This is a genomic window from Shewanella ulleungensis (genome assembly GCF_014648315.1).
Lineage (GTDB): Bacteria > Pseudomonadota > Gammaproteobacteria > Enterobacterales > Shewanellaceae > Shewanella > Shewanella ulleungensis.
The window spans coordinates 288,358-346,028 of record NZ_BMQW01000004.1 but is presented as its reverse complement, the minus strand read 5'-3'; the positions used below and the strand labels follow the sequence as shown (position 1 = coordinate 346,028).

At 41.3% G+C, this 57,671-nt stretch carries 49 protein-coding genes and 1 riboswitch (2 of these 50 only partly in view); of the genes, 25 read left to right on the top strand and 24 right to left on the bottom strand.

Annotation, left to right across the window (positions count from 1 at the left end):
* From IEY40_RS10460 to IEY40_RS10445, 4 genes are all read right to left on the bottom strand, one after another.
* A protein-coding gene (locus IEY40_RS10460; RefSeq protein WP_188955885.1) for a sensor domain-containing diguanylate cyclase crosses the window boundary here: on the bottom strand, window positions 1-361 show its 5' end (the start). 785 nt of this gene lie to the left of the window's left edge; only the first 361 of its 1,146 coding nucleotides appear in the window; its start codon is at window positions 359-361; the stop codon falls past the left edge of the window.
* A 535-nt stretch (window positions 362-896) separates the two neighbouring features.
* A complete protein-coding gene (locus tag IEY40_RS10455) occupies window positions 897-1,277 on the bottom strand; it encodes a DP-EP family protein (protein WP_188955883.1) in 381 nt (126 codons plus the stop codon).
* Window positions 1,243-4,602 carry an nSTAND1 domain-containing NTPase gene (locus IEY40_RS10450; protein ID WP_188955881.1) on the bottom strand — a complete coding sequence of 1,120 codons (3,360 nt, stop codon included), beginning with the start codon at window positions 4,600-4,602 and terminating at the stop codon, window positions 1,243-1,245. Before IEY40_RS10450 ends, IEY40_RS10455 begins: the two co-directional genes overlap by 35 nt.
* 389 nt (window positions 4,603-4,991) lie before the next feature.
* A complete protein-coding gene (locus IEY40_RS10445) occupies window positions 4,992-5,957 on the bottom strand; it encodes a 2-dehydropantoate 2-reductase (protein ID WP_188955879.1) in 966 nt (321 codons plus the stop codon).
* A 131-nt stretch (window positions 5,958-6,088) separates the two neighbouring features.
* Here IEY40_RS10445 and IEY40_RS10440 point away from each other — a divergent pair, with 131 nt between their 5' ends.
* Window positions 6,089-7,393 carry a metal-dependent hydrolase family protein gene (locus IEY40_RS10440; RefSeq protein WP_188955877.1) on the top strand — a complete coding sequence of 435 codons (1,305 nt, stop codon included), beginning with the start codon at window positions 6,089-6,091 and terminating at the stop codon, window positions 7,391-7,393.
* 247 nt (window positions 7,394-7,640) lie between these two features.
* Window positions 7,641-8,624, top strand: a complete 984-nt coding sequence (locus tag IEY40_RS10435) for a sensor domain-containing diguanylate cyclase (protein ID WP_188955875.1) — start codon at window positions 7,641-7,643, stop codon at window positions 8,622-8,624.
* A 166-nt stretch (window positions 8,625-8,790) separates the two neighbouring features.
* On the opposite strand, the gene IEY40_RS10430 is transcribed toward IEY40_RS10435, so the two are convergent.
* Window positions 8,791-9,237 (bottom strand): MarR family winged helix-turn-helix transcriptional regulator, encoded by a 447-nt coding sequence (locus tag IEY40_RS10430; RefSeq protein ID WP_188955873.1) that lies wholly within the window; start codon window positions 9,235-9,237, stop codon window positions 8,791-8,793.
* Between the two features lie 302 nt (window positions 9,238-9,539).
* Here IEY40_RS10430 and IEY40_RS10425 point away from each other — a divergent pair, with 302 nt between their 5' ends.
* From IEY40_RS10425 to IEY40_RS10415, 3 genes are all read left to right on the top strand, one after another.
* Window positions 9,540-10,217, top strand: coding sequence for a type 1 glutamine amidotransferase domain-containing protein (locus IEY40_RS10425; protein ID WP_188955871.1), 678 nt, complete (start codon window positions 9,540-9,542; stop codon window positions 10,215-10,217).
* A gap of 105 nt (window positions 10,218-10,322) precedes the next feature.
* Window positions 10,323-10,937: a glutathione S-transferase family protein gene (locus IEY40_RS10420; RefSeq protein ID WP_188955869.1), complete on the top strand. Its 615-nt coding sequence runs from the start codon at window positions 10,323-10,325 to the stop codon at window positions 10,935-10,937.
* 190 nt (window positions 10,938-11,127) lie between these two features.
* Window positions 11,128-11,733 carry a hypothetical protein gene (locus IEY40_RS10415; RefSeq protein WP_188955867.1) on the top strand — a complete coding sequence of 202 codons (606 nt, stop codon included), beginning with the start codon at window positions 11,128-11,130 and terminating at the stop codon, window positions 11,731-11,733.
* On the opposite strand, the gene IEY40_RS10410 is transcribed toward IEY40_RS10415, so the two are convergent.
* Complete coding sequence (locus IEY40_RS10410; RefSeq protein ID WP_188955866.1) at window positions 11,723-12,556, bottom strand: TIGR03899 family protein; 834 nt, start codon at window positions 12,554-12,556, stop codon at window positions 11,723-11,725. The genes IEY40_RS10415 and IEY40_RS10410 overlap by 11 nt on opposite strands.
* Window positions 12,557-13,001: 445 nt before the next feature.
* Here IEY40_RS10410 and IEY40_RS10405 point away from each other — a divergent pair, with 445 nt between their 5' ends.
* The 5 genes from IEY40_RS10405 to IEY40_RS10385 all read left to right on the top strand — a co-directional run bounded on the left by IEY40_RS10405 (window position 13,002) and on the right by IEY40_RS10385 (window position 18,561).
* Entirely contained in the window at window positions 13,002-14,399 is a 1,398-nt protein-coding gene (locus IEY40_RS10405) for a hypothetical protein (RefSeq protein ID WP_188955864.1), read from the top strand.
* A gap of 51 nt (window positions 14,400-14,450) precedes the next feature.
* Window positions 14,451-15,602, top strand: coding sequence for an imelysin family protein (locus IEY40_RS10400; protein ID WP_188955862.1), 1,152 nt, complete (start codon window positions 14,451-14,453; stop codon window positions 15,600-15,602).
* 116 nt (window positions 15,603-15,718) lie between these two features.
* Window positions 15,719-17,341, top strand: a complete 1,623-nt coding sequence (locus IEY40_RS10395; protein ID WP_188955860.1) for a di-heme oxidoredictase family protein — start codon at window positions 15,719-15,721, stop codon at window positions 17,339-17,341.
* 180 nt (window positions 17,342-17,521) lie between these two features.
* A complete protein-coding gene (gene hemG / locus IEY40_RS10390; RefSeq protein ID WP_188955858.1) occupies window positions 17,522-18,046 on the top strand; it encodes a menaquinone-dependent protoporphyrinogen IX dehydrogenase in 525 nt (174 codons plus the stop codon).
* A complete protein-coding gene (locus IEY40_RS10385; RefSeq protein WP_188955856.1) occupies window positions 18,046-18,561 on the top strand; it encodes a cytochrome b/b6 domain-containing protein in 516 nt (171 codons plus the stop codon). The genes hemG and IEY40_RS10385 overlap by 1 nt, the downstream gene beginning before the upstream one ends.
* A gap of 12 nt (window positions 18,562-18,573) precedes the next feature.
* On the opposite strand, the gene IEY40_RS10380 is transcribed toward IEY40_RS10385, so the two are convergent.
* Window positions 18,574-19,485, bottom strand: coding sequence for a LysR family transcriptional regulator (locus tag IEY40_RS10380; protein WP_188955853.1), 912 nt, complete (start codon window positions 19,483-19,485; stop codon window positions 18,574-18,576).
* 145 nt (window positions 19,486-19,630) lie between these two features.
* Here IEY40_RS10380 and IEY40_RS10375 point away from each other — a divergent pair, with 145 nt between their 5' ends.
* Together IEY40_RS10375 and IEY40_RS10370 are read left to right on the top strand one after the other, a co-directional pair.
* Window positions 19,631-20,602, top strand: coding sequence for an aldo/keto reductase (locus IEY40_RS10375; RefSeq protein WP_188955851.1), 972 nt, complete (start codon window positions 19,631-19,633; stop codon window positions 20,600-20,602).
* 76 nt (window positions 20,603-20,678) lie between these two features.
* Entirely contained in the window at window positions 20,679-22,505 is a 1,827-nt protein-coding gene (locus tag IEY40_RS10370; protein WP_188955849.1) for an alpha-amylase family glycosyl hydrolase, read from the top strand.
* A gap of 57 nt (window positions 22,506-22,562) precedes the next feature.
* Here the strand turns inward: IEY40_RS10370 and IEY40_RS10365 are convergent, their stop codons facing one another.
* Window positions 22,563-23,219, bottom strand: a complete 657-nt coding sequence (locus IEY40_RS10365; RefSeq protein WP_188955847.1) for a thiol:disulfide interchange protein DsbA/DsbL — start codon at window positions 23,217-23,219, stop codon at window positions 22,563-22,565.
* Window positions 23,220-23,342: 123 nt separating this feature from the next.
* Window positions 23,343-24,017: a DNA-J related domain-containing protein gene (locus tag IEY40_RS10360; RefSeq protein WP_188955845.1), complete on the bottom strand. Its 675-nt coding sequence runs from the start codon at window positions 24,015-24,017 to the stop codon at window positions 23,343-23,345.
* Window positions 24,018-24,321: 304 nt separating this feature from the next.
* On the opposite strand from IEY40_RS10360, the gene IEY40_RS10355 reads away from it, so the two are divergent.
* From IEY40_RS10355 to IEY40_RS10330, 6 genes are all read left to right on the top strand, one after another.
* The gene (locus IEY40_RS10355) at window positions 24,322-24,888 is read left to right on the top strand and encodes a phosphoribosyltransferase (protein WP_188955843.1); all 567 of its coding nucleotides are present in this window, start codon (window positions 24,322-24,324) and stop codon (window positions 24,886-24,888) included.
* Between the two features lie 175 nt (window positions 24,889-25,063).
* Window positions 25,064-26,980 (top strand): peptidase U32 family protein, encoded by a 1,917-nt coding sequence (locus IEY40_RS10350; protein WP_188956026.1) that lies wholly within the window; start codon window positions 25,064-25,066, stop codon window positions 26,978-26,980.
* Between the two features lie 127 nt (window positions 26,981-27,107).
* Window positions 27,108-27,425 carry a DUF3622 domain-containing protein gene (locus tag IEY40_RS10345; protein ID WP_188955841.1) on the top strand — a complete coding sequence of 106 codons (318 nt, stop codon included), beginning with the start codon at window positions 27,108-27,110 and terminating at the stop codon, window positions 27,423-27,425.
* 127 nt (window positions 27,426-27,552) lie between these two features.
* The gene (locus IEY40_RS10340; RefSeq protein ID WP_188955839.1) at window positions 27,553-28,218 is read left to right on the top strand and encodes a hypothetical protein; all 666 of its coding nucleotides are present in this window, start codon (window positions 27,553-27,555) and stop codon (window positions 28,216-28,218) included.
* A 144-nt stretch (window positions 28,219-28,362) separates the two neighbouring features.
* A riboswitch (cobalamin riboswitch) is annotated at window positions 28,363-28,558 on the top strand.
* Between the two features lie 129 nt (window positions 28,559-28,687).
* The gene (locus IEY40_RS10335; RefSeq protein ID WP_188955836.1) at window positions 28,688-30,676 is read left to right on the top strand and encodes a TonB-dependent receptor; all 1,989 of its coding nucleotides are present in this window, start codon (window positions 28,688-28,690) and stop codon (window positions 30,674-30,676) included.
* 118 nt (window positions 30,677-30,794) lie between these two features.
* Window positions 30,795-31,535: an HDOD domain-containing protein gene (locus IEY40_RS10330; RefSeq protein ID WP_188955834.1), complete on the top strand. Its 741-nt coding sequence runs from the start codon at window positions 30,795-30,797 to the stop codon at window positions 31,533-31,535.
* Here IEY40_RS10330 and IEY40_RS10325 read toward each other — a convergent pair.
* Complete coding sequence (locus IEY40_RS10325) at window positions 31,515-32,420, bottom strand: LysR family transcriptional regulator (protein ID WP_188955832.1); 906 nt, start codon at window positions 32,418-32,420, stop codon at window positions 31,515-31,517. The two genes, IEY40_RS10330 and IEY40_RS10325, sit on opposite strands and share 21 nt — an antisense overlap.
* Window positions 32,421-32,874: 454 nt before the next feature.
* Here IEY40_RS10325 and IEY40_RS10320 point away from each other — a divergent pair, with 454 nt between their 5' ends.
* The gene (locus IEY40_RS10320) at window positions 32,875-33,081 is read left to right on the top strand and encodes a dodecin (protein WP_188955830.1); all 207 of its coding nucleotides are present in this window, start codon (window positions 32,875-32,877) and stop codon (window positions 33,079-33,081) included.
* A 41-nt stretch (window positions 33,082-33,122) separates the two neighbouring features.
* On the opposite strand, the gene queG is transcribed toward IEY40_RS10320, so the two are convergent.
* On the bottom strand, window positions 33,123-34,376 hold the full coding sequence (gene queG / locus IEY40_RS10315) for a tRNA epoxyqueuosine(34) reductase QueG (protein WP_188955828.1): 1,254 nt from the start codon (window positions 34,374-34,376) through the stop codon (window positions 33,123-33,125).
* A 43-nt stretch (window positions 34,377-34,419) separates the two neighbouring features.
* Window positions 34,420-36,243 carry a tetratricopeptide repeat-containing diguanylate cyclase gene (locus IEY40_RS10310; protein ID WP_188955826.1) on the bottom strand — a complete coding sequence of 608 codons (1,824 nt, stop codon included), beginning with the start codon at window positions 36,241-36,243 and terminating at the stop codon, window positions 34,420-34,422.
* 262 nt (window positions 36,244-36,505) lie between these two features.
* Between IEY40_RS10310 and IEY40_RS10305 the strand changes: the two genes are divergently transcribed.
* Together IEY40_RS10305 and IEY40_RS10300 are read left to right on the top strand one after the other, a co-directional pair.
* On the top strand, window positions 36,506-37,039 hold the full coding sequence (locus tag IEY40_RS10305; protein ID WP_188956024.1) for a phosphatase PAP2 family protein: 534 nt from the start codon (window positions 36,506-36,508) through the stop codon (window positions 37,037-37,039).
* 10 nt (window positions 37,040-37,049) lie between these two features.
* On the top strand, window positions 37,050-37,484 hold the full coding sequence (locus IEY40_RS10300; protein WP_188955824.1) for a DUF3069 domain-containing protein: 435 nt from the start codon (window positions 37,050-37,052) through the stop codon (window positions 37,482-37,484).
* A gap of 124 nt (window positions 37,485-37,608) precedes the next feature.
* Here the strand turns inward: IEY40_RS10300 and IEY40_RS10295 are convergent, their stop codons facing one another.
* From IEY40_RS10295 to IEY40_RS10275, 5 genes are all read right to left on the bottom strand, one after another.
* Window positions 37,609-39,297, bottom strand: coding sequence for an NAD-dependent malic enzyme (locus IEY40_RS10295; RefSeq protein ID WP_188955822.1), 1,689 nt, complete (start codon window positions 39,295-39,297; stop codon window positions 37,609-37,611).
* A 243-nt stretch (window positions 39,298-39,540) separates the two neighbouring features.
* Entirely contained in the window at window positions 39,541-40,005 is a 465-nt protein-coding gene (locus tag IEY40_RS10290; protein ID WP_188955819.1) for a YehS family protein, read from the bottom strand.
* Between the two features lie 84 nt (window positions 40,006-40,089).
* Window positions 40,090-40,983 carry a serine hydrolase domain-containing protein gene (locus IEY40_RS10285; RefSeq protein ID WP_188955817.1) on the bottom strand — a complete coding sequence of 298 codons (894 nt, stop codon included), beginning with the start codon at window positions 40,981-40,983 and terminating at the stop codon, window positions 40,090-40,092.
* Window positions 40,984-41,150: 167 nt separating this feature from the next.
* The gene (locus tag IEY40_RS10280; RefSeq protein ID WP_188955815.1) at window positions 41,151-42,410 is read right to left on the bottom strand and encodes an NRAMP family divalent metal transporter; all 1,260 of its coding nucleotides are present in this window, start codon (window positions 42,408-42,410) and stop codon (window positions 41,151-41,153) included.
* Between the two features lie 16 nt (window positions 42,411-42,426).
* On the bottom strand, window positions 42,427-42,966 hold the full coding sequence (locus tag IEY40_RS10275; RefSeq protein ID WP_188955813.1) for a PH domain-containing protein: 540 nt from the start codon (window positions 42,964-42,966) through the stop codon (window positions 42,427-42,429).
* Between the two features lie 233 nt (window positions 42,967-43,199).
* On the opposite strand from IEY40_RS10275, the gene IEY40_RS10270 reads away from it, so the two are divergent.
* Window positions 43,200-45,770: a TonB-dependent receptor gene (locus IEY40_RS10270; RefSeq protein ID WP_188955811.1), complete on the top strand. Its 2,571-nt coding sequence runs from the start codon at window positions 43,200-43,202 to the stop codon at window positions 45,768-45,770.
* Window positions 45,771-46,258: 488 nt separating this feature from the next.
* A complete protein-coding gene (locus IEY40_RS10265) occupies window positions 46,259-47,740 on the top strand; it encodes a hypothetical protein (RefSeq protein ID WP_188955809.1) in 1,482 nt (493 codons plus the stop codon).
* 82 nt (window positions 47,741-47,822) lie between these two features.
* Here IEY40_RS10265 and IEY40_RS10260 read toward each other — a convergent pair whose 3' ends face one another.
* The 4 genes from IEY40_RS10260 to IEY40_RS10245 form a co-directional block, all read right to left on the bottom strand.
* On the bottom strand, window positions 47,823-48,326 hold the full coding sequence (locus IEY40_RS10260; RefSeq protein ID WP_188955807.1) for a DUF4447 family protein: 504 nt from the start codon (window positions 48,324-48,326) through the stop codon (window positions 47,823-47,825).
* Window positions 48,327-48,385: 59 nt separating this feature from the next.
* A complete protein-coding gene (locus tag IEY40_RS10255; RefSeq protein WP_188955805.1) occupies window positions 48,386-48,787 on the bottom strand; it encodes an SMI1/KNR4 family protein in 402 nt (133 codons plus the stop codon).
* Between the two features lie 115 nt (window positions 48,788-48,902).
* Complete coding sequence (locus tag IEY40_RS10250; RefSeq protein ID WP_188955803.1) at window positions 48,903-49,682, bottom strand: RelA/SpoT domain-containing protein; 780 nt, start codon at window positions 49,680-49,682, stop codon at window positions 48,903-48,905.
* A gap of 216 nt (window positions 49,683-49,898) precedes the next feature.
* Complete coding sequence (locus IEY40_RS10245; protein ID WP_188955801.1) at window positions 49,899-51,986, bottom strand: M13 family metallopeptidase; 2,088 nt, start codon at window positions 51,984-51,986, stop codon at window positions 49,899-49,901.
* A 287-nt stretch (window positions 51,987-52,273) separates the two neighbouring features.
* Between IEY40_RS10245 and rsuA the strand changes: the two genes are divergently transcribed.
* Together rsuA and IEY40_RS10235 are read left to right on the top strand one after the other, a co-directional pair.
* Window positions 52,274-52,966 carry a 16S rRNA pseudouridine(516) synthase RsuA gene (gene rsuA, locus IEY40_RS10240; RefSeq protein WP_188955799.1) on the top strand — a complete coding sequence of 231 codons (693 nt, stop codon included), beginning with the start codon at window positions 52,274-52,276 and terminating at the stop codon, window positions 52,964-52,966.
* Between the two features lie 544 nt (window positions 52,967-53,510).
* Window positions 53,511-55,373 (top strand): methyl-accepting chemotaxis protein, encoded by a 1,863-nt coding sequence (locus IEY40_RS10235; protein ID WP_188955797.1) that lies wholly within the window; start codon window positions 53,511-53,513, stop codon window positions 55,371-55,373.
* A gap of 68 nt (window positions 55,374-55,441) precedes the next feature.
* On the opposite strand, the gene rpiA is transcribed toward IEY40_RS10235, so the two are convergent.
* The 3 genes from rpiA to IEY40_RS10220 form a co-directional block, all read right to left on the bottom strand.
* Window positions 55,442-56,101, bottom strand: a complete 660-nt coding sequence (gene rpiA, locus IEY40_RS10230; RefSeq protein ID WP_188955795.1) for a ribose-5-phosphate isomerase RpiA — start codon at window positions 56,099-56,101, stop codon at window positions 55,442-55,444.
* Between the two features lie 64 nt (window positions 56,102-56,165).
* A complete protein-coding gene (locus IEY40_RS10225) occupies window positions 56,166-56,978 on the bottom strand; it encodes a mechanosensitive ion channel family protein (RefSeq protein ID WP_188955793.1) in 813 nt (270 codons plus the stop codon).
* An 11-nt stretch (window positions 56,979-56,989) separates the two neighbouring features.
* Window positions 56,990-57,671, bottom strand: the 3' end of a protein-coding gene (locus IEY40_RS10220) for a hypothetical protein (RefSeq protein WP_188955791.1). Its footprint extends 722 nt past the window's final position; only the last 682 of its 1,404 coding nucleotides appear in the window; its start codon lies off the right edge, out of view; the stop codon is at window positions 56,990-56,992.

Below are 57,671 nucleotides of genomic sequence, written 5' to 3'. Positions count from 1 at the left end.
TTAACATTTCGGCTGGGGCACCGAATAGTTTAGCGCCTAACGGATTGATCATCTCAATCACACCCGCAGAGTTAATCACAAAAATCGCTTCTGAAATCGCCGTGATCACATTGAGCAAGGTGCTAATTTGTAAGTTATCTGCTACTGCCATTTTGCCGTTGTGGCTTGCTGAGGTGGCATCAAAAGTTGCATTAAAAGTACTACCCAAAATGGCATCAGTTGCTGATGAGTCGGATAGGATCTCTTCCTCAAGACGTAATGGTATTTTTATCGCTCGGGGAAATTTAGCGAATGAGTCTGTTAATTTAGTCACACGAGAAATCGTGTCATTGAGTTCAGTTAATTTATCATTGGTAAACATGGTGCATTCCCTTAAGCGTTTGGTATTGGTAACCCCTTGTTGATGTCAAACACTCTATTAGGAATAAGGCTTATTTACCTTTCGGTAACCTTCTGGTTTTAACCTATTGATTTTATTCTATTTAAAGTTTACGTTTATTGTATGGATTTGTTGTTATTGAGTTGGCTCTATTGCATGTACCTTGGAGGCAAGCTGATTTTGTTGCTGGGTTTTAGGATTTGTCTCACTAAAACCGATAGTGTTCTTAGCTTAAATAGCTTGTTGTGCAGCTGTATTTGGTTGCATCGTTGACTGATGTTGAGCCGTTATTGGGAGGTAGCGAGACCGTTATTTGGCAGGAGTTTGCTCGTTGGGCTATTGAGAAATGATTGGTTTTTGAGTTCGGTTAACGGGTAAAAGATAACTCCAACCTCGGGTTATGTTACTGGCTAACGCCAGCCGTTTTAGCAATGGTTATGTTATTGATTAATGTTGTTAGGCAGGACAAGATTAAAAGCTCAGGCGTAGCTCTGAGCTTCTTCAGTTTGTTGTTTGTTTAATTATTTGGGTGATTGACAATTTGTGGGTCAGGACTGAGCATCTGCAAGCTATTACAGGTGTTTGACAACACAAACTGAAAGCCGGTATCGCCTGGTGTTTCATCTAAATCAGTCAATTGGATTAATGTGCCATCACTGCTAATGGTAATCGCATCAATAATTTTATCAAAAGGAGTGGTGAAGGCCGCACCAACAAATTTTAGCCCTTTACCGGTTTTATCAATTAGCTGGTAAGAAATGGTGCTGTATTGGCTAACGACGACATTGCCACATACAGGCGAGTCGTCAAGGTTGGTATAAGTAAATACTGGCACTTCTTTTTCGCTTAGGGTGACGGTGAGATTAAAAAACGTTGCTTGGCCTTGAGTGTTTGACATTATATTCTCCATACTTTGGTTTAGGGTTAAGTTTAAGTTTAGGATTGAACCTAAAATCGGTTATGGCCGATTGTTGTAACAGTTGCAATAAATCAGGGTGTTGGTCGAGTTCGCCAAGGCAATCGAGAGCTTGAGCATAAGGAATGGTAAATTGTGGGTCGTTATTTTTTTCAATAATAGTTGCTAACAGATTTTTAGATTGTCGACACAAGGTGATAACTTGTTGTGGCTGGCCTATGGAAGCCAGTAATGACGCCGCTAACATATTGCTTTGGGTTAAATTCGCCACATAAAGTGAACTTTGGCCAAACTCAGTGGTTAATTCGCTAAAAGAGGATATTGCTTGACGCGCATAAACAAGGCTTTCTGAAAGCAGTCTTTGTGAGGCTAAATAATTTGCTGCGGCCATTTGATATTTTGCCCATAGCTCATTTTTTTTGTTGGAGGTTTGTAAGTACAAATCTTCAGCAAATATGGATGCTAATGAGTCAACACTGTAGCTCATTGTGTGTTCAATTGGTTCAAGGCTAAAAGCCAACATATTCAGATAATCATGATATTGCAGGATTTTCCAAACTTCATTTTCAGGGTCTTGTTTTAGGGCATTGGTAATAGCAATGAGACCAAGTTTTGCTTTTTCAAAGGCTTGTGAGTTATGACCTCGATAACTTAATAAAATCGCCAGTTGTTGGTAGCTACTGGATAGTCGTTCAAGTATATAAGGCTGCTTTCCCAGCGCTTGATTGGCCAACTGCTGTTGAATTTGTTGGTGTATTTGTATTGCCGCGTTAATGTCGCCTTGGGCGGTGGCGGCGCTGGCAAGCCACGAGCGAGTGTCCGCGATATCGGCAATTAATTGGCTTTCGGTGTTATCTTGTTGCCATAGTTGTAACTTGAGTAGTAACGATTGCTCAAATGCCTCTCGTGCAGCAGTAAAGTCTTGCTGTTTCATGTATATCGAGCCTAAGGAGTTGTGGGCATAGGACAACTCCATAATGGCATTGTTATCGTTTGGCGCGTATTGATACATGGCTTGGCTGTGTATCAAGTACTGCTCCAACCAAGGCTGCGTCGCTGCCCAATCACTTTTATCGTATTCAAGCTGGCCGAGCCAAAAAGCATTGGCTCCTAGGGTTTTAAGTAAACTAAGGTTTTGCGGTTGTATTTCGAGTAACGGCAACATGCGCTCACGGGCGGCGATTAAGGCGCTGCGGGCTTCGTCGGTATTGCCGCGAGAATAGGCCACTTCGCCCATGGCCTCTAAGGTTTGGCTGTGTTGAAACTGGGCTTCAAAGCTTAAATAGCTGGCATCGTCGGCCGAAAAGTCACTGAAATATTCTAATGCTTTGTTACTGATACCATCGAGCAAGTCCATGCGGCCAATGCCGCGCATTTTGTCGGCGAATTCACCCACCATAAAACCGAGTAAGTTTTCTGCCGCAAGGCGTTTTTGTTGTGCCTGGGTTTCGGCCTCAATGCTGCGAATACTCATGGCGACCGAAATGAGTGTCAGTGCCACCAGGACTAGCATGACTGCACGGCGGCGCCAGCGGCCGATGTTGGCTTGTTTGCTAGAGGCTTGAATGAGTGCCAGCTCTTGAGGCTCCAGGTTAAACAATTGGTTATTGAGCAATGTGCTTGCTTCTGCTAATGGTTTGCCTTCTGCCAGTAAATAAGCGTTACTCTTTGACTCCGCTAGCCAGCGGTTAGATTGATGCTGTAAACGGCTTTTAATGGCTAAACTGTCGCTGTGCTCGGTTATCCATTTTGTCGCACGGGGCCAGCGCCTTAATAGCGCTTCGTGGGCAATACTAAAGCAGGGTTGATCGTGTTGCAGATGGGAAACAAACAAACGGTTATCGACCATAGCTTTGACGAGATTTATCTCGGCGTCACTACTGAGATCGCTCCAGCGGGCGGTACTGCTGGTGATTGATTTTTCATCTTCGGTTAGGGTGACTAACATCGACAGTATTTTAGGCAGTGCAGCGCGTTCGCTGTTGTTTAATTGATTGAGCACTTCTTCGGCATTTTTACCGATGGCGCCTTCAATACCCCCTAGCGAATGGTATACCGACACCAATAATTGGTTGTTGTCATCTTTGTTTAAATACAGTGATTGCAAGGTGTATTGCAACATGGGCAGAGCATCGGGATTTGAGGCGGCTTCACTGCAGAGTATTTCGTCCAGCGGCATTGCCGTATCGGGATCGAGTGTCCATGTGAGGTTAGCTGCATTGGCTGGCAAGCGGATCATTTGCATCAGCTCTGATCGGGTTGGCGCCGATAAATCGAAATGTGAGCCATTGGCTTTGCCTGCCATTAGGCTTGGGTGGCTTACTACCTGAGGGTAAAAGTCATTACGGCAAGCGCTGATAATTAATATCATCCCTGATACGGCAAGCGTTTCGAGGATATCTAATACATTGTTGCGTTCGGATTCGGTAAATAATGGCGACGCTAATAGGATTTCTAAACGGTCGATAAACAATGAAAAATGGGGGCGACTGTATGTTGGGGCATTGTCATCATTGATTGATGAGTATTTGGCTAAAGCTAGCTGACAATATTCAATAACGGCGTTGATGTCGTTTTGCAGTTTGTTTGCCAGTATATCGGCACTACAGTCGGTAAACACCGCTTGGTCATTGATTTCCCAGTCGAGCATCGCACTGGCGATATCGATAATTAAGCGGCCTTTGGTGACATCGGCTAAATCTAGGTTGGCATTATCAATTACGCCAACCCCGTTAAAGCCATTTTTGGACATTAAATTAGGCATGATGCCGGCATTAATGAGCGATGATTTACCTGTACCGCTAGGACCGAGGATTAAGCAAAAGGCTCGGCCAAATTCTACTTGTTTAGTGATGCGATTTAATAAGGTGTCAACTTGCTCACTTCGGCCAAAAAATACATTGGAGTCGTTGGTGTCAAATGCGCGTAAACCTGGAAACGGCGAGGTGCCTTGCCATTGTTGGGTAGTGACTTTGGCATGATGACCAACAGGGTATTCAACACTGGCGATGGTGCGATAACCGCGTTTGCGGATGGTTTCTATGTACTGCGGATTAGATGCTTGATCGCCTAATGCTTTACGCAGTTGGGTAATCACTTTATGCAGCGGATTATCACCAATGGCGATGCTATTCCAGCAGTGGTTAATAATATCGTCTGCTGCTAGCACTTCCCCTTGGTGTTGGCATAGTAAACATAATACATCCATGGCTTTGGGTTCAAGACTGCGAATAACATCGCCAGACTGAACGCTATTACTTTGTGGATTAATTTGCCAATCGCCAAAAAAGAAAGTGCTGTCGTTCATGTTTTATCCAATGAGTAAATGTCTGAATAATTTTTCTATCTAATTAGCGTCTGTATAGCTTTTAAGCTTGTTTTTGGCACTACTTGTTGGATATCTATCTAAGGCAAAGACGTCGTCGTGTAAAAATCGCTAGCTAAGAAGAAATGAACTGCTGCTAGAACGGCTTGTTTAAATGCACTTTATTTTTTACGAGCCATTTGAGTTGACTAGAGCTCCTATCTTGTCGCGATTAAAACGCTTTTCATTCAAATTTCAGGCTACTCAGCACAGGTCAACTTGTCTTAGGCATTAAATTGCCTTGATAATATTTCAATCATTATATCGATTGTTGTTAAATTGTAACTTAGCTTTACATCTGTATCGACACATATATCTGGTACGCAGTCTGGTTAAACTGATTGTTCTAATTGATGTATTTGAGCTACGATGGCCTCATTAATAGGGGTTTTTACACCATATTGTTTACCTAGGCGAACAACCGCTCCGTTAATGTACTCGATTTCTGTTTTACGTTTTGCCTGTATGTCTTCCCACATCGATGAACGGGCTTGTGGATCGATGTCGAGCATTTGTTGAGCAAGTAAGGTAAATACCATATTAGGCATAGATAAAATCACCGGTAACCATTGTGGTTTTACTTTTGTGTATTGGTGGAGCGTGATGTTGGCAGCCTTGCATACCTTTAACCATTCGCTCATTGCGCCGGCTAGTTGACGGCGACTTGCTCGCAGGCTGAGTTGTTGTTTAATCGGTAAGTCGGTTATCGCGTTTAATGCATTGTTAAGGTTTAACAATAGTTTACCGTAAATTACTGTTGTCATATCTTGGTATAAGTCGCAGCCAAAGTTTTGAGATTGCATTGCCAGTTGTATCATTTGAGTATGTTCATTTTTTTGTAAAGTAAACACGCCTTCGGTGCCTTTGTGAAAACGCCCATCAGTTTGTTGCAAAACGTTAAAAGGGGTTATGCCTTGCAATAAACGACAATGACTCAGAGCATCGCGGACAGCGTCAAAACTGCCTAGGCCATTTTGCATAAAAATAATGCTGCTGTTGCTGTGAGTGATTGCGATTAATGTATTGGTAATACTGGAAACTTGATGACATTTTAGGGTAACAAATACCACATCAAACGCGTCATATGCTGTTGGAGCTTGTTCGATATCTGTGATCATGGTGTTTGGCATAACCGTTTGCAAAAAACCTTGATAGTCACTTAAGGTGATGCCGTTGTTTGCGAGGATGGTTTGTTTAATTGTGGGCCGGCAAACTAGGCTAACGTCAAATCCAGACAAACACAGTTGTCCCGCAAGGTAGCAGCCCGTCGACCCCGCACCAAAAATAGCTATTCTCATTAAGTTTTCTCTTTGTATTTTATTGACAACGGTATTACCGCATCATGTATGTTAACTGTTGCAACATATCAATACTTGTAACATATCAGCCTTTTTAGCAGCCTAAAACTTTAAATTAAGGTAACAGTAAAATGAAAAAGCATTCCCTCGCGTTACTCGTAATGAGCTCAATGGTGTTGTCTGTTCCGGTGAGCGCCGCAGATATTAAAGTGATCCATGCTGGCACATTGTTAACCCTTGCAGGCGAGCCTGTTTTAAGTGAGCGTACCTTAGTGATTACCGACGGTATCATTACTGAGATTAAACAAGGTTATGTAGCCGGTCCAATCGCTACAGCACAAGACACAGTTGAAATAGTCGACTTAAAAAATAAATTTGTCATGCCTGGTTTAATGGACATGCATGTGCATTTACAAGGTGAACTTGGGCCAAATAATGACAGCGAAGCTTTGCGTATGTCTGATGCCGATGTGGCAATTCGCAGTGCTTATTTTGCAAAAAAGACTTTATTAGCAGGCTTTACTACCGTCAGAGATTTAGGCGCTAAGCCCGAACAAATTTATGCCTTACGCGATGGAATTAATAAAGGTTGGGTTGATGGCCCAAGAATTATTGCTTCTGGAGGAGTATCGGTTACAGGCGGGCATGGCGATGTAGATGGCATGAGTCCTGATTTACTTGATAAATTCACCTCTAAAACCATCTGTGATGGCCCGTATGATTGCCGCCGCGCTACTCGTCGAGCCATCAAATTTGGCGCTGATGTGATTAAAATAACTTCTACCGGAGGGGTGTTATCAGACACCAATACAGGTACGGGCCAACAGATGGATGATGATGAGCTTAAAGAAGTGATTGATACTGCGCATGCTTTAGGTCGTAAAGTGGCCAGCCATGCTCATGCTGCTCAAGGGATTAATGCGGCGTTGCGCGCAGGTGTCGACAGTATTGAACATGGCAGTTACGCCGATAAAGAAAGTATTAAATTAATGAAGAAAAGTGGCGCGTTTTTAGTGCCAACATTGTTGGCGGGCGACACTGTAGTGAAAATGGCCAATGCTGCAGGAGCTGACTTTATGTCGCCTGCGATTAAAGCCAAAGCGGTTCGTGTTGGTGGCGACATGATGAAAAACTTTAGTGCGGCTTACAAAGCAGGGGTAAACATTGCCTATGGCACTGACAGTGGTGTGTCACATCATGGCGACAATGCCAAAGAAGCGCTATTAATGAGCCAAGCAGGTATGAGCAACACCGATATTTTAAAAAGTGCGACTATTAATGCCGCCAAATTAATAGATATGTCTGATTCATTAGGGTCTTTATCCATGGGGAAACAGGCAGACATCATTGCGCTTAACGCCAATCCGCTTAATCACATTGAAGCATTACTTGATGTGCCTTTTGTGATGAAAGCCGGAGTTATTTATAAACTCTGATGCTATGTTATTTCGGCAGTACGGCGTATTAATAAGCATACTGCCTTAATTTTATGTGATTTCGATTTAAGTTATTACTTTTTATCCATTAAGTTTAATATTTGTTTGATTTTTGCGGGCAGTTTTCACATACTCGTCGATGCTGTTTATACAGTGCTTTTTTACTATAAAGTCAAAACAGAACAACTACTGATGTTGTGATTGAATAGTAAGACACATGGATGTGGATTAATGCTAAGGAATGCTCATGCCGATTGATAATATCGTGTTGCTATTGATAGTACTACTGGGTTTTATTGCCTTGCTAATACTGGTCAATTTGAATGTGCACCGTAAAGCGCAAACCCAAAAACAGCAACTAAATTCCTACGAACAAATCCTCAATCAAGTTGGCGCATATATCTACGTTAAAGACATCAATTGTCGTTATGTGTATGGCAATCAGCTCACCTTAGATTATTTTGGTATTAACCAAGAACAGTTAAACGGCTCGACTGATAACCAATATTTCCCTGAAGTTGTTGCCGATATTTTATTAGAAAATGACCGTAAGGTATTAGCACTGCAACAAAAAATGTCTGACGATATTATGGTTGATAACAATGGTCACCATAATGTATACCACGAAGTAAAACAGCCTTTGTTTGACAAAAAAGGTAAGTTGATTGGTTTAATTGGTGTTTCGACAGATATTACTGAGGAGTTCCATTTACGTTCCAAGCTTGAGCAACTCGCCAATAGCGATCCACTCACTAATTTGTATAATCGTCGTTCATTTAACGCATTTAGCGAACATGAGTTTTCACGGGCAATGCGTTACTTTGGTTCGTTATCCCTGATGATTATCGACATCGATTTATTTAAAAATGTTAACGACACTTATGGTCACTTGGTCGGTGATGAAGTGATAAAGCGAGTCGCTGCCGTTTGTGATGAGCATATTCGTGAGGCTGATATTCTGGCGCGCATTGGCGGTGAAGAGTTTGCAATTTTATTACCTGATACCGACATCGATTCGGCGTTTAAGCTTGCAGAGCGATTAAGGCTGGCACAACAAATTGGTACGCATTCTACAATGCTTAATGATGAAGCGTTACCCGGTATCACTATTAGTATTGGGGTGGCATCAATACAGTTAAAAGATCGATCGTTTGCAGATATGTTTGCACGTGCAGATAAAGCGTTGTATTCATCTAAGCATGTGGGTCGAAATAGCGTTAATGTTGCTTAGTCATACAAGCTAAACTCTAAATGGGGTTTAAATATTTCTGAAAACATGTTAATTTAAGTTGTGCGCAATTAGTTATCGCAATTTATATATGTCTGTTGAAACATTTTGGCTTATTGAGATTGCGAGTGATTGTTAGCGTTAATGAGCCTTACAGAAGTTTGAACGCTTAAAAGTCAATATGAGTAGGGAGCTTAGCTCTGAATAGGTCTAGTTTATTTTTAAGCTCTGTTATTTCAGTGAGATTGATGCCGCATTGTTCAATAATGCAGTCATGAACATGTTGAGCTTGTGATTGTAACTGTTGGCCTTTATCGGTTAATTGCATACACAGCATGCGTTCATCTAATGGATCGCGAATGCGTTTAAGTAAACCATCGGATTCGAGACGTTTAATAACAGGCGTGAGTGCCCCAGATTGTTGGCCTAAACGAGAAGCAACGTTTTTTAAACTTAACCCATCCTGTTCCCACATGATCAGCATGATCAGGTATTGGGTATAAGTGAGACCAATCGACTCAAGTAGCGGTTTATACAATTGAGTGATGGCCAAAGACGTTGAATAAACCGAGAAACACAATTGGTTATCGAGTTTTATAGGGATTTTATTGTTCATTATTAGTTACTCGATTTAGTAAATGGATTGGTCATCAAGATATGATCAACTTGAAAGAAATTAACGTACAAGGTGGTTTAGCTGTTTTGGGGCTCGTATTTAATCATAACAGCTTACTTGCATATGCAACAAAGCCATGTTGCTTTTTTATACCATTTAATGGTCCAAGTAAGATGAAGTATACATGATGAACAGTCTACATCGCCGTATGGTATTAGCAAGTCGCTCTTAAGGCGAACGATCCTCCTAATGATTAAGTTCAATTTCGATACAAATAATTTTAAATAAATTAAGGGTTTAACATGAAAGTATTAATGATACTCACTTCGCACGATGAACTTGGCGATACTGGCCATAAAACCGGTTTTTGGTTGGAAGAACTTGCAGCACCTTATTATGCCTTTATCGATAAAGGTGTTGAGATTGTTTTAGCTTCACCAAAGGGTGGCTTACCTCCATTAGACCCTACAAGCGACAAAGAAGATTTTCAAACAGACTCTACTCGCCGTTTTACTGCCGATGAGCGAGCTCAGACATTGTTAGCCAATACTCACAAGCTAGCTTCAATTAATGTTGCTGAATATGACGCGGTGTTCTATCCCGGTGGTCACGGTCCATTGTGGGATTTAACCAATGACAAAGACTCAATTGCTTTAATTGAAGCGTGTTATAAAACAGATAAGTTATTAGGCTTAGTCTGTCATGCTCCAGGCGTACTTAAATACCCTAAAAAACCGGATGGTTCTCCATTAGTGGCCGGCAAAAATGTAACAGGCTTTACCAACGGTGAAGAAGAAGCCGTACAATTGACTAATGTCGTGCCGTTTTTAGTTGAAGATATGCTGCAGCAAAACGGTGCCACATACTCAAAAGGTGAAGATTGGCATCCGTATGCGGTTGTAGACGGTAAATTGATTACTGGTCAAAACCCTGCATCTTCGGAGCTAGTCGCTGAAAAAATGTTGGCACTATTGAGTTAATATTAGTTACTTCAGCTTTAGCGTATTAAAGCTGAAGTGCAGATAAGCCCTGTGATTAATCATAGGGCTTATTTTATTGTTTAACAGCTTCAAAAGGATGGCTTCATGATTAAACTACATCACTTAAACAAATCTCGTTCGAAACGTATTATTTGGTTACTTGAAGAGCTAGGCGTTGAATATGAATTAGTGGCTTATCAGCGCGACGCCACCACTTTTTTAGCGCCAGCAGCACTGAAGAAAATCCATCCGCTAGGTAAGTCACCTGTATTAGAAACCAGCGAGTTTACCATTGCAGAGTCTGGTGCGATTACAGAATACTTGATCCAGACATACGCAGCAGACAAACTCATGCCAGCCAAAGATAGTGCTGATTACATTGATTACTTACAGTGGATGCACTTTGCTGAAAGCTCCGCTGCTTTGCCATTATTATTGAAAATTTTTGTCAAAATGGAAGGCTCTGATACCCGCTTTATTGGCCAATATGCCGATGCAGAAGCCGCAAAAGTAATCAGCTATGTAAATGATAGACTAGAAGGTAAGCGTTATCTTGTGGGTGATAGCCTAAGTGGTGCCGACATAATGATGTCATTTATTACCGAATTAGTCGGTCAAAATGGCGATTTTGAAAAATACCCTAATATCGCGAAGTATTATCAACAATTATTAACTCATAAAGCGTTTAATAAAGCGCTTAAAATTGAAGCGGATAATTAATTTATAACCAATTTAAATACATTATTTAAAAAGGCGAACTCGACTTAATTCGCCTTTTTAATTTGTATAAAAATAGAACAAACTCGTTACACAGTAAAAACGGGTAAAGTTATTGAGCAAAGTTTGTTCAGCGTCATACTAAGGTGTTAGAATAACGAACAATCGATAAGATTTTTGTATAGGAACATATATGTCTACTTTATCTGATGAAGAGTTAGCGTACTTTAGCGATGTATTTTCGCCAGAGCGTTCTGCCGATTCTGCAGATAATGCTCTTTCTAGACATTCACTTAGTGTTGCCACTGAAATCCCGCAGATGCTCTCGCATATATTGGGTAATGCTAAACTTACGCTGTTAGCAGAAATAAGCTATTACCGCTTGTGGTTCCCACTGCAATTAACACAAGACGAATTTGGTCAGTTTACGCCAGAGCTTGGCACACCAGAAGTCATTGATATGCGAGGCGGTGAGCGCAGCTGGCGCATGGATAATTTAAAAGATGTCCGAGTAATAGACAATGAAACGTCTAAATTTGTTGAGGTGTTGTCGCTATCAAGTTCTGGTATTACGATTAAAGTCCCGCAAGAGCTTGATACTAAATCTCCGCGTCTTACTCAGCTTATTTTACCTAACGGTACTCATGTTGAGATGGAATTTGAGCCAGTCAGAACTGAAAATGGCGTAATGGCCGCTAAAATTAGCGCCGAAGGCGAGTCACGCCAAATGCTTCGGCAGTTTTTGTTTAGTCAGCATAAAGCCAAATATTCACACCTTTACGAAGACATTAACCGTTAACGACGAAGTCTTTTGTTAGCATTGCTTTTATCGCGCCAATGAAATCAAGCTCATTTTTAGCTTGAATTAACTGACACAGTTCATCGCCTACTGTGGTAAATCGATAATAGGTAAACAGCAAATGCTGCCCTTTAGGTTTTAGATTGATATTGGCATGACATAAAGCTAATTGAATCTCTTCATTGCGGTTTAACAACCCAGTTTCAAACTCACTTTTATGTAAGATTCCCGCATCGACCAAGGTCAATATATTCGAATATGGCAAACCAAATTGCGATAAGCCAAAGTTAGTTTGGTTATGCTTGCGAAAATATTGGGTTATCCCACCATTAACTCGATAGCCACTTAATAGTTTGAATCGAGGTTCGGTGTTTATTTTTACCGACATGCCTAACGCTTTTTCAAATATTTGCGCTTCGCGCAATGTCAGTTGTTTCAGCACCGCCAAGGTCCGCAAACTAAAATTACCAGGATTGACGATTTCACTGGCTAAAATACGTGCCCATAAATCTTGCATTTTACGGTTATGAATTTGCTCTGCCATTTGAAAAAATTGATAACGCCAGTCAGGATCTAGCTCAACGCCAGTGACATCGGAGGGAGTATAGTTGAGGGCGAGGGCAAAAATATTCTCTAGGTTACTTTGATGTTGGCTGAGTTGTTTACGCTGCCGATGTTCGGCTCGTTCAGCTATTGATGCAGATGAAGGTCGATAATCATCTTCGCTTGCTAAACCGATAACGCGTCCGAGTAATAATGCTTTTTTACGCGCGGACACTTGAGTATTGTCATCCGGTACATCTAATACATCTGTATCAGCCATAGTTATCCTAAAAACATTTTTAAAATCTGATTTAAAAGCAAATTCCTGCAGCTCATTAGCTGACATTGTCGCCAGTAAATTATCATTTATAAGAGCGACTTAATAACATAAAAATACATTTCGACATGATTTCATCAATGACATATTAATGTGTTTTAACGCCTCAAAATGAACTCAACTATGCCTTAGATTTATCTAATTACCAAACAAAAACTCAATTATGCAATAGCGGCAATCCACACGTTAACAGCCTCAGATATCTCACGCCATTATCATACCTAGAATGTAATCCGACTAAAGCAACGAACTGTAACGCTTATAAAACATTAGTCTTTACAAAGTAAATGGAAATGTAAATTGTAATGCGAATGGTTATCAATACATGTATGGTTGTGTGCAGTTTTTACAAATTGTTAACGCTGTATGCGTTTTGTTGGAGAAATAAATGAATCAAACGTTAACCTTATTGGCGGTCTCTGTCGCGGGCATATTAGGCTTAATGACGAATGCACAAGCAGCAACAGATCCTGAGACGTTAGCTAAAGCAATCGCTAAGCAAGAAGCTGAAATTGCGTTACTTAAACAGCAATTAGCCACTCTCGCGGCAGAGCAAAAACAACAGCAACATAATAATGTTGAAGTGGCTAAGCAAGTTAACCAAGTGTCTGATCATGTCAGTAAAGCCGATGAGCGCTTAAGTCGTTTTAGTTTCAAATCTTATGGTACCGCTAATTACACCAGTGATGAGTATTTCGATAATGTCCAAGATACATCAGGCGAGCGACGCAACCGAACCGATCTTGAGCGGATTGTGACCGAGTTTGGTTATCAATTTAACGACGATTGGAGTATGGAAGTTGAGATTGAGTATGAACATGGCGGCACAGGTACAGCATTAGAATATGACGGTTTTGATGAGTTTGGCGAGTTTGAGTCTGAAGTTGAGGCTGGCGGTGAAGTACTGGTTGAAAAAGCCGAGATCCGCTATCGTCCAAGCCAAGCATTTGGCGTTAAGTTCGGCAACATTCATTTGCCTATTGGTTTATCCAGCACGCTACATAAGCCGAACCAATATCTAACCGTGCAGCGTCATAAAAGTGAAGCTGCGATGATGCCTGCCGTGTGGAACGAAAACGGCATCGGTGTTTATGGTGAAATTGCTGATTTCCATTATCAGGCTCAAGTTGTGAGCGGTCTCAACTCTGAATACTTCCGCACTTATGATTGGGTCGCCTCTGGCCACCAAAAACGTTTTGAACATGTCAATACAGATGATTTAGCGTTTGCTGGTCGCCTTGATTACGGCAACTTTAAAACGGGCAGTGCGATTGGTGTGGCTTATTATTATGGCAATACCAGTGGTAACAGACACAAGAGTAATAAATTAAATGTCGATGGTGCACTGAGCATTGTATCTGTTGCTGGTGCGTTTGTTGAAGGGCCATGGATACTACGTGGTCAATACCTCTATGGCACTTTAGATAACGCCGATGCCATTACCCAAGCCAACAAAACAACCCCTGGTTTACGTCCTGGCAATTTTGCTCAACTAGGCTCTGAGTCGCAATCATTCTTTATTGAAGCTGGCGTCAAACTCGACCATTGGTTTGATTTGCCCATGACAGTCTTTGCCAATATTGATTATTCCAACCCACTGATGGACGTGGAAACGGGCACAGCAACCAAGCGTTATGAAAATACCTGGAGCAGTGTCGGTATTAACTACTTCCCAATACCAGAAATTGTCATTAAAGCCGAAGGCGGTCTTCATCAAGTGGCCGTGGCCAGTATTCCTGACACCAACTTTTTTGCGTTAGGTGTCGGATACCAATTTTCACTTTAAGCCATCTTATTTTAACTCGTACGACCTAAATTAATTAAATGGAGTTTTATTATGCGTTTTAACTACACCGTAATCTCATTAGCATTAGTGGCTACATTATCTGCTTGCGGCGGTTCAGGTTCAGATTCAAGTGACACTGAAACCCCAACAGTCGGCTTTAGTTTTGCTGCTACGGATATGATAACTAATCTAACGGATGACGTTATTGTGGCTGGTTATGCGGACTTAGCAGCCCAAGGTGATGCATTGCTATTAGCGACACAGACGTTATTAACCTCAACATCACAAGCCGATCTAGTTGCCGCGCAAAATGCCTGGAAAGCAGCTAGACAACCTTGGGAGCAAGGTGAGTCACATATTTTTGGGCCTGTTGACTCGTTAAGTATCGATCCGCATTTAGACAGTTGGCCGCTAAACACCACCGATTTGCAGACTCAGCTTGCCAATAGCAGTGGTTTTGATGCCGATACCATTAAAGGTTGGAATGACGATGTGCAAGGTTTCCATACCATGGAGTACTTATTATTTGGCGATGGTATAAATAGCAATACCAAGCAGATTGCAGACTTAACAACTAAAGAGCGTGAATACCTTATCGCATTAGCGGAAGTGTTTCGTGACTATGCGGTGCAACTTGATGACGCATGGCAAGTGAGCTACAACCCACAAGATACCAATGCTCTACCTTATGCCGAACTGCTTAAAACCTCAGGTGATGCAAACAATGCAATTTATTCATCTGAGCTTGCGGTGATTGAAGAGTTAATTAACGGCATGATTGGCATTGTTGATGAGGTCGGTAACGGTAAAATTGCTGATCCATTTGGTGAGTCTTTAGCAACCGCAGACACATCAAAAGTGGAGTCTCAATATTCTTGGAATTCGTTAACTGACTTTGCTGACAACATTATTGGTGTGCGTAATGTGTATCAAGGTGAGTTTACAGGCTCAACGGATAAAACGGGTTTAATTGATTTTGTTGCAGCAGCAGATGCTGAATTGTCAACACGAGTGGCGAGTGAAATTGAAGACGCTATCAGTAAAATTCAAGCCATTTCAGGCACCACTGATATGCCATTTCGCCAAGCTATTTTAGATGCAGAAGGACGCGTACGAGTGCAAACGGCAGTTGATGCGTTAAGTACATTACAAGCGTCTCTAGAGTCGGATGTATTGCCATTATTGTCTGAGTGGAATTCGTAATAAGTGCTTGCTTGCCCTGTACTACCTGAGTATAGGGCAAGCATCGTCGTTAACGCTTAACAAAATACAATAATAGAGTAGGCGTAATACATTTTGAGTGAAGCAGTGAGTCTGTAATGAATAAATTTTCGCAACAACCTTATCTTTTACTAGTCTTGATGGGGCTAACATTAACCGCCTGTGGCGGCAGTGGTGATGATAATACTGAACCGAATGTTCCCACGATAAGTTATCCTTCTTACACCTCTGTTATTGCTTTAGGTGGTGACACAACAACCTTTGATGCCAGCAATTCAGGCCACGGTTTTTCTACCCCATCGTTAAACTTAACCGACGATGAATTAGCGTTGCATTTAGAGGGGGATGCTAATTTTGAGGTGTCTTTTACCACAGCCCCTAATAGTGAACATCCTGATCAAGATGGCTTAGGCCCGGTATTTAATAATGCAGACTGCAATTCATGTCATCAGCGTGATGGTCGAAATTCGACGCCCTTTTTAGCTGCAGATCAAACCCGAGTTAAGCTCGATTCTGCCGCAGGGATTTTTTTGCGGATCAGTAAAGCTCCCGATCAAACATGTACTGTCGGTACGGCAGACAATCAATATTGTGCTCCGATTAAGGTGCCCGATTTTGGCGACCAACTCTTTCATCGTGGAGTGTTAAAAGCCCGTGCAGATTGGCAAAATAACGCATTTGTTGGCCAAGCTGATGTGTATTTATCTTACGAACGTCATGAGGTTGCCTATGATGATGGCATTGTCGTGAGCCTTAAAAAGCCGATTTTTGAAGTCGAAAACCCTTATGATGCCCCAGATGAAACAAAACAAAGCATGAATGTCACCTCAAACTTATTGCAAGATGATGTGTTAATGGGCTGGCGTAATGGCATGCCTGTATTTGGTTTAGGGTTGCTTGAGGCTATTCCTGAGGCGAGTATTTTGGCAAATGTCGATGCTGACGACAGCAATAATGATGGTATTTCTGGCCGCGCTAATTGGGTGTTTGATGCGGTTAAAGCGCAACAAGGAGATGACTATCCAGTCTCTCTTGGACGTTTCGGGTGGAAGGCTAATACTCCTAGTGTGCGAGTTCAGTCTTTAGGTGCCTTACGTGGCGACATCGGTATCACTAATCCGCTTTTTCCGGATGAAAGTATTCTCGGCACAAGTTTACACGACTCATACCTAACCCGAACAGGCTTTGTTGATACCGGAGAAGATGTTAATGGCGAACCAGAAGCTAACGCAGAGTTTAGTGATTCAGTGGTGTTTTATGCTGAAACGCTAGCTGTTCCAGCAAGGCGTAATGTTGACAATACTAATGTACGTGAAGGCGCTAGGCTGTTTGAACAACTTAAATGCAGTCGCTGCCACACGCCATCTTTTGTGACCAAAACGTCGGGTGACATTGGTGGGTTGCCAATGAGTGACAGCTTAAAAAGCCAAACTATTTATCCATTTAGCGATATGTTATTGCACGACATGGGTGAGGGACTTGCCGATGGTCGCCCAGACTTTTTGGCTGACGGTAACGAGTGGCGTACACGACCTTTATGGGGCATAGGATTAACGCAAACGGTTAACCCGCAAGCGGGATTTTTACATGATGGCCGTGCTGCAACGCTAGAGGAAGCTATATTATGGCATGGTGGTGAGGCTCAGCAATCAACCGATGATTTTATGATGCTTAGCCAAGATGAGCGTGCTCAAGTGATGGCTTTTTTAATGTCGCTCTAATCTTTACTGCTATTTCCTCGCAAGGGAGAAGATGATCAAAATCCTTAGCAGCCTTGTTGCTAGGGATTTTTCTATTGTCACTAGATGACAATTACTGTGGCGTGATCTGTTTCATGTAAATTTTAATTTTAGTGGGCTAAGATACTGTATTACTTTAGATGATTTCAACTTGAGGTCAGCATGAGCCATATTTTACTGATCCATTCTAGTGTCCATGGTTACACTCAAAAAATTTGTGAGTATTTACGAGATAAACTTGAAACACAACAACAGCAAGTGACAGTTGCGCCCTTGTCAAATGTGCCAGACCTGGATGCATTCGATAAGGTGTTTATTGGCGCGAGTATCCGCCATGGTAAACATCGTCCTGCCTTATATCAGTTTATTGATGCGCATCAGCAACAATTGCTATCTAAGCCGAGTGGTTTTTTTTCGGTGAGTCTAGTGGCTCGTAAACCGGCTAAAAATACCCCACTAACTAATAGTTATATGCAGCAGTTTTTAAGCCAAAGTCCTTGGCAACCTAAAGTTCTGCAAGTTTTTGGCGGTAATTTAGATTACCAGGGCTACGGCGCGATGGACCGTAACATTATTCGCTTTATTATGTGGATAACCAAAGGCCCAACCGATCCCAATACCAAAGTTGAATTTACTGATTGGGAAAAAGTTGACCAATTTGCTCAGCAAATGATTGAGGCGAGTTAATGACCACGAAACAACTGTGGCAACGTGTTGAAGCAATGCTGCATCCTGCTGTATTGCTATTGTCGTTGTTATTAGTGTGTACAAGTTCGTGGGTATTAATCGGCCGACAATTAACATCGCGTGCAAGTTTTTGGGATTTACTCCATGTTTACGGTGGATTATTGACCGGAATATTGGCGTTAATGTTTGCCGTTAAAGTGTGTATCGGTGGGCAATGGCGGCAGTTTTTCCCTTGGTTGACGCTTGATGTTAAACCGCTGTTTACTGATATTCGCGGCCTCTTACGCGGACAATTACCTCATTATGGCGGTAAAGGGTTAATCAGTGTTATTGAAGGACTTGGAGTCATATTGCTTTTGCTGGTGGCGGTGACGGGGGCCGCTTGGTACATTGCTGACCCCAGTAATGCCTTAACGTGGCGCAATTACCATATTATTTTTGCACATAGTTTTATTGGTTTTATTGTGGTGCATTGTTTACTCGCGTTATTACACCTAAGGGACTTTTTTAGTTAAGCATTGCTCTTATTAAGATTTATCAATAAGTTCTGGTTCACTGCTTTTCTGTAACTTAAACCACGCTAGGGTAAATTGAATAAAACTACTCAACCTTGCCGATTGATTAATCATTTGTGGGTGCACAATATAAGTGGCCGATTGGCTCATGGTTTCATCTGGCAAAATCACACGCAAACGCCCCTGTTGTAACTCCTTATCCACCAGATATTGTGGACCCAGCATAATACCCCTTGCGAGTAAGGCTTGTGTTTTTAGCATATGGTTATCGTTGACGCTCATAAAGCTGTTAATGGCAATGGTTTTACTGCCAAATGTCCAATGAGTTTGCTCTGCTGAGGTTAAGCATTTGTGCTGTTGTAAATCATCAATGTTTATTGGCGTCCCAGCTTCTTCGAGGTATTCAGGCGCCGCGCAGCATACTTGTTGATACTCAAATAACTTTTTGGCAACCATATTTTGTGGTGGGTTTTGCGTTGCTCTAATGGCTAAATCGAAATCATTTTTTGCTAAATCATACAAGGTGTAGCTGCAATCTATGCTGAAATTTACTTGTGGATGCAGTGCGCTAAACTCATGGCAAATATCGAGTAAATAACGCTGAGTAAACTGGCTTGGTGCCGTAATGCGGATTCTCCCGGCAATATCCTCATTGTCGTGACGAATTTTTCGGTCAAGATCTAATAAATCTGCTTTCACCTGTCCCATGCTGGCTAAAATCATTTCACCTTGCACCGTCAGTTTGACACTGCGCGTTGTGCGGATAAGCAATGCCCGACCAAGATCTTGTTCAAGCTGCCTAATTTGCTCAGATAAATAACCGCGCGAAATCCCTAATTCAGCAGCCGCGCCGGTAAAACTTAACTGTTTGGCGACCTCACTGAATAAGAATAATCGTTCAAACTTCTTATGCTCTCGGCTCATGTAACTTATCCAATATAGTATTTTATATAGAACTGTAATCTGTTATTGGTAGGTATATCAAATAATGATTTTGTATTTTAATGCTTCTTTTTTATCCCATACCTCATAAACTACGACTAACCAATGCAATATTAAGAGCACCAATATGATTCAATTACCGCTAAATAAATGTTTACCCAATGTGAGCCCGCTTGTGTACGGCTGTATGGGGCTGGGTGGCGGTTGGAATAATAATCCAATTAATGATGCGGATATTAAACAAGCCCATCAAGTGATTGATACTGCTTTAGATAACAAGATTAATTATTTTGATCACGCCGATATTTATACTTTTGGCAAAGCCGAGCAAGTGTTTGGCAAAGTATTAGCCGAGCGTCCTGAGTTACGCAAAGATATATACTTGCAAACAAAATGTGGTATCCGATTTGCCGATGATTTGGGCCCAAAGCGTTACGACTTATCTGCGCAGTGGATCCAAACCTCAGTAGAGAAAAGCTTAGTGCAGCTAAACACAGAATATCTTGATGTATTGGTGCTTCATCGCCCCGATCCTTTGATGCAGCCAACAGAAGTCGCGCAGGTGTTCAACCAACTAAAAAACGCGGGAAAAGTACGTTTTTTGGGGGTGTCGAACATGCAGCAACATCAGGTGCAGGCACTGCAACAAGCCTTAGACGCGCCGTTGGTGCTAAACCAAGTTGAAATGAGTTTACATAAACATGATTGGTTAGATGAAACCGTGTATGCGGGCAATCAAGCGGGTAAAGACATAAACTTTACCCCAGGTATGATGCAATATTGCCAACAGCAACAAATGCAAATCCAAGCATGGGGGAGTTTATGTCAGGGATTATACAGTGGCATTGATGTCAGCAACCAGCCTATAGCGGTACAACAAACTAGTCGGTTAGTGCAAGCATTTGCCGAGCAATACCACACCACAGTAGAAGCGATTTTGCTTAGTTGGTTAATGCAACACCCGAGTCAAATTCAACCGGTTATTGGCACCACTAATATTGAGCGAATTAAGGCGTGTAGCAAGGCGACACAGGTATCGCTTAATCGTGAGCATTGGTATGCATTGTACGTTAGCGCTAAAGGCCAAGAACTCCCTTAAACGGTGATGAGCTTTTTCTTTTTTTCCCGTAAGGCACTGCCGCATCTATCATATTCAGCGCAATATAAGAGGCCATATGAATAAACAAATCGTCACAATACTCAGCGCAATGTTACTTGCAGGTTGTCAGCCTTCAGCAGTCGGTAACGATGCTACTCAGGTCGTTATTCCTCTACCTGCTGATTCAGCGGGTAGAGGCAGTAAGGTTCCGGCAAAACCGATTTCTGACATCTATCAAGATTACTTACACAGAGATGTTCGTGATGATATTTTTTACTTTGTGTTGCCCGATCGTTTTTATAACGGCAATCCAAGTAATGACAACGGCTCAATAACGCAACAGATCTCAGCAGGTGGTGTAGAGTTAACTCACCCTCGCGGTTTTCATGGCGGTGATATTAATGGCATCGAACAAAAACTAGATTATCTACAAAATTTAGGTGTTACCGCCATTTGGATGACACCGCTATTACGCAATAAAGCGATTCAATCTGATGGTATAGCTCATCACGGATATTGGATTGTCGACTTTACCGAAATTGACCCACATTTTGGCAGTAATGCTGATTTAAAGCAGCTTATTAACGCAGCGCATCTACGTGGTATTAAAGTGTTTTTTGACATTATTACTAATCACACCGCTGACGTGATTAAGTACCAAGAGTGTCATCAAGCATCGGGTGAGTTTATTGCATCCAATACACATTGCGAATATAAGTCTCTAGATAAATTAGCAAAAGGCGACAGTTACACGCCATTTATCCCCGAAGGCCAATCTGAGGTGAAAGTACCGAGTTGGTTGAACGATCCGCGTTACTATCACAATCAAGGCGACAGTACCTTTAAAGGCGAAAGTTCACTTAATGGTGACTTTAATGGTTTAGACGACCTCAATACCGCCGACCCTGCAGTGTTGGCGGGCATGATTGAGATATATCAAAACTTGATTAAAGAGTTTAAGCCAGATGGCTTTAGGATCGATACCGTTAAACATGTCGATTTATCATTTTGGCAAACTTTTAGCCCTGAGATTGTTAGTTTTGCTAACGCACAGGGGATCCCGCAGTTTCATGTATTTGGTGAAGTATACGATCCAGATCCTAAAGTGCTCAGCCTCTACACCACCGAAGGCCAGCTGCCATCAGTACTCGACTTTGCGTTTCAGCAAACGGCAGCAGATATTTTCTACCGAGAAAAGAGCCCGTTACTCGCACAGCAATTATTTGCTCAAGACGCCCTTTATCAAGACAGTGACAGTCAGGCCGACTTGTTAATGACCTTTTTAGGCAATCATGACATGGGGCGTACAGGATATTTTATCAACCAAGCTGCGCCAACAATGTCTGCAGAAGACAAGCTACAACGCAGTATTTTGTCGCATGCATTTATGTTTTTATCCCGTGGTATACCAGTGATTTACTATGGTGATGAGCAGGGCTTTACCGGTGATGGTAATGACATTGATGCGCGGGAGGATATGTTTAGTTCAAAAGTGGCCAGTTATAATGACAATACGTTATTAGGCTCTCAGGCCACTACCGCAGATGATAATTTTGATAATAATCACCCTTTGTACAAAGCCATTGTTCAATTGAGTCATTTGCGTAAACAGCATGTATTATTACGCCGTGGAGAGTATCAAGAGCGCTTTTATCAAGCCGATAAGAACATATTTGCATTTGCGAGGCTTGATCCTAAAACAGATGAAGAGCTATTAATGGTATTTAATAGTGGCGAGCACGCACAAACGATGACTCTATCTACAGAAGGTAAAATATATCGTTTATTGACATCATGGCCTGCTCCGATAACGGCAGCGAGTAATGCTGACAACACTGCAACAACATTGACCGTGACCTTACCTCGATTAAGCTATGCGATTTATACGACGGCAACCCCTTAGCAGGCATAAAAAATGGTTATCCATTGGATAGCCATTTTCTTGTTAAAGGAGTCGTAACTACTTTTGTAATGCTAAATAATTAATCAGTCCAATAATGTCATCGAGCGTGCGCATTTCATTTAAATTAATCGCGTATTTATCGTTAACGATAAAAGCAGGCACACTTTGTACTGCATACATCTCTTGTTGCTGGCGCCATAAACTAAGCTTTTTATCGGTTTCAACGCTGTCAGCTAAGGTGTCGTATTGTTTTGCATCGACGCCTAACTCAGCAAAGACTTTCTTAATGTCATCACGGTTGTTGATCAAGGATTTGTGCTCATGACCTGCCGCATTATGGTCGTGGCCTGCATTGTTGTCTTTACCTTGTATCGCCCCAAACATGGCTATTTTTAATGCTTCTTTGTTGTCTAATTCATGGATAACCGCTAACGATCGCATGACTTCAGTGCCTAAATCACTGTTCATAAAGTCTACGTGTTTACTGTCGAAAGTGATTTGCTTATCTAATCCTTTTTTGATTTCTGGCAGGTACTGGCTTTCCATATTGAAGCAATTATGGCAATAAAATGAGAAAAACTCAGTCACTTTTGGCTCTGTGGGTACCATGTTATTTGATATTTGAGTGTAGTGCGTACCTTCAACAAATTGTGTTGCTAAGCTAGTGATAGGGGCAACCGCTAACGTGACGGCTAAAGCTAAATATTTAAACATGAAGACCTCAAATTGGAGATAAAAATAGACAAGGTAATGCCACTAATAATGGCATAAAAAGCCAAAATCAGCTGCAGAATTTGTGTGATCAAGTAGCGGTTTACGTTAAATAATGAATCGACTTTAAGCCACTAAGCTTTTGTCTCGCAGGGTTTGCCAGGCTTCACAGATTTCACGGAATCGTTCTGCATTGCCTTCATCACGATCTGGGTGCCATTTAAGCGCCAGTTTACGCCATTGCTTGCGGATATCTTTATCGGTGGCAGTGACATCTAACTCGAACACTTTTAAAGCATGACCTTTATGCATTAATTGAACATTAACGCCAATATATTGCTGGTAACTAGACCAGAATGACTCGAGCATCTCACGAACGACATTAACGCTAGCATCGTAATTAGCCCAATCAAGGTAGTAGTCACGTAGGGCGCCGTCACGAACATGTTCGATATCTGCATGAGCGGGGATGATTCTAAAAATTTGAATCTCCATTGCTTTAACTTGCAACCATTGTCTTGGCATTAACATGTCTTGTAATTCATATAGCGCATTCATTAATAGAAAGTTACGCTTGAAGAGATCTTTTTCAGGCATTGGGTCAAGGTCGTGCATCAACCCTTTGGTTTGCAGTTCACTGGCTAAATGGTGCACTTTCCAACTTGTGTTCGACGACTTTAATAAGGTTAAAACAGGCCAAATTAGCGGGTTGTCGCCTTTAGGCACACTCAATACGCGGGCATCAGGTGCAGTAGACTGCGAGTTTGCATAATGATTTTGTGAGGTTTTGTCGAGCAACATAGTGGCGTCTTCATCCTGAATTGGCGATAAAATAAACGTATCGGTTAAAAAACACTATGCCATAGCCGCCGTGAATGACAAGTAGATTTTATCTATTGGGCGCAGACAAAGTCGCTAATGGTGGGCAACCCATATTTCACATAAATAATCCGGTCAACGTAAGCGTGTCGAGCATATAAATGGTAAGTTATTTGTGAACATTGGGATTTAATGTAGATTTTGATCAATTAATTCTGATTCTTACAGGCAAGATAATCTTATTTGGTATAAAATTCTCCGCAACAAATTAATAGGGGCCTCACCAATGACTGATAAACATTATATTAGCGCACAACAACTTTTAGAAGATTCATTTAGACTGGCTGCGCAAGTGTATGACAGTGGTTTTAGACCGCAGTTTATTGTGGGTATTTGGCGCGGTGGAGCTCCAATTGGTATTGCTGTGCAAGAGTATTATGACTTTAAAAAAGTCGAAACTGACCATATTGCCGTGCGTACTTCCTCTTATTACGGGATTGGTACTGACAAGCAAGACAAGAATATTAAAGTGCACGGTTTGCACTACATTATCGAAAATGCCAACGCGAGTGACGGCTTGTTAATTGTTGATGATGTATTTGATTCTGGCCGCAGTATTGATGCCTTAATTGGTAAGTTAAGAAAGTTTATGCGTCTAAATATGCCAAACGACATTCGTATTGCTTGCCCTTACTACAAGCCTAAAAATACTAAAGTCGATTTAAAACCAGATTATTTCATTCATTCATCTGAAGATTGGTTAGTGTTCCCGCATGAAGTATCAGGATTAAATCCACAAGAAATTGCTGAAGGTAAAACCGACTTTAAGAACATTCAAGAGCTATTTTTATAAACAAAACAATGTAAAAGTCATGCGGCATATTTAGTCGCGATTTTACTTAGAACTTTGTTTAAAGTTTGCTAAAATACAAGACTATGCGAGTGCGTCAACATACTAATGTCAATGAGACGATATCAGTATGTTGGCGCACTTTTTTATCCGAATTGAGCGAAATTTAGTTAACATTATGGTTTCTGTAGAATTGTTTACCCCCGAGGCTCCGGTAAAGCGCCAACTTGAATTGCTTGCACCTGCTAAAAATGCTGATTACGGCATTGAAGCTATTCGCCATGGTGCTGACGCGGTTTATATTGGTGGCCCTGCGTTTGGCGCGCGTCACAATGCTGGTAACAGCGTTGAAGACATTGCTCGCTTAGCGGAGTTTGCTCATCGTTATCATGCTCAAGTGTTTGTTGCCTTAAACACTATTTTAATGGATAACGAAATAGACAAGGCGCAAAAGCTAATATGGGAACTCTACGAAGCCGGTGTCGATGCCTTGATTATTCAAGACATGGGCGTATTGCAATTAGATTTACCACCAATAGCATTGCATGCGAGTACCCAAACAGATAACCGCAGCCCAGAAAAAACCGTGTTTTTTGAACAAGTGGGTTTCTCGCAGGTGGTATTAGCGCGTGAACTAAATATTCCACAAATTCGTGATATTGCCGCTAGCACAAAAATGAAATTAGAGTTTTTCATTCATGGAGCATTGTGTGTCAGTTACAGCGGCTTATGTAATTTAAGCCATGCGTATTCAAATCGCAGTGCTAACCGAGGTGAATGTTCACAAATGTGTCGTTTGCCGTGTAATTTAACCACGCGTGATGGTGACGTATTAGCTGAAAACCAGCATTTGTTGTCGCTTAAAGACAACAATCAAACTGACAATTTAGAAGCTTTGATTGATGCCGGTATTAGTTCTTTTAAAATTGAAGGTCGTTTAAAAGACATTACTTATCTTAAAAACGTGACCGCTCACTATCGCCAACAGTTAGATGCGATTATTGCTAAGCGCAATGACCTTGAATCGATATCTCATGGCCGCTGCGAGTTTAACTTTACGCCAGACCCAGACAAGAGCTTTAATCGTGGTAAAACAGATTACTTTGTTAACGAGCGTACAGAAGCGATTGAGCATTTTAGTTCACCTAAGTTTATTGGTGAAAAAATTGGCCGTATTACTCAAGTCGGTAAAGATTTTATCAAAATTGATCCGAGCGAAAGCGGTAAAGATATCCACTTTAATAATGGGGATGGCTTGTGCTATTTCGTTGAACATTACGAAACTCAGCGCCTGTCTGATGACAAGCTTTCGGGGTTACGAGTTAACCGTGCAGACGGCAATACCTTGTATTTAACCGAAGTACCAAAAGATTTAAAAGTCGGCGTGATGATGTTCCGTAACTTTGATCACAAGTTTGAAGCCACATTAAATAAAGACTCAGCGACGCGCAAAATCAGCGTTGACATGCAGTTTTTTGACACAGATGACGGCGTAGGATTAACGATTACTGACGCGCATAATATCAGCGTTACTGCAACGTTAGTGTGCGATAAAGCCCCGGCAAATGACCAGGCTAAAACTGCTGAAAACTTAAAGAAGCAATTAGGTAAGTTAGGTAGCAGCGATTTTGTGTTAAACAAAATCAACCTACAAACCGAGCAAATGTGGTTTTTACCGGCATCAGTGGTCAACGAATTGCGCCGTGATGCTGTGAGCGAGTTAATGACGGCTCGCGTTGCGGCTTATCAACGCCCAGAGCGTTGGGTACATAACAAAGAAGCGCGTTTCCCACAAAAAGCCTTGAGCTTTTTATCTAACGTGGCCAACGAAAAAGCCAAGTCGTTTTATGAGCAACATGGTGTAATTCAAATCGAAGACACCTACGAAAAAAATACCGTATTGCATGATGCGCCATTGATGGTGACCAAGCATTGTTTACGTTACAGCTTTAATTTGTGCCCTAAAGAAGTTGAAGGCATTAAAGCGGACCCAATGTTTTTAGATGTAGGTAAAGATAAATTAAAGCTGGTGTTTGACTGTCACAAATGTGAAATGATGATTGTGGGTTCAAACCAGTTAGTGAAGCAACAATAACGCCATCACAAAAAAGCGTTAAAAATAACCAATAATAGCTGCCCAAACTCGTGCGTATCGAGTACACTGCGCGGCTGAAATTTCATGGGTTTTGTCCCGTGATACCCAAAGTAGGATTGATAAGATTATGAGCGATAGCAAAAAGTATGGTTTACGTGTATCACAAGTTGAAAATACTTGGAAAACCGAAATCACTCGTCGTATGACAGCGACTAAAACCATAGTATCTAAAAGCCAAGATGGTTTTGCTTCAGAAGCAGAAGCCATTGCATGGGGCGAACAGTCTTTACAGGGTTTCCTGTCTAAGCAAGCTGACCGTAACAAGCGTAAAACAGAGAAACACCTAAAAGCGAAAAGCTTAGCAGCAGCTATTGCGGCTGAATCTGCTGTTGATGAAGATGAACTCTTTGACGCAGAAGACGAAGACGATGAAGAGTTAAACTAACATTTTACAATGGTGTAAATGTTATAGATAAGTTTCAATTTTTGTATGTTCAGGATAGGATATACATAATTAGAATGATTTTTAGTCAACTTATCGCCTATCTTGACCTTGCAAGGATGACATTGGGATGAACAAGATTGCTGCAGTTATCGGCTACGCGGGGTGCGTTGGAATATTTAGCTTATTCCCCTATACCGCGTATGCTACTTTTCCAGCATTGGTTACATTGGAGTCCCAAAATGACTCTTCTGGTACGCTTGTTATGTCTAGCGATGTTCAGCGATTAACCACTGTATCGCAAACCTTCGGCTTTTTACCTCCTCTTTCATGGAAACTCGCCTTTAATGAAAAGCGCGGAGACATGACCCTTGCTGAATTTATCCCTGCTAACGAAACGCTTAATGATTGGTCTAGCCTCGTATGCATGCAAGGTTTTAAAGGGCTAGCAGAAGATGTAGAACCCGATGAGTTTTTAGATTCAATGGCCGAAACCTATAAAGAACATTGCCAGGGTGATGTGATTTATCAGCCATTAGGTAGCATGAAGGTTGAAGGCTATGAAGCTGTACATGGTCTGCTTGGCTGCACTAGCATGCCCAACTTTCATAATGCGTCTGCCATAGAGTCAGCATCATACATTACCAGCCCTCGTGGTGAGATGGGCTACTTTACGGTAATAAGCGATGACGACGATATTTATTTAGTTCATAAATCCATTCGTACCGCTGTATTTACTGCCGAGTCGGCACCTGTTACTCAACAAAATTATCGCGAGTTTATGGCAGAGCCTTAAATCTAACTAACGTGAGTAATCTGCGAGTTGTTTTAATGCTTACCGACTATCAGCAAAGTGCTGATTCCGTTATAATCCTGTCGAAGTTTATGGCTGTATTTATCAATCCAATCAACCATTAGACTGTTTCTCTCTATTTATACAAGTTTAGTCAATCTTTACGGTGCCAATGTTGAGTCATATCGATGCATTGGAGAATCGGGAAACCAGTGAAAGTCTGGTACTGCCCCCGCAACGGTGATAGGTGAGAGCCCAATATGTAATGCATATTTGCTTGGCTCGTGTGTACTTTTAGTGCCGCAACCTCAGTCCGGAGACCGGCCATAAAGGTGATTTCGATGATTTCGGTGGGCAGATCTCGAGATGTGATGTTATGCCGTTTTTGGTTTGCTCAGATGAGTAAGCCGCAAAGTGGTTGTCAATGTTGCGGCGCTATTGCCCCATTTTTCCTTTCAGGAGTTAAAGGTAAATGGGTACTAAACCAACTACAATCGCACTATTAATCAGTGCTATGCTTTGCGCAACTAGCTTTAACGCTGTTGCAGCACCAACCTCTACGATATCAACCACAACAGCATCTAATGCAGACGTTACCATGGATGAGACTATTGTGGTTATTGGTCGTAATCAAACCAACCCGCTAAATATTGCTGCTAATGTGAATGTCATCGATGCCGCTGACATCGAAATGAGCGGCGCGAATAATTTGACCGACTTACTGCGTGGTCAATCGGGTATTCAAGTTTCAGACAATAACTCTGGTACTGTGTTCTCTATGCGCGGTTTTTCAGCTTCTCAAGCGGTTAATAATACCCTTATTTTAGTTGACGGCCGTCGATTAAATAATATCGATATTTCTGCACCAAGCGTTGAATCCATTCCACTTAATTTAATTGAACGTGTTGAGATATTGTCTGGCAGTGCGGGTGTATTGTATGGCGACCAAGCTGTAGGCGGCGTGATTAACATTATTACTAAGGCACCAACAGAAACCGCTGGTGGCTTACAAGTCAGTGGTGGCAGCTTTGACACTTATGAAGTTAAAGGTGATGTCTCTGGTGCAATTAACGATACTTGGCGTTACTTTTTAGCGGGCAGCTATAACGAAAGCGATAACTATCGTGATAATAACGACAATGAAACAGGCTCTATTTTAGGCCGTTTTCAGTACCAAACCGATGTTGAAGATTTTTATGCTGAGGTGAATTACTTCGATAATAATCGTCAAGCTCCAGGTGCGCTAAGTTTAGCGCAGTATGAAGATGACCCTCGCCAGGTCGCGTCTTTTTCAGACGGTGAATACTCTCACGAAATTACGACCGCTTTACGTACAGGTTATCAATATCAACTAACCAAAGTATGGGCGCTGGGTGCAGATTTAACTTATTCAGATACCTCAACAAGCAGTTTATTGTTTGGAAGCGCAGGGCATATAGACCGCGATTTATTGAGTTTTTCACCAAAAGCGACCGCTAATTATCAATTAGCTCATGGCGAGTTGACCATGGTTGCCGGTATTGATGTTAGTCGAGGCGAAGCTGATTTTGATACGCTTTACATCCAACGCAATAACCAACAAACCATGCAAAGTGCTTATGTTCAAGCGACTGTGCCGTTAACCTCAACATTGTCTTATGTTGTTGGCGGCCGTTATTCTGAAGTTACTGATGATTTAACCGATCAATTATTGTATGCCGATGGTGTTGAGCTTGATAACGATGCGCATGCTTTAGAGTTAGGTGTTAATTATCGCCCAAGTGTTGAACATCGTTTTTATGTTCGCGCTAATGATAATTTCCGTTTTGCAAAAGTGGATGAGCAAGCCTATACACCATTAGAGGTGCAAGGGTTAGATCCGCAGACAGGGCGTTCTTTTGAGGCTGGCTGGGATTGGACTGGTGCAACTCAAACCGTTAAGTTAAACCTTTACCGTCTTGATTTAGAAGATGAGATTGTTTACGACGGCAGCCGTACTGACGGACCTTACGGTGGCGGAGCAAACGTAAACGCAGACGAATCTCGTCGTTTTGGTATTAACACGAGTTATGAAGTGCAGCTATCAAATGATTGGCTGTTAGGTGCTTCGTACGACTTTATTGATGCCGAATTTACTCAAGGTGAAAACGATGGCAAAGCACTATCTTGGGTGGCAGAGCATTCAGGTAAAGCGTATATGAGTTACGATTTCGCTGATCATTGGCAAACTTTTGTCGAAGGTGTTTACACTGGTGAACGTTACATGGAAGGCGACAACAGTAATGCTGGTGATAAGCTAGACAGCTATGTACTCACTAACCTCGCGTTAAACTATCATCGTAATGCTTGGACTGCTAGCTTGCGTGTCGATAACTTGTTAGATGAAGAGTATGTTGGTACAGGTTATTACTCGTCTTTTGGCAATGGTTATTACTCAGGTACAGGCCGTTCATTTAGAATTACTGCCGGTTACCGCTTTTAATCAACTGACCTGAACTAAGCTTAAACACGAAAGCCAGTAAACTATTACTGGCTTTCGTTTTGATATATCGTTAAATTAATTTATAGCCTGATTCTTTCACCAAAGGTAACTGATGCATATGACAAATCTTGAACAACAAGTGCTGACTCAAGTTCAAGCAATTATTGGCAATGAAGAGCAAGTTATTGGTCGTCGTGGTATTTTGATCCCATTAAAAAAGGCACTCATTAACGAAGCTGATATTCGAGTTGTCATCGATACCGTCTCGGCGGATCCCGCGCTCGCCGCCCATTTACTACAACGAAGTAATACAGCGCAAACCGCTGGGGTTGTGTCGACCAAAAGCCGCAGTGTAAAAGATGCGTTAATTCGTTTAGGTCAGGTTAATATTTATCGTTATGCTTTTTCATTTTATTTAAAAGAACGTCTTGATGAACTCGCCGAGCCATACAAAAAGCTAGTGCAGGGTTACTGGGCGTTAAATGAAAAGATTGCGCATGATTGTATCGAGTTACTGCGGGCAGAAAACGAAGCTGGAGTCGGGATAAAAGTCGATGCTGATGAAGTGCAAACCTTAGCCTTATTTAGTGTATTTGGCCAAGTGATTGCCTTAACGGCATTTGCATATTTAAATGCAGAGCTGCCAAGACCTGTGTCATTAAAAGTGCTTAAGTCATTGATTGACCAGCAACAACAAAAACTGTCTTTAGAAGCGTTTGAGTCTTTAGGGTTAGATGACGATTTACGAGAAGAGTTTTTGATAGCGCATAACTTACGTCAAACACAAAACCCTGACTCTGCAGGACTTGTGCTTCGACGTGTGTTATCTAAACGGAAACTATTGATTAATCCGTTGTAATGCCATTCCTTCACTTGCTACGAGCTCGAGCCACTTTTGAATCAAATTAGCATTAGTGGCGTCACGGCGGTAAGCGCCAAACAACGGACGTTTAAGCCCTTCAGAGCCTAGTTTTACAGCCGCTAAACTTAAGCCTTGGCTCTCACGAATTGACCATGTCGGTAACGTCGCTACACCATCATTACACGCTACACGCTGTAATAACATTGATGTTAAGTCGCATTGTTTTTGCTCACCAGGTTCAACACCTGCTGGCTCTAAAAAGTGTTTGTAAATGTCTAAACGAGCTAAAGGTACTGGATAGCTAATCAAGGTTTGTTTCGCTAAATCTGTCGGTGTCACGTAGGCTTTTTTCGCTAAAGCATGCTCACTCGATGTTACTAGCTTTACTTCAAAATCAAACAAATGTTGATACGCCACACTGTGTCCAGGAACCGGATCTGAGGTGAGTACGATATCTAATCCGCCTGTTTCTAGCGCATTAAGAGAATCAAATAAATGTCGGCTTGAAATATCAATTTGCGCTGCAGGGGCATGTTGCTTAAATTGCTCAATAACCGGCATTAACCATCGAAAACAGCTGTGGCATTCAATGCCTAATTTAAGCTGTTGGCTTTCTCCTTCAAGACCGCGTTTAAGGTCTGATTCAGTGGCAATCACCTTCGGTAAGATTTCTTCTGCTAAATTCAGCAGTCGTGAACCTTCGTGAGTGAAGGTTAACGGTTTACTTTTTCGAACAAAAATAGCTGAGTTAATACGAGTCTCTAACTCTTTTATTTGATGAGAAAGCGCCGACTGGGTTACAAAACGTTTTTTAGCCGCACCTGCCAAACTGCCACTTTCTTTTAACGCCATCAAGGTGCGAAGGTGTCTAAGCTCTATCATTTTCTCTCCACATGAATCTTGCTCAACTAGCTGATGAAATCAATTCTATTGCTTGGCAGAAGAGTAACACAATAAACTTCTAGACGTCCAGACGCCTGTATGAGTTTTTTTACATATTTAACTATTAATTTTTGTTAATAAAGCATCTCAGCTGTATACAGTATTCAATTTCTAAGTTTTCAATTACTAAGTGTTCAATTATCAATAGCTCATCATTTGTACAATGAAATAAACGATTCACCAAGATGCCTATTTGTTGGGGATAGATCGCGACTGCTAGCGTGAAATGATTAAAACAATAAATATAGCTATCGACTGATAGAAAAAGCGAACTGACAAGCTTATGGCTATACTAATAAAGGATTAATTATTGATAATCAGCCCATTGATGAGCTAAACGCCATGAGCTAAAAGCCATGAGTTAAAATCATGAGCTGAATATAAGGAGTTAAGCATGAGTCATACTTATAAAATTATTGAACTTGTCGGTTCATCGCCAATCAGCAGTGACGATGCGGTTAAAAATGCCATTGCCCAGGCCAATAAAACGGTTAAGCATTTGCGTTGGTTTGAAGTGATTGAAACTCGTGGTCATCTAGAAGAGGGGTCGGTTGCCCATTGGCAAGTGACCATAAAAGTGGGCTTTACCTTAGATACTTAAATTTTTGACGGTTTAGCTTGAATAGCTCGATGACCCAAAGCCTAGGCATCTCTCGGTAAGCCTTTTTGTATCGAGCGGATGACTCGTTGTGTTTTACGTGAAAGCGTCTCTTGAGGTGCTTTTTGTCTTTGCTGCTCAAGTGCCCAGTCAATATGCTCTAATACCATGTCGTCAACTTCGTCGCTGAGTTTGCGTTGCTCGAGTGTGGCGATGATCTCTGGATTTGCTGGGGCGTTGCCTAATGCGATGGCGATATTGCGCAACCAGCGTTTATGGCCAATACGTCTTATTGCGCTCCCTTCTGTTTGACGCAAAAATACTGCCTCAGACCAATTAAATAAGCTGATTAATTCAGGTTGGATGAGAGTTTGACGAGTATGAAAGTCAGACTCTGCTGTTAATGGCGCCTTGCTGTTAACAGGACACACTAATTGGCAATCGTCGCAGCCATAAATTCGGTTACCGATTAAGGGCCTAAATTCTTCTGGGATCGCTCCCTGCAATTCAATGGTTAAGTATGAGATACAGCGCCTAGCATCAACCACATAAGGGGCGACAATCGCATCTGTTGGACATGACTTTATGCAGGCAACACAAGTGTTACAGCCTTCTTCTATTGGAATATCTAAAGGTAGGGGAAGGTTAATTAGCAGTTCACCAAGAAAAAACCAGCTGCCAGCCTCTGGGTGTAAAATCAGTGAATGTTTACCTGTCCAGCCCAGTCCTGCTTTGTCGGCTAATGGTCGCTCTAGTATTGGGGCCGAATCAACAAAGGGCCTAAAGTCTGTGGCGGCAAATCCGAGCGTTTTACAGTGTTCAGTAATTTTGTCTCCGAGTTTTTTAAGACGTTGACGGATCATTTTATGGTAATCACGTCCGCCAGCATAACGCGAGATATAGGCTAAATTAGGGTTGGTTAAGTTACTGGCAAAACCTGCATCAGGCGGCAGGTAGTCCATACGTGCACAAATGACTCTTAAGCTGCCTGGATGTAACTCGTTTGGTCTAGCGCGCATCATGCCATGGCTCGCCATGTAGTTCATTTCACCGTGATAGCCTTTATCTAACCAGTCTTGTAATCCCGCTTCATGTTGGCTTAAATCAATATCTGCCACCCCGATCTGTGCAAAACCAAGTTCTTTACCCCAGAGTTTGATTTGTCTGTTGAGCGCGTCAAGTTGAGCCGCTGTTAATGGGCAGGGTTCATTGATACGATTGGTTATATGATCGGTCTGTAAATCCGCCTGCTGATCTAGTTGGCGATCAACGTTTGATTCGGGAGTCGTTGCTGTCATAACACAATCATTAAGTAAACACGCAGTAATTATACCGGTTTTACTAGGCTTTGACACAGTTTCGGCCAGCAGCTTTGGCAGAATAGAGTGCTTTGTCGGCTTTAAGTAACAATGGTGATAGCTCTAGCTCATTGGTGTAGCTTGCCACCCCTGCACTGACGGTTTGTGCTAAGTTAGGTGCAATTTGCTGCCAATCATAATCAGCAATGTTTTCGATTAAGCGAGTGGCAATTTCGATGGCATTGGTTTTATCAATATTGGGCAATAACACTAAAAACTCTTCACCACCTACTCTGCCAACAACATCTGTTTCGCGCATCATACTGACACAAATTGATGCCAACTTAACTAAGACCTTGTCGCCAATATCATGGCCATGTTGGTCATTAACTTGTTTAAAATGATCGGCATCGAAAGAGATAATCGAAAAAGGTTTGTGTGACATTTGAGCCACTTTTAAAAAATGTTTCCCTTGTGAGTAAGTATCGCGCCTGTTAGATAGCTTAGTTAACTCATCTGTCATTGCGAGACGTCTAAATAACTTTTTGCGCATCAATTGTTTGTAAGCAAAAATAGACACAATTAGTAAAATGATCGCCACTAATATAATGATGATGATTTGCATGTTTTCGTTGCGCTGCATTATCTGCAATTGTTGCTCTTTGTCTTTGTCTCGCTGCACTAGCAAGTCATTTTCAGTTTGAATTTTGTTGGTATTAAAACGAGTCTGCATTTCAGTGTTTCTGTCTGACATGATTTGTTTGTCGAGTGCTTCGTGAGAATCAACAAATGCAGATAATGACTGATATGCTTCGGGCCATTGCTCTAATGACTGGTAGATTTGGCTTTTTAAACGTAAAGCCTTATTTAGGCCGCGAGCATTGTCGCTGTAACGAAAAGCATGCTCTGCTTTTTGAATATATTCTAGTGCTTGAGTGTGACTTACTAATTGATAATGTACTTGGGCAAGGTACAAATTCATGTAGCTATAGCTGCCATCATTGTCTGATTTTATTTGTTTTTCGGCTTGGTTGAGTACCGACTTAGCTTCATTTAAACGATTTAAGTTAATTAAATTACCACCAATACTAACTAAGGCATCTGCTGCTGCAATGACTTCATTTTTACTGAGCAAAAAATCACGGCTATTTTGATAGCGCACAATTGCTTCTTGAAAACGACCTAACTCTTCGAGTGACATGGCTATTTCGTTACTGATTTTATTGGCTGCAAATGGCTGATTATTTTGTAAATAATATTGTTCAAGTTTTGTTTGATATTTTAGAGCATTTTTAGCATCACCGAAGCGTCGATAACTATTAGCGAGTTCGCCTAGATTGACATTAGCCCAATAGGGCAGGTTCATTGTTTCGTATAGATTTTGTGCGGTAATAAGGTCTTCTAATGCCGCAGAAAAGTTACCCATGTAAGATAAAATGGTGCCTCTAATACTGCGTCCATCGGCAATCAATCGTGGATCTTCTAACAAGTAAGCATTGTTGATGGCGGTGTCTAAATCAGCAAATAAGACATCATTTTTACCTAAATAATGCAAAAACCAGGTTTTACATAATTGCAGATCAATTTGGATCAACGATGGGCTCGGTTGCGAGTATATTTTTAGATATTCATCAGCAAAAGCCACCGCAGCCATCATTTGTTCAGCGTTGTCAGCGGGTAAATTCCAACAGGTTAAACGTGTGTGCAATTGTTGCCTAACGGTATCGTCACTCGCTAAGCTGTTTTTGTACTCGCTCAGCATTTGAGTCACATCTTCATCGGGTAAAAATTTCCCGCTATCAAATAGTTGATAAATTTCATCAGCACGAGCATTTTCGATAGGATTTGCATATGCAATGCAACTCATTCCCATCGATAGTATGAGTATGAACGTGCGAGTCAATTGAGTTATTTTTAACGTAAACAAAGTGTCAGAGTCTCAGCGTTAATTATTATTGTCGTGTTAACTTTTTCAAGAATAGCGTTTTTTTACATCAATGTCTTGCGGATGATTTTTTCGCACTAATTATGTTGTCGTTTGCATTCAGATAAGCACGCGAGTATAAAGACGCCTGTATTAATATTGGTACTTATGTCCCATAACGGTAATGGATAAAGGCAAAGGAATGATGCGTAAAATATTACAGGTTATAATTGTCACCGTGCTATTAGTCACTCTGCCTTCACAAGCGAAGGAGAGCCTTGAGCAGTCAGGTGATGTATTGCACTTGTTATTACCCGCAACAGCATTAGCAAGTACATTAATTGTGGAAGATGATTATCAAGGCACATGGCAATTAGTACAGTCGGGTGTGGCGAGTCGTTTGGTTGTTGAAGTGTTAAAATACAGCATCGAAAAAGATCGCCCAGATGGCAGCGGTGATGATTCATTCCCTTCAGGCCACAGTGCTGATACTTTTGCAGCCGCAACTTTTATCAACCAACGTTATGGTTGGCAGTATGGTGTACCATCGTTTGCAGTGGCATCATATGTTGCTTATACCCGCGTCGCTAGTGATCAACACCATGTTGAAGATCTAATGGCTGGCGCCGCTATCGGAATTTTAGCCGGTTGGTATTTTACCGATCCTTATAAAGGGATAAGTATTGTCCCCATTGCCTCGTCTGACACCTACGGCGTCTATATCAGTGGCAGATTTTAGAGAGAAAACCATGAGTAAAGTTGATCAGCAATATCAAGATGTAGCAAAACAAGTTTCGTACAATGTAGCCAATAAAGTGCTGCCAATGGATAAGTTACCTGAAACACTTCAAGAAGCTTACGAAGGTTTATTTAAAGAGTTGATTGAAGATAATGCCAATGCATTTAATAACGCTTGGGATGCTTTGCCAGGTAGTGCACAGAAGTTAATGCCGAAAGCTGAATTTCATGGTTTTTATATAGCCAATGCTTGGATGCAATTAAGTCGAATGGCACAAGAAATCGCTGACAGCGCTGACTCTGAAGAAGAAATGAATAACAATGAATATGATGGTGTATTCGGTCGTTTAGCTGAGCAATCGCTTAAAGAGTGTGTCCGTAAGCTTAAAAAAGCCCGTACAGATCGTTCTATGTTCAACAGTTTTAAACAGGTTATGTCGGCTTAATCTTTTACTGAGCAAGCAAATATAAAAAATCCCAGCTTGGCTGGGATTTTTGTTTTTATGTAACCTGAGCTCAGGTAATTTAGTTTTAAATCTTTGTTTAAGTTATCTGTTTTAGCTATGTAGATTAGAATGCTGTACGTCTATATCGACGATATTCTGGCTCCCAGAAGTTTGCATCAATAGATTGCTGTAAGAGTTCATCGGTGCATGGTAATGCCAAACCTTGATCAATCGCTGTTCTAGCAACTGCAAAGGCAATGTATTTACTCACTTCTTGAATGTCTTCAAGCTTTGGCAATAAAGAACCCGTACCATTTTTACCCAGTGGTGAGCATTCAGATAACGCTTGGCTTGATGCCATTAGCATTTCATCTGACACGCGCTTAGCGCCACAAGATAATACGCCTAGACCAATACCCGGGAAGATAAAGCTATTATTGCACTGGGCAATTTCAAAGGTTTCGCCATTAACAACAACCGGTTCAAACGGACTGCCTGTTGCCACTAATGCTTGGCCTGATGTCCAGTGCAAAATATCTTTTGGTGTTGCTTCAACACGGCTTGTCGGGTTTGATAATGGAAACACAATTGGGCGTTTACAATGGCTATGCATTGCACGAATAATTTCTTCGGTAAATAGTCCTGGAGCACCAGATACACCAATTAACACTGTAGGTTTAGCGTTGTTAACCACATCTAACAATGAAATATGATCGCTGTAGTTGTCCCAACCATTAACTTCTGAGCACTTTTGCGCTAATTTTTGCTGAAAAGGCAACAGGTTAGGCATGTTGTCCAGTAGTAAGCCCCAACGGTCAACCATAAAGACTTGTGAGCGCGCCTGCTCGTCGCTTATACCTTCAGCAACCATTTGCGCCACAATAGCTTCAGCTATACCACAACCCGCGCTACCAGCGCCTAAAAAGGTAATACGTTGTTGGCTCAATGTACTATTTGCTGCTTTACAGGCCGCGAGCAATGAACCCACTGTAACAGCTGCTGTGCCTTGGATATCATCGTTAAAGCTACAATATTGATCTTTGTAGCGCTCAAGTAATGGCATGGCATTTTTTTGCGCAAAATCTTCGAACTGGATTAATGCATCTGGCCAGCGACGGCTAACAGCTTGCATAAATTCCTCAACAAATTCAGCGTATTCTTCACCGCCAATACGTTGATGGCGCCAACCCATGTACATAGGGTCTTCTAATAAATTCGGGTTATCTGTTCCCACATCTAAGGTAATCGCTAAGCAGTAAGCTGGGCTGATGCCACCGCAGCTGGTGTAGAGTGATAATTTACCAATTGGGATCCCCATACCACCAATACCTTGGTCGCCAAGGCCTAAAATACGTTCACCATCAGTGACTACAATCACTTTTACTTTGTGACGAGTGGAGTTATTGAGGATGTCGTCAATACGGTCTTTGTTAGGGTATGAAATAAATAACCCACGGTTCCGACGATAGTTTTTGGAGAAACGCTCACACGCTAAACCCACTGTTGGGGTGTAGATGATTGGCATCATTTCAGTGATGTGATTACGCAATAGTCGATAGAAAAGCGTTTCGTTGGTGTCTTGAATGTTGCGCAAATAAATATGTTTATCAAGGTCATTATTGAAACTTTTAAACTGGTCATATGCACGCGATGCCTGTTCGTTAATAGTTTCAATAACCCAAGGTAATAAGCCTTCAAGGTTAAAATAAATGCGTTCTTCTTCGCTAAATGCTGTGCCTTTGTTAAGCAGAGGTGATTCAAGAATCGCAGGACCAGCGAAAGGAAGATATAGGGGGCGTTTATTATCGTCCATGGGTAACCTTTATATGTGTGTTTGTGGTTAGGATATTTATCAAGGTAGATTATCACGTCTGATGTTTTTTGTGGTCTGTTAAGTGACTAAAATCACGTTTTTTATTATGAATTATTGTCCTACTTCAAATGAGTAAATTAACTGGCTTTGTTTTAATTCAAACGCCAGAAACAAAAATGCGCAGCCTAAGCTACGCATTAATAGAGTGTTATAATGTGGATATTGCCACTTTATTGAGTATGTTTACTTACCGCGATGTTTAATCGATAAGCCTTTAACGAAGTTACGTAGCACTTGGTCACCACAAGTTTTGTAGTTTTTGTGGTCAGGGTTACGGAAAAGTGCACCTAGTTCCGATTTAGACATAGCAAAGTCAGCTAAGGCTAATGCGGCAATAATATCTTCTTCGCGCATTTCTAGTGCAACACGCAATTTTTTGAAAATAAGGTTATTGGTTAATTGCTTTAGTGGTGCAGGAACTTCGGTACCTGGCTTTAAGCCACGGTTGTTGATGATCAAACCATCTAAAAACTGACACATTAATTTGTCGTTACAAGCTTGATAACCTTCTTCTTCCTCTTTTTTCAGCAGTGCAATAATTTCATCTGTGGTGATATCTGTATTAGCTTGGCTGAAAATATTAATCATTTTGGCATTTGAAAAGTCAAAAACAAAACGAATACGGCGAAGAATATCATTGTTAATCATAAGGTTCTCTGGCGCGGCTGCGCATAAGTGGTTTAGGTCAAGTGACGAGCGACTATTATAACGAGTTATGTGCGAACAGTCAGATTATTCGTCAGTTTTTAGTCGATTTCTTATTGCCTGGCGGATTTTGTCATGTAAACCAAAAACACGATCCATGTTGTCTAAGTCCCACGAGGTATTTTCTAAAATAACCACACTTAATTGTGCTTGCGGATAATAGAGCATCAGACTGATGTAGCCGGGTAAGTAACCTGTATGACTGTACTCTAACAGTGCCGCTTGTTGGCTAATTTGCAAACCATAACCATAACCGAGTTCCCCCCAACGATGTGGTCGCTTGGCACTGACCGTAGACATCGCTTTGACACTGTCTGGTGATATAAAACGCTGTTGTTGTAAGCCAGCGATGAACGAGGCAATCCCTTGATTGCTGGCTTGCATGGCACCAAAGGCAATAAAACTATCGTCTATAGTGAGTTCATCCAAAAGCACTCGTTGCTGTTGTTGCTCCATAAACCCGGGCGTTAAACTCGGCTTTTTTGTATAAAGGTGGGTGATTTCGCCAACATCAGCACTGATGTCGAGTTGGTATTGCTCAGCAAATTGATTTACCAAATCAGAGTAGGGTATGTGGTAGCGTTGGCTGAGTATATCGCCAAGCAATTTATAGCCATAGTTTGAGTAGCTAAATTGGCTCGCTGGAATGAATTGCGACCTCGCATTTAAGCTTGCAGGTTTGGGCGGCAAAATACCAGAGGTATGGTTAAGTAGTTGGGCGACAGTGACTGGATGTTCAGTCACAATATTTAGGTAATGAGTAATATCATCGTTTAAGGATAGTTTTTGCTGATCTACAGCACGCAAAACCAGAGTCGCTGTGATGGTTTTAGAAATTGAGCCAATGATGAAGCGACTGTCTTTTGTTATGCCATCGCCAGCTCGATAATCGGTATAGGTTTGTTGATTATCACTAATCAATATCCTACCGCTAAATGGCCTCGAATCATTATCAATAATTTTTTGTATATCTGTGTTGGTAAAATTTAATCCAAAAGCAGATAAAGACAATAAGCTACAGCTTATTGATACAAAAATTCGCGTTGTGACTTTTCCTATGGCTTTTAGTTCAAGCATTTTTAAAACAATCATTTTGTTAAATACCAATAAATAAACAACAGTGCAAAACTAACTAAATACACGAGTCCAATCCAGGACAGTACTACCATAATAGGGCCATAACGATGTTCTTGAGGTAAGTTTTTACTGGTCATTAAGCGGAAGTTTAACCAGGCAAAAATAACCGTAGTCATAAAGGCAAGGATCATCACAAACTCAAGTAACGGAAGCAGAGCACCTTTAAAGAATAAAATGAGCATCAAACCTAGTGCACTTATAACTAGCATCACAGGGGTTAAATAACTGCGTGGGGAAGTGTTATTAGATAACAGCTTCCAGCCCATATCTAAGGTTCTGCTATAACCATCTATGACGGTTACCGTGGTGCTGAAAATACATAAAAAAGCCACAATACCAATCAAATAGCGAGTTTCATTGCCCATTACTTGGCTGTATAACGTAATAAGTTGCGAAGCAAATACCGCACCAGAATCAGAGAAACGTTCACCACTGCCGTGCATCACTAGTGCGCCTAATGCTAAAAACACAATCGCCAGAATGGCGGTAGTGACATAACCTAAATTGAAATCGAAAATGGCTTGTTTCGCGGTTACCGTTTGGCTTTTTCGTTTTTCAATGAGCCACAAAGAATTCCAGGCGCTGACTTCTATGGGAGCAGGCATCCAACCCATCATGGCAACTAAAAATCCCACGTATGCCCATTGCCAAGGTGATTCACTTGCAGATGGTGCAACCAAACCCGTTTGGTGATTAAACGCTAATGTAACAGCGATTAGTGTAGTTAAGGTTAATGCAAACATAATCACTTTAGTCATTTTGTCGAGCAGTTTGTAATGCCCAAAAATCAATAACGCTAGTGAGCTAAGTAATACCGCAAGTGCAAGAACATCAATTGATAACGGTACAAATTGAGTCAACATTGCTGCTGTTAACATGCAAACCCCAGCTGTACTGGCAATGGCAGCAATGACATTAAGACCAGTAAACAGCATTAAATAGCCCTTTCCTTGCTTTTGATAGCCTTGAAGTAGGCTCTCATCTGTCGCTGCGGTATAGCGCGCACCTGCGGCAAAAAAGGGATATTTTAAGATGTTTACTAATAAAATTAACCAGGCCAATTGCCAACCAAACTCGGCACCTGCACGAGTCGATGCCACTAAATGCGATGCACCAATAGCTGCAGCAGCCATAAGAATGCCGGGGCCAGTCGCTTTTAATAATGTATTTATTTGGACCATAAAAGAGAGGTTATTTTTGTTATTTTGCATAATAAAAAGCAAATGCCTATTGAGAAGAGTGGGGGGGTAAATTTTGTTCAATACGCAATAATGTAGCGTTAATTTGTTGGAGGTTTTCAACTAAAAGGGTATCTGTATTTTTGACATCTGTAGCAGCTGTTTGACGTTCTCTTAGCAATGATTGCTGTAATAACACCTTCTCTCTAAATTCTTGCACATCGACAATACCCACTAAATTTATCAAAGAGCCTATGCCAGATTGTCCAGCTGTTTCTACGGTGAGTTTATGAAGGCCAAACATTCGCATAATAGGGCCTTGAATAAGTGCCATATCGGTGATTTTATCCAAAGGGACGGTGTTTTCTGTACGGGTGAGTAACCCTTTACGTACAATTAGCTTTTGCTCAGTTAATTCGGCGCTCATATTGGCAATATACCGTTTGATTGCCAGTAAACCTAAAGGAAACCACAATAATAACAAAGGAATACCCACCACACTGAACAAAAAGAATACCGCACCAGATAATAACCAGTACAGGCCTAGGTTTGCATGAAAGTGTGCGCTAACTCGTTTTTGATCTCTCACCTGACCTCCATAACAAAAGAATTTAAATTCACTTTTTCCGATTGTTTATTCTTGATTAAGTTTTTGGTTACATTTACATTACGGAATTGTATTTACAATGTGTTGACATTGTTAAAATTTAACTTAACTTGAACACGTAGATTAGCATCCAAGAAAGTAGTAGTCGGTAATGTTGTTACCGCAGTTTGCAGTAGTCATGGATATAAAACAATAAATTAACGTTAAGGATGATCATGAAAAAAACTACCCTGTTACGAAGCGCTTGCGCTATCGCTGTTTCACTCTCTTTTGCACCCGTTTCATTTATTGCTCAAGCGGCTGATGATGCCCAAGCAAAAGTTGAACGCATTGAAGTGACGGGTTCTCGTATCAAACGGACTGATATTGAAGGGCCTTCGCCAGTACAATCATTGAGTAAAGACGATATTGCCAATATGGGTTTTGACAACCTACAGCAATTACTTGAGCGTATGCCTGCTAACGGCTCTGGTGCATTTTCTACCCGCGGTAACAGCCAAGACTCTACCGCAAACGGTGGTGCATCAATCAGTTTACGTGGTTTAGGCCCAGATGCGACATTGGTATTAATCAATGGTCGTCGTGTTGGTTCGAGTGCATTTGCTGAAGGTATTTCAAATTCATTTGTTGATATTAACAACATTCCGGTTTCTGCTATTGAACGTATCGACATCCTTAAAGATGGTGCGTCAGCCATTTACGGTTCAGACGCTATCGCGGGTGTAGTTAACATTGTCTTGAAAAAAGACATTGAAGGCATTGAAATTAACCTAGGTTATGGCGATGACAGTGGTACGGGTTATGACGAAACCACAGCGAGTTTAGTATGGGGTGTAAAAGCCGATAAAGGCAGTGCATCAATTATTTTAGATTATTTTACTAACGGAACTTTATCTGCAGAAGACATGGGCCGTTTTGGTACTGCAAACCAATCACCATATGGCGGTGAAGATTACCGTTCATCACGTGGATACCCAGGCTATTTTTATGTCAATGGCGTAAAAACCATTGACCCAGATTGTCCTGCTGACAGCGCGACAGCAAGTGGTAGCTGCTTATTTGATTATGGTCCATATAACATGACCATTCCTACATCTGAGCGAGTAGGGGCCATTGGCCAATTTGATTACATGTTAGGTGAAGACTTAACCGCATTTTTAGAGTTGTCTGTACAACACAACACCTCTGAAGCGGGCGGTGCACCCACACCATTAGATGAAGATGCAGGCTTAACTGTACCAGGCTCACATCCAAACAATCCATTTGCGGATGATGCGGTGATTGATATCGGCCGTTACCGTACTGTGGATGCCGGCGCTCGTCGTTGGGATATTGAATCAGACACCATGCGTATTGTTGCCGGTCTTCGCGGTGTAATAAACGATTGGGACTGGGAAGTATCAGCACAACGTGGCCGCAGCGAATCAACTCAAACGGGCGATCGTTCACAGGGCTGGGTAAGAACAGATTATCTACAAGCTGAAATTGATGCCGGTAACTACAATCCATTTGGTGGCGTAACAAACTCACAAGATGTGATTGATCGTATTACCACTAGCCTAGTAAGACAAGGCAAGTCGAGCATTACTGCTTATGATGCGAGTATTACAGGACAAGCATTTACCATCGCTGATCGCGATATCATGATGGCAGCAGGTGCTGAGTATCGTGAAGAAAGCGTCAGTGACGTGCCTGATGAGCAGTTCCAACGCGGTTTAATTTTTGGTACTGAAGCAATATCTGCGTTTGGTTCGCGCGATCAGCATGCCGCTTATGTTGAATTCTCTATCCCAATGACAGACAGTTTTGAATTACAACTAGCCGGTCGTTATGACAGCTACAGTGACTTTGGCTCAACCACTAACCCTAAAATTGCTTTCCAATGGGGTATTAGTGACGAGTTAACCGCGCGTGGTTCTTGGTCAACAGGGTTTCGTGCTCCTTCACTTGCGCAAATTGGCTTAGGCCCATCTGAAAAGAGTGACTTTTTAGTTGATAGCTATCGCTGTGCTGCCGACAACGTCGATTGTGAGTTACTCGATTATAACTTTATCTTTGCCGGTAACCCTGATTTAGATGCAGAAGAGTCTGAAACCTGGAACGTCGGTATGATTTGGGCACCAAGTCAGCAATTTGATATCGGGTTTGATTTATTCAATATTGTTCAAGACAACAAAATTGACTCACTGCAAAACCAAGATCTTTACGATGAACACTGTGGCGATCAAAACAGCACTGTATGTTTACGTAATGCTCCACAAGCGGGTGAAACCTTCGGTACGATTGATGTCATCAAATCTGGGTTTGTTAATATTGGCTCTCAAGAAGTACAAGGTCTTGATTTATCGACCCATTATGCTTTAGAGCTAAATAACTATGGCGATGTTAAGTTTGGTCTAGAGTACAGCTATTTAATCAGTTTCGAAAAAGAAATTGATGGCGAAACGATTGATTACACTGGTGAGTATGAGTATCCACAACACCGTTGGTTAGCAACAACTAACTGGATGATGGACGATTTTGCTGCAAACGTAAACTTAAGCTATATCGGCGAGTTTGAAGATTACAACAAAACCCGCACCGTTGACGCGCAGTTGTTAGTTGATATGTCTGGCTCATACCGCATTAATGATATGTTTAAACTATCGGTTGGTGTTAACAACGTGTTTGACGAAGAGCCATCATTTGCGATTGGTGATGGCGATGCTGACCTTTATGGTTATGCAATGGGCGTACATAACCCACTAGGTCGTTATGTGTACACTAAAGTGACAATGAAGTTCTAAATATAAGACCAACTTAATGATAAAAGCCACATAACACATGCAGTGTAATGTGGCTTTTTTATTGTTTAAAAATAATAGTTAACCTGAGCTCGGGATAAGGGATGAACTTATACTATTTAAAGTCAACATGTTACCCATTATTACTTTCAAGCTTGTCATTTGTTCAGTTAACAAGGGGAATTGACGCGTCAATAGCGAGCCTGTTGTAAGTCGATTCAACGCAGTTAGCAGGGCAAAGGACTGTTTGAAAGGCGTTTATTATCCCGAGCTCAGATTAGTTATAGTGTGAACAAAAATAAGAACTACAACCCATTCAAAAAAATCATAATTGATGATTTATAAAACACTTAAATGAGAATATGTTACTTGTGCTGGCCATCGAGTTTATAGGCGCAAGTGATTATGATCGCGAGTTCAAATAGCCCATTATTTTCGATGATCAAACCCGTAGAACACAATATTTGGTCTAATCATGGAGGAGTCGAAAAATGAGTTTTAGTTTGTATCTATTTGCCTTTAAAAATCATCAAGTTGATCATCGGTATGGTGGCGAGTTAGCCAGCGCACTGTCGGCGCATAGAGATATTAATACCATCGAAGCAAGGCGTTTTGAATATCAACATGAAGATGGCGGTCGTGCTTTATTTAGCATCGCGGCTGACGAAAACGTGTCGAGTATTGATGTTACTGTTTTTCAGCTGACTAAGGGTCTGGTCGATTACTTATTTGAGCTACAGCAACAATGGCAATTAGTGCTGATTGATGTACAAGGTGATGTTAAAACATCAAATAATGAAGCTGAACACCCAATTATCTTTGTGCTGTCTCAAGCAGACGTTGAACACCTTCCTAGTGATTATCATTCACCGCGTTGCGTACTTGAAAATAAAGTCATGCTATACGATTACTTATCTATCTCGTTTACTGCTTGGCAGCGTTATCGCGATCAAGTTATCGGCAGGGATAACTCTCAGCTTATTGATGACAGCAAGTGTTTATTCGAACTGATTGCTGCACCACTACCGTTAATGTTACGTCAGCAACTTTGGGCCAAAATTCAGCCTAAGTTAGCTGAGCATGGCGTTGAGGATGCTTTTCATGATGTGTTGTCATCATTAGATGCGCAGTTAAATGGCCAAAAGCAGTGGGTATGGTTACAAGTAGATGTGCGCGATCATAATGAAGTGTTATGGCAAGCCAAGGCTATTGCAAAAACGTTAGATTTAGGCGAGTTCATTGATGATGAGCGCGGTAAAGATGATTTGCTGGCCAACTCTGCCTGTTTGCATGCCTTGTCTGGATTTGATTTATGGCTGAGCCAATTTAGGCGCTCATTTATTCTGATTGAAAATGGCGATACCTATTTCGGTTTTGTCGTAGCTGATGAAGATGTCGACAATACGCTCGAGTTATTTAAGCGACTATCGTTGAATGGGCAAGCTATTCGGCACATAGCCGATGATTATGCCGCAGCGGTGAAAAAGTCGCTTGATGAAGCCAAAGCGATGGCGACTGAGAAGGGATTAATTAGTGAATTTCCGACAGATTACCCAATTTTAAAACAAGATACTGCTCAATCTGGTGTGATGATTATTCCTCTTGAGGTAAGTAAAACATCGTTGAAAAATAGCGTGGCAGAACAAGCTAACAATGCTTTAGCGTTAGGCAGAATACCATTGATTTGTTTATCAGCACCTTGGTGTGAACCTTGCCAAGATATGTTTGTTGTATTGCATCAACAAGGTGCGCAAAGTGTGATGCAAAAGATTGCAATAATCCTATTGGATATAGAAGATTGGGGGGTACATTTAGGCAGTATTGATATACAACCTAGCTGTATCCCTGTGTTCTTTGATGTCAATGTAGATGGAAGTGCAGGCAATAATTCGGTTGATGGTAATGCTTGGGGAGAACCTGCAGATGCTATTGAAATAGCGGGTATTTTACGTGAGACCTTTGGATTGCATTAAGCGGATTACATCCAATATTTAGCGGCCAATAAAAAAGGAAAACCTATGGTTTTCCTTTTTTATTTTATTGCTGAGCTAAACGTTACACTAATTGTGTAGCAGCCCATTTTGCACGGCTTTCACGACTTTCGCTTACACCTGTTTCAGCGCGATAAGCTTTGTATGCTTCAGCATCTAGAGCCACCAAACTCACATCGACCTCAAGCACTAATTTACATTCTTTTTTAATACGCCATGCAGCAGTGTTATACAATTCGGTTAGCGGTAATGAGCTTAAAAACTCTGGATTATACTGGGTGTAAACCGCTTGAGTGGGGTAAACCACAAACGCTAAACGGCGCTTTGGCTCTTTTTTAAATAGCTCTTCAATACCATCGGTGGTGTTTAACACCTGCATTTCGATAATGTCATCGATATCGAGTAATTTTTTCTGAGCTGGCACAGGTGCTTCTAGTGTGCCCGCTTCCCAAGCTAAAACATCTTCATTGCTGGTGGCACTTAGGCTGGCAACTTGTTCAGTTGTTAAGCCTAAAGATAAGCGTAAATATTGCATCTCAATCGCGTTCAAGCCGGTATTCTTAGACATGTTTATTCCTGTTATTTATATTCTATGCGTAAAAAGTTAACTGTATGGCCAACAGAGTCTTACTGTTCTAGCCAAACGTCTTCAACCCAATCCCATAGTGATTCCCAGCCTTCTTCGTTGAAATGGCCATCTTCCCAAAACTGTACTTCACCTTCTTCGTTAATGCAGTAAAAGCCATCACCGACTTGGCAAATTGCAATTTGTTCACGCGGCATACCAATAGACCAAGCGTAGCTAGTTACTTCTGGAAGATAGGTATGTGAATTAGGATCTGCAACCGTTACAGGCTCAATCGTGCCGTAAATCACGTCACTGGCTTCTAGCAGAAATTCTTTTAAATCATTAGGCAAACCGATAAGGATTTGTTCTTCAACTTCAACTAGCTGTTCAAATGTCGGTAGCTCAAGTGGCACCGGTACGGTTTCGCTTAATTCTTGCAGTTGGTCAATAATTTCGTTCATGTTTATATCCAGCAGGAAGCTCTTGGGCGCGAGTATAGCAGAAGTGTTTGAGTGTGCGTTTCTCTGGCAAAAAAAAAGCGCTCAAATGAGCGCCAAAGGGTGTGTAAAGGTAAAGCTATGCAGCTTGGATTGACGATGGATAAACACTTTGACGTTTATAGTTCAACCAAGCTTTATGATATTGCTTGTGAGAATCTTGGCGTAACTTAGCTATGTTGGCTTTCTCAATGTCGTTTAATGTTCTTGATTGGTTTTTTGCTTGTAACTCTATGGCTTGAATTTGCTCGTAAACCTGATGCTCTGGGCCACTCTTAATTTCAGCAATGTCATTTAAATGAAACTGTACTTCTACCACCATTTGGCTTTGTGGCAATTTAACTAATACATTCAAGTCACGATACCCTGACGTTTTAGGTGCCGCAAATCGGTTTTTTAATTGCACAATATCAGTATGTTGGCGCAATTGTTCAAAACTTATTAATAAACTGCTTACATCATTAGCTACCACACTGGCGCGGGCAATATCGGTTAATTGGCTGGCGTCGCCATTAAACTTTAATTGCACCTTTTGCGCAGCACGAGCATAACTTTTCGTTGCAGGAATAATAGCGGCTGTATGACTAATTTTATTAATGTGAATTAGCAGGTCGGCGAGCTCTTGTTGTGCTTGAGGGGCGCGAGTCATTAATGCATGTAAGTCACTAGTATCTTGAATTGCAGAGGGAGTATTGTGTTCGCGCAGGCTGACCAATTGGTCGATGTCATTATGTGATGTTTGGCTGAAATCAGACGACTCGGCTAACTTGTTATATTTAACTTCGTTAGGTTGAGCAATCGCGCCTCGGGTTGACAGTAAAATTAAGAAGATAAAAAACGTACGAAACAATTTATTCATCGAATAACTCCAGCTAAATGTCTGTGAAATCACTGTACCGTTTTTTCGCTGAATAGGGGCTGAATGAACAAGGTTTAATATAGGCTATTGATATATCGCTAGGTTATATTGTTATTATTTATTAATCGGTTACAGTTTTTTAGCGCATAAAAAAGGCATCAAATGATGCCTTTTTTGTGTGTAAATGTGACCTAAGTCAGTTATTCGTTTTGGTTATTACCAAATTTTTACACGGCTTTCTGGTGCGATATACATATTGTCGCCTTCTTTCACGTCGTAAGTTGTATAGAACTCAGGCATGTTAGATAGCGCACCTAGTGCACGGAAATGCCCTGGTGAATGCGGATCAGTCGCTACGCGGTTACGCATTGCTTCTTCTTTCATCTTCACGCGCCAAATTTGCGTAAAGCCCATAAAGAAACGTTGATCACCCGTTAAGCCGTCAATAACTGGCGCTTCTTTGCCATCAAGAGACATTTTGTAAGCTTTGTAAGCGATAGTTACGCCAGACAAGTCACCGATGTTTTCGCCTAATGTTAAGCTACCGTTTACGTGTAAGTCGTCAAATACTTGATAACCATTGTATTGAGCAATTAATGCATTACCTTTGGTTTCGAATGCTTTTAAGTCAGCCTCTGTCCACCAGTCACGCATGTTGCCTTCGCCATCAAACTTAGCACCTTGGTCATCAAAACCATGGCCCATTTCGTGGCCGATAACCGCACCAATACCACCGTAGTTAACCGCGTCGTCTGCTTCTAGGTTAAAGAATGGAGGCTGTAAAATCGCTGCAGGGAACACGATTTCGTTCATGGTTGGGTTGTAGTAAGCATTAACGGTTTGTGGCGTCATGTGCCACTCGTCTTTATCAATTGGTTGACCCAATTTAGCTAAACTTTTGTTATGTTCAAAAATAGCGGCGCGCTTAGCGTTACCAACTAAATCATCCGCTTTAATGGTTAATTTAGTGTAGTCATCCCACTTGTTTGGGTAACCAATTTTTGGATTGAATTTCGCTAACTTGTCTTTTGCTGCCACTTTAGTATCAGCACTCATCCAATCTAATGAATCGATGCTTGAGCCATAAGCGCCACGTAGGTTTTCAACAAGGTGTTCCATACGGTCTTTAGCTTCTGGAGCAAAATGACGTTTAACGTATACTTTACCAACCACTTCACCTAGGGTGTCGCTTACCGTACTCACACCGCGCTTCCAACGTGGCTCTTGCTCTTCTTGACCGTTTAAGGTTTTAGAGAAAAAAGCAAAGTTTTCATTGTCTAATGCTTCAGACATGTTGCTTGCATTGTGGGTTAAGGTCATCCACGTTAAGTAGTTTTTCCATGCATCAAGTTCGTTACTTTTGATAACTTGGCTTAACCCCTGGACATAGCTAGGTTGATTAATGATGATATCTGTTTGTTTATCACCACCAACAGCGGCTAAGTAACCTTCCCAGTTAATGTCTGGCGCAAGTGTCGCAAGATCTTTAACCTGATATAGGTTGTATGTTTTGGTGCTGTCGCGAGTTTCGACCACATCCCAATGTTTTTCAGCAATTTGAGTTTCTAAAGCAAGTACAGCTTCTGCACTTGCTTTAGCATTTGGCAAACCGGCTAAGTTGTACATTTTTTCAATGTGTTCAACATAGGCTTTACGGATGTTAACAAAGCGCTCTTCTTGATTAAAATAGTAATCTTTTTCAGGCAGGCTTAACCCGTATTGCCAAATATGGGTAGCGTAACGACTAGAATTTTTGGCATCGATTTCAACATAAAACGCGAGTGGTGTTCCGCCGCCGTTAGCTTGGTTTTCACCAAAAAATGCGGTTAATTCGTTTTTGTCTTTTAAGGCTGCAATTTTATCTAAGTCAGCTTGGATAGGCGCGATACCGATTTTGTTTAAGGTTTCAACATCCATAAATGAGCGATACAAGTCAGCCACTTTTTGCTCATCTGTACCGTCAGCTAGATTTGGCGTTGCACTTAAATCTTCGATAATAACTTTAACGTCATCACGAGCATTTTCACGTAAGTCATAAAACGCACCAATGTTGGTGCGGTCGCCGGGAATTTCAGCATTCTTCATCCATGCACCGTTGACGTACATGTAGAAATCGTCTTGTGGACGAACTGTTTTGTCGATGTTGTCGAATGTGATACCAGACGTTAATGCTTTTTCAACGGCAACGGCAGTAGCTGTTTTAGCAACATCTGCAACAGGCGTAACGACAGCCTTGTCATCACTACAAGCGCTTAGGCCTGCTATAAGCGAGGCACATAGACCTCCAAGAACCAACTTTTTCATTGTATTTCCTTTGCTTTGTTTTAGGCGCCAAATTTTGGCGTACGAGCATTTTGTATTTTTATTATTGTTGTTGGTCCTTAACTAAAGGAAATACCCAACATTTTTATTAATACTATGTTAAAGCCTTACTAGACTAGAAAACAAGGCGCTTTTAGCCCTTTTTACCTCAGATGGACGGAGTATATGTAACCAAAAATTACGTATCCCGTAAAAAGATCACTGATTGATTTCTATTTAACCGTGTAAGCCGCATAATAGTGGCATTATATTTAGAGTGAGTGTGTATTGTGCGTTTAGACAAATTTATCTGTGAAAGTACCGAATTGACCCGTTCATTAGCTAAAAGAGCTCTGCATCGTGGTGATGTGACCTGTGATGGAGAGGTGGTTAAGAATTCTGGTTTTAAGGTGTTACCGCAAATGGATGTGCGCTTAGAAGGGCTGTCTATCAGCATTGTAGGTGAACGCTACATCATGATGAACAAACCGGTTGATACTATTTGTTCTACGATTGATGAACAATATCCGTCGGTATTAAGTTTGATGGAAATTGAAAAAGCCGACACTTTACACATTGCTGGGCGTTTAGATGCTGACACGACAGGGCTAGTGCTAATAACCAGTGATGGAAAATGGTCACACAAAATCACTTCACCAAAGAAAGATTGCGGTAAACGTTATTTAGTTGAGCTTGCTGATGCTATCGATGACAGCCTCATTCAGGTCTTTGTTGATGGCATTGAATTGCGTAATGAAGATGGATTAACTAAGCCTGCCGTGCTTGAGATTATCGAGCCAACTCAAGTGCGTTTAACTATTAGCGAAGGCAAATATCACCAAGTAAAACGGATGTTTGCTGCGGTTGGTAATAAAGTGGTAAACCTACATCGCGAAGCGGTTGGCAGCATAGAGTTAGATGCTGATTTAGCCCCAGGCGAATGGCGCTTTTTGACTGATGAAGAAGTTAAATCAGTTAAGTAAAACGTCTGCTTAACTTTTATGTATGTAGTTTGCCTGTTTCTGCTGCTATTAGTGTAATTAGCCCAAGTTTAGGCTTGTTAACAAAATGCCCAACGATAGTCATGTCGTTGGGCATTTTTTTATGCATTTGCCTAGCCAGGCAATATTATAAACGCTAGTCATTTAAGGTAATACGAGCGTTAATCGTATTGAGGCCATTATCCAACAGCGTTTTAAATTACAGAGTTTTTATTGGCGAGTACTTTTGCTTTAATGGAGTACCTAAGGTCAATTGAATATCAATTTTCTCACCTGAGCCTTAATTTCCCTTGATGACGATGTAGTTATTTGACTGACTCAAGTTGGTAATATATTTATGCCAGAGTAATAAATATAGGTTAATAAGTTGTTGCCATTTAGTTTTAGGCTTTCATGCCGATGTTCTATACTGAGAACGATTAGCAAGTAACTTAATTGCTTTTTCAAATAGATTTACTTTGACGGAACGATTTAATTTTATCGCTTTTAAAGGACTTTTTGCATTTACTCTTAGGTGGTAATCAATATGCTCATTCGCTCTAAACTAATTTTAAGTGCGGCTATTTCAGTGTGTTCTGTTCTTGCTATGTTTGGTTTACAAAATTATTCTGAGTCGGTTTTATCAGAATTATCAAGCGCATCTAGCAGTATTGTAGAAATAGAAAGGAAAGTACTTGAGTTAAGAACAGAGGAAAAGGATTTTCTCCATCGTGCAGACTCTGAGTATATCAATAAATTTGCTCAAAGTATGTCAGACACACTGGCATTTGTCGCTGATGTTCGTGTCGCTTTAGAGCAACAAAATATGCATGTTGATGCTTTAGATCGCTTCAAAACAAATCTCAATGGCTATCATACTATTTTTAATGAGATTGTAACGCTCAAGCAAGCGATCGGTTTAACTCCTGAAACGGGTTTATATGGTGATTTACGTACCGCGGTAAAAAAAGTTGAAACACTACTCCAGCAACACAAAGAAGATGCATTATTAGTGACTATGTTACAACTGCGCCGAAGCGAAAAAGATTTTATGCTGCGTCGTGATTTAAAGTACGTGCAAGCTTTTGATGACGGGATCGCAACCTTTTTGTCGCAAGTGCAATCCTCGGTGTTGACCTATGATCAAAAACAGCAACTCACAACGGATACCAATAATTATCAAGTCAACTTTAAAAACCTTGTAAACAAAGAAGTGCAATTTGGTTTGACCGAAAATGACGGTCTAATGGCAAAATTACGAGATACTATCCACCAAACAGATCAAGATACTATTGTGCTGCGCGAGCAAACGCTTACTGAAATTGCACATGGAAAAAATCAAACATTTGTTATTGGGTTAAGTATTTTTTTATTAATCACTGCGCTACTCACCATTTCTACCATGTTTATTATTCGTAGCATTATTAAACCGGTTCAAAGCATCACCTCGGTTATTTCTTCTATTGAGAAAAGCAAAAACTTGTCCATGCGTTGCGATGAGTCTGGCGGTGATGAATTAGCACTTGTTGCTCAGCATTTCAATCGAATGGTAATGACATTTCAGGAGCTTATTCTACAGGTTAATGAATCAGTTACCGCTATGAACGATTCTTGCCATGAGTTATCACGTAATGCAATCACGGCTTCTGAAGGGGTATTACGCCAATTAAATGAAACCGATATGGTTGCAACCGCGGTGACTGAAATGGGCGCGACGATTGATGAAATCGCTCAAAACACAGAGCTAGCGGCTACCAAAGCTAGCCAAACCCACGACAATGCCAAAGCCGGTCAACATGGTGTTGAGCAAACCATCTCAAAGATTAATTTGTTGGCAAAACAGTTAACCGATTCTGCTGCTGTAGTCTCTGAACTTGAACGCGACAGCGTTACCATTGGGAGTGTGTTAGATGTGATCCGTGGTATTGCGGATCAAACGAACTTATTGGCGTTAAATGCAGCCATTGAAGCGGCAAGAGCAGGTGAGCAAGGTCGAGGTTTTGCGGTTGTTGCTGATGAAGTGCGCTCACTGGCAATGCGAACACAAAGCTCAACTCAGCAAATCACTACGATTATTTCTACTTTGCAAGACCGCACTCGCTCTATTGTTGCTCTGATGCATGAGAGTCAACAACAGGGGCATGAAAGTGCTGAACAGGCGGCAATTGCAGGTGAGGTATTGCGTCAAATTACCAGTGATGTCACTAACATTATGGACATGAGTACTCAAATTGCTGCGGCAATTGAAGAACAGAGTATGGTTGCTGCTGAAGTAAATAAAAATGTGATAGTGATACGAGATATTGCCGATGAGTCATCTCAAGCTGCTGAAGAGAATGCTGCAGCATCTGAGGATGTTCGCATTCGAGCAAAAGCGCTCAACGAAGCTGTGAGCCAATTTAAAGTGTAATTGAAGCCTATAAAAAATGGCCGAGCTAGTATGCTCGGCCATTTTTATTTAAAAACGTGTTGGTTTAATTATAAGGTTACGGTTTTGACGCCTTCAGGTGTACCGACCAGTAATACGTCTGCACCGCGGTTTGCAAATAAACCGTTTGTGACGACACCCACGATGGCATTAATCTTAGTTTCCATCACTTTTGGATCTAAAATTTGCATGTTGTAGACATCTAAAATCACGTTACCGTTATCAGTTACTACGCCCTGGCGATATACTGGGTCACCGCCTAGTTTGACTAATTCACGTGCAACATAAGAACGTGCCATTGGAATGACTTCAACAGGTAATGGAAACTCACCTAGAATCGATACTTGTTTAGTATTATCAACAATACAAATAAACTGTTTAGCTACCGCAGCGACAATTTTTTCACGAGTTAATGCCGCACCGCCACCTTTTATCATGTCCATGCGGTCATTAATTTCATCGGCACCATCAACGTAGACATCTATCATATCAACACTGTTTAAATCGAATACTTCAATACCGAGTTCAATCAACTTTTTTGTTGATGCTTCTGAACTTGATACCGCACCTTCAATGTCATCTTTCATTGTCGCAAGCGCATCAATAAAGTGATTGACTGTAGAACCAGTGCCAACACCTACTATGGTGTCTTTTTTGACATATTGTAGTGCTGCCCAGCCTGCGGCTTTTTTCATTTCATCTTGTGTCATTATGGTATTCCCAATGCTAAATAATCTGTCGTTATTATGCTAATTGGCGCGATTATAGCGCAAATTAATGTGTCGGCGTTTGTTGTTCATCATAAAAATGTGCATTTTTAAACGCACTCAATACCCTGATATTGATGTCGCTCATAAACTTTTTCTCTAGGCGTACATCCATCACGTAAGCTTTTACTGTAATGGTTTGTAAAAAGTCGCCTAAGTCATATTCGTTACCCAAATTGACAATAATGGGCTTATTTAAAAAAGTATAAGGTGAACACTGCGTGGCTTCGCGGGCAAGGGAAATGGCTTTTTTATGATCGACATGCATAGGCAAAGTAAACTTTACGACAACCATTTCATCTAATGCACCACTGTTAGCATTAGATATTGCGGTTTTTAACGCCTCGGCATTGGGGACCATCACGGTATTGTCGTCAAATGTTCGCAGCCAGGTAACACTCCATTCAAGCTTTATCACTTCACCATAATGGCCTGATAATGTAACCATATCACCAACACGATACGGCGGGTTTATCATAATAATAAACCCGGCAATCATATTTTTAGCCGGTTCTTGTGTCGCTAAACCTATCACAATACTGATAGATCCAACCACGGCCAGAATCAGGTTTTCGTGCGGATCTATAATGCCAACAATCGAGTAAATAATAACAGATAGCCATACGAATAAACGCACAAAAGGGTATGACCGATTCCAAATTAAGCGGTATTTCGGCAGTGCTTTATTTAGCTGCTTTAATAAAAACTCGATAGAGATTAACAATAACCAAGCGATCAGACACAGCAGTAAAATACTGACAATGCGATCAAACGAAATGATCTCTAAAAATGCTTGTAATGCTTTGCGTGAATCGTCCATGTTCGCCTCGTTTAATTAAACAGTTTATTGTTATTGACCAAATGGCTGGCGATAATTTTTGATAATGCCGGAGTGATAAAATAAAAATGTTGTGCAAAATCTCGCTGAGAATATTGTGCAATGATAAGCCCTTGGCGTGCTAAGTAAGCCAGCTGTAAGCTGCTTTGCTCAATTGTTTGAGCAAAAATGTGTGCATGTTGTGCTACACGTAATCCGCCATGAACATAAATTTCAGCTAATGAAAACAAGTCGCTATCTTGGCACGATGGCAAAGCCGATGCGTTAATTTTACAAATATCAGTACATTGATTTGAGTTGTTATCAGTGTCCTTACGAGTGCTATTCTTAACATGATTATCAGACTTTTTACTTGAGCTGCTTTGAGCTATATCGGCCTGATGTGTCAACGAATATTGTAACAATAATATGGCGAGTTTCGGGTGGCCTTGGCTGATAATATGCAATTGCTTTAATTGGTCTTCGTATGGATTAACGGCATCATCATCGTCACTTTCGTTGTGCGTTGCTCCTGATTTTTTGGGGGGGCGATGAATATCTGTTTTATCCGATTTTTTGATTAAATAATCGTCGCTAATTAACCCTAAATCGACCAACTGTTTAGTCTGTATACTGGCGAGCTCTTTTGTATTGAAATAGTCGAATGTAATGACATGCTTAATAAAATGGGTAATT

Excerpts from the sequence above, each read along its gene's own strand:
- IEY40_RS10455 (WP_188955883.1), bottom strand. The coding sequence starts at position 1,277 with ATGTCAAACACTCAAGGCCAAGCAACGTTTTTTAATCTCACCGTCACC.
- IEY40_RS10450 (WP_188955881.1), bottom strand. The coding sequence starts at position 4,602 with ATGAACGACAGCACTTTCTTTTTTGGCGATTGGCAAATTAATCCACAA.
- IEY40_RS10445 (WP_188955879.1), bottom strand. The coding sequence starts at position 5,957 with ATGAGAATAGCTATTTTTGGTGCGGGGTCGACGGGCTGCTACCTTGCG.
- IEY40_RS10440 (WP_188955877.1), top strand. The coding sequence starts at position 6,089 with ATGAAAAAGCATTCCCTCGCGTTACTCGTAATGAGCTCAATGGTGTTG.
- IEY40_RS10435 (WP_188955875.1), top strand. The coding sequence starts at position 7,641 with ATGCCGATTGATAATATCGTGTTGCTATTGATAGTACTACTGGGTTTT.
- IEY40_RS10430 (WP_188955873.1), bottom strand. The coding sequence starts at position 9,237 with ATGAACAATAAAATCCCTATAAAACTCGATAACCAATTGTGTTTCTCG.
- IEY40_RS10425 (WP_188955871.1), top strand. The coding sequence starts at position 9,540 with ATGAAAGTATTAATGATACTCACTTCGCACGATGAACTTGGCGATACT.
- IEY40_RS10420 (WP_188955869.1), top strand. The coding sequence starts at position 10,323 with ATGATTAAACTACATCACTTAAACAAATCTCGTTCGAAACGTATTATT.
- IEY40_RS10415 (WP_188955867.1), top strand. The coding sequence starts at position 11,128 with ATGTCTACTTTATCTGATGAAGAGTTAGCGTACTTTAGCGATGTATTT.
- IEY40_RS10410 (WP_188955866.1), bottom strand. The coding sequence starts at position 12,556 with ATGGCTGATACAGATGTATTAGATGTACCGGATGACAATACTCAAGTG.
- IEY40_RS10405 (WP_188955864.1), top strand. The coding sequence starts at position 13,002 with ATGAATCAAACGTTAACCTTATTGGCGGTCTCTGTCGCGGGCATATTA.
- IEY40_RS10400 (WP_188955862.1), top strand. The coding sequence starts at position 14,451 with ATGCGTTTTAACTACACCGTAATCTCATTAGCATTAGTGGCTACATTA.
- IEY40_RS10395 (WP_188955860.1), top strand. The coding sequence starts at position 15,719 with ATGAATAAATTTTCGCAACAACCTTATCTTTTACTAGTCTTGATGGGG.
- hemG (WP_188955858.1), top strand. The coding sequence starts at position 17,522 with ATGAGCCATATTTTACTGATCCATTCTAGTGTCCATGGTTACACTCAA.
- IEY40_RS10385 (WP_188955856.1), top strand. The coding sequence starts at position 18,046 with ATGACCACGAAACAACTGTGGCAACGTGTTGAAGCAATGCTGCATCCT.
- IEY40_RS10380 (WP_188955853.1), bottom strand. The coding sequence starts at position 19,485 with ATGAGCCGAGAGCATAAGAAGTTTGAACGATTATTCTTATTCAGTGAG.
- IEY40_RS10375 (WP_188955851.1), top strand. The coding sequence starts at position 19,631 with ATGATTCAATTACCGCTAAATAAATGTTTACCCAATGTGAGCCCGCTT.
- IEY40_RS10370 (WP_188955849.1), top strand. The coding sequence starts at position 20,679 with ATGAATAAACAAATCGTCACAATACTCAGCGCAATGTTACTTGCAGGT.
- IEY40_RS10365 (WP_188955847.1), bottom strand. The coding sequence starts at position 23,219 with ATGTTTAAATATTTAGCTTTAGCCGTCACGTTAGCGGTTGCCCCTATC.
- IEY40_RS10360 (WP_188955845.1), bottom strand. The coding sequence starts at position 24,017 with ATGTTGCTCGACAAAACCTCACAAAATCATTATGCAAACTCGCAGTCT.
- IEY40_RS10355 (WP_188955843.1), top strand. The coding sequence starts at position 24,322 with ATGACTGATAAACATTATATTAGCGCACAACAACTTTTAGAAGATTCA.
- IEY40_RS10350 (WP_188956026.1), top strand. The coding sequence starts at position 25,064 with ATGGTTTCTGTAGAATTGTTTACCCCCGAGGCTCCGGTAAAGCGCCAA.
- IEY40_RS10345 (WP_188955841.1), top strand. The coding sequence starts at position 27,108 with ATGAGCGATAGCAAAAAGTATGGTTTACGTGTATCACAAGTTGAAAAT.
- IEY40_RS10340 (WP_188955839.1), top strand. The coding sequence starts at position 27,553 with ATGAACAAGATTGCTGCAGTTATCGGCTACGCGGGGTGCGTTGGAATA.
- IEY40_RS10335 (WP_188955836.1), top strand. The coding sequence starts at position 28,688 with ATGGGTACTAAACCAACTACAATCGCACTATTAATCAGTGCTATGCTT.
- IEY40_RS10330 (WP_188955834.1), top strand. The coding sequence starts at position 30,795 with ATGACAAATCTTGAACAACAAGTGCTGACTCAAGTTCAAGCAATTATT.
- IEY40_RS10325 (WP_188955832.1), bottom strand. The coding sequence starts at position 32,420 with ATGATAGAGCTTAGACACCTTCGCACCTTGATGGCGTTAAAAGAAAGT.
- IEY40_RS10320 (WP_188955830.1), top strand. The coding sequence starts at position 32,875 with ATGAGTCATACTTATAAAATTATTGAACTTGTCGGTTCATCGCCAATC.
- queG (WP_188955828.1), bottom strand. The coding sequence starts at position 34,376 with ATGACAGCAACGACTCCCGAATCAAACGTTGATCGCCAACTAGATCAG.
- IEY40_RS10310 (WP_188955826.1), bottom strand. The coding sequence starts at position 36,243 with ATGAGTTGCATTGCATATGCAAATCCTATCGAAAATGCTCGTGCTGAT.
- IEY40_RS10305 (WP_188956024.1), top strand. The coding sequence starts at position 36,506 with ATGCGTAAAATATTACAGGTTATAATTGTCACCGTGCTATTAGTCACT.
- IEY40_RS10300 (WP_188955824.1), top strand. The coding sequence starts at position 37,050 with ATGAGTAAAGTTGATCAGCAATATCAAGATGTAGCAAAACAAGTTTCG.
- IEY40_RS10295 (WP_188955822.1), bottom strand. The coding sequence starts at position 39,297 with ATGGACGATAATAAACGCCCCCTATATCTTCCTTTCGCTGGTCCTGCG.
- IEY40_RS10290 (WP_188955819.1), bottom strand. The coding sequence starts at position 40,005 with ATGATTAACAATGATATTCTTCGCCGTATTCGTTTTGTTTTTGACTTT.
- IEY40_RS10280 (WP_188955815.1), bottom strand. The coding sequence starts at position 42,410 with ATGCAAAATAACAAAAATAACCTCTCTTTTATGGTCCAAATAAATACA.
- IEY40_RS10270 (WP_188955811.1), top strand. The coding sequence starts at position 43,200 with ATGAAAAAAACTACCCTGTTACGAAGCGCTTGCGCTATCGCTGTTTCA.
- IEY40_RS10265 (WP_188955809.1), top strand. The coding sequence starts at position 46,259 with ATGAGTTTTAGTTTGTATCTATTTGCCTTTAAAAATCATCAAGTTGAT.
- IEY40_RS10260 (WP_188955807.1), bottom strand. The coding sequence starts at position 48,326 with ATGTCTAAGAATACCGGCTTGAACGCGATTGAGATGCAATATTTACGC.
- IEY40_RS10255 (WP_188955805.1), bottom strand. The coding sequence starts at position 48,787 with ATGAACGAAATTATTGACCAACTGCAAGAATTAAGCGAAACCGTACCG.
- IEY40_RS10250 (WP_188955803.1), bottom strand. The coding sequence starts at position 49,682 with ATGAATAAATTGTTTCGTACGTTTTTTATCTTCTTAATTTTACTGTCA.
- IEY40_RS10245 (WP_188955801.1), bottom strand. The coding sequence starts at position 51,986 with ATGAAAAAGTTGGTTCTTGGAGGTCTATGTGCCTCGCTTATAGCAGGC.
- IEY40_RS10235 (WP_188955797.1), top strand. The coding sequence starts at position 53,511 with ATGCTCATTCGCTCTAAACTAATTTTAAGTGCGGCTATTTCAGTGTGT.
- rpiA (WP_188955795.1), bottom strand. The coding sequence starts at position 56,101 with ATGACACAAGATGAAATGAAAAAAGCCGCAGGCTGGGCAGCACTACAA.
- IEY40_RS10225 (WP_188955793.1), bottom strand. The coding sequence starts at position 56,978 with ATGGACGATTCACGCAAAGCATTACAAGCATTTTTAGAGATCATTTCG.